The following is a 55,759-nucleotide window of genomic DNA, read 5'->3' as shown; positions in this document are numbered from 1 at the left end:
CCAGGACGCCGATCCCGAGGACCAGCGCGATGGGCCACACGATCGGGGTGAAGGCTGTGGTGATGGTCAGCAGCAGCGCGTACGCCCAGGTGGCGCGCCAACTGCCGCGTGCGCCGGAGGCGTTGGCCAGGCCGCCGGCGGCGATGCCCGCCCGCGCGATGAGCGGCAGCAGGACGGCGAGGACGGCGGTGCCGATGCGGCCCCCGGCGAGGGCGCCGGTGGCGGCGGGCAGGAACGCGTAGGCGACGGCCGCCCACGCGCGCAGCAGGCGGGAGGTGACCAGCGGGCGGGAGGCGAAGTACGCGGTGACTCCGGCCAGCGGCACCGAGCAGACCATGAGGACGGTGACGGCAAGGCCGGTCGAGCCGAGGAGCGTGGAGGCCAGCATCGCCACGAGGGCGAGGTAGGGCGGCGCGGACGGGGTGCCGCCGGCGCCGACGGGGTGCCAGGCGTCCAGGTAGCGCGACCACAGCTCGCCGGAGCCGGCCGGGGCGGGCAGCAGGGCGCCGCCCGCGAGCGCGCCGCCGCCGAGCAGGTTCCGGCAGGCGGCGAAGGAGACCAGCAGCAGCGCCAGGAAGAGCACCGGGCCGGGCTTGCGGGCGATGCGCTTGAGGCGGGCGAACTGCTCGATCTCCAGGAAGTCGGCGTCGTCGCCGCCGGGCCCGGACTCGACGGCGCCGCCGTGCCGTCCGGCCGAGGACACCTCCGGGTCGGAGCCGCCGGAGAAGTTGCCGGCGACCTGTTCGACGGTGGCCCGTACGGTCGCGCCGGGTGGCGGGAACAGGGGCCGCAGTTCGCCCTTGTCGACCTGGGGGCGGCCACGTCTGCGCCGCCCGGCGATGATCCGCTCGGGGCGCAGCAGGGTACCGAGCAGGCCGCGGATCTCGTCGACGGCCTGTCCGGGGACCTTGCCGACGAGGTAGGCGACGGTCCTCAGGAGCGTGCCGAGCACCAGCCGCAGCAGCACCCAGGGCAGCGCGGCCGTGCGGGCGTTGACGAGGAGGGTGTAGACGGCGCCGGCCTTGTCGACCTTGTGCGGGGAGGCGGCGGTGCGGCCCACGCAGTCGACGGTGCGGCGCTCGCGGGAGGCGGCCTCCGCGTGCCGGACGACCGCTTCCGGGGCGACGAGGACGCGGTGGCCGGCCGCGTGGGCGCGCCAGCACAGGTCGACGTCGTCGCGCATCAGGGGCAGCCGCCGGTCGAAGCCGCCGAGCTGTTCGAAGACGTCGCGCCGGATGAGCATGCCGGCGGTGGACACCGACAGCACGGGCCGGACGTGGTCGTGCTGGCCCTGGTCCTGTTCCCGGCGGTCGAGGCCGGTCCAGCGGCGGCCGGAGTTGGCGATGCTGACGCCGACCTCGAGGAGCTGCCGGCGGTCGTACCAGCCGCGCAGCTTGGGGCCGACGACGGCCACGTCGTCACGGCCCAGCTCCATTTCGTTGTCGACCACGCGCAGCATCTGGGCGAGGGCGTCGGGCTCGGGGGCGCAGTCGTCGTGCAGCAGCCACAGCCACTGGACGGGCTCGCCGTGCGGCAGCTCGGGCAGGTTGTGGGCGTCGTCGCGCCAGCTGCGGGTGACCGGGTCCCAGCCGCTGGGGCGCTTGAGGTACGGCAGCTCGTCCGGGGTGAGGACGGGCACGGCGCGGCCCGCCTCCTCGACGGCCTGGCCGAAGCCGGTGCGCCGGGCCAGGTGCAGCACACGGTCGGCGCCGAGCGCGTCGGTGACCAGCTGGGCGGAGTCGTCCGCGCTGCCGGTGTCGGCGGCCACGGCGTACTGAACGGGGCGCTCCTGGCCGAGCAGCCCGGCGAGCGCGTCGGGCAGCCAGCGGGCGCCGTCGTGGCAGACGAGCACCGCCGTCACCACATGACGCGGGAACTCAGGAGTGGCAGCGTCGTGGTGGGCTGCCGGGTGGCTGTGCACGGACATCGAGGTACGGGCCCCGGTTCGATGGACTGCGGTGGACACCCGCGCCCGCTGGGGGCGGCGAGGTGTCTCGGACGAGCGACCACACTATCGGCTGGGCATGACGGCGGCCCGCCGCCTGTGGATAACCCACTCGCGACGGGCCGTTCACGACATGTGTACGTGTGGACGTGAAGGTTCTGTGCCGTCCGTTGGTGCCGTCCGTTCAGACCGCGGCCTTCTTCAGGCGGCGCCGCTCGCGCTCGGACAGGCCGCCCCAGATACCGAATCTCTCGTCGTTGGCGAGGGCGTACTCGAGGCACTCGGAGCGCACCTCGCAGGCGAGGCACACCTTCTTGGCCTCTCTGGTGGAGCCGCCCTTCTCGGGGAAGAAGGACTCGGGGTCGGTCTGGGCGCACAGCGCGCGCTCCTGCCAGCCGAGTTCCTCGTCCGCGTCGTCGACCAGCAGTTGCTGCACCAGCTCGGTCATGTGCGCCCCTCGTCTGTCTTTCGCGTCCCCGTGGTCGTGGCCGTTACCGATTCCGGCTGAACGACACGAGTGAAATTACAAGTGTGCCGCTCCGGGGGAGTCAAGCCGAGATCTGCTATTGGGCCCGTTATTCACTCTGCGGAACCAAGGCCAAGCGGAAAGTGTTCAAATCGCCTTAAACCTTGACAAGCAGACGGGACCCGGGAGGGCCTCCGACGCCGCACAGATTCCGTGCGCGAACCCGCACACAGACCTCTACGGAGAAGGACGCCCGGGAGTTCGATCGCGTTCCGACGAGGCTCGTGCGCCCGGATGGACGCCATGTGTCCCGGCAACCGGCCGAACAAACCTTTCACCTGAGGAATGAACCGGATGAGGTGAAACATGTCCCACATACCGGGCGCCGAGTTGACAGTGCAGGTGTAAACCGATGTCCTTGTGGGCATGCTCGCGCACTTGGCACTCGCCTCGACCCGCCCCGCCGGGTCCCACGGTGCTGCCCGCGCCCGCTGTAGCTGTTGTTGCTGTCCCGGCTGTTGAGCCCCTCCCCGCCATCGAGTCCACTCGAGCGGGGTCCCTATCGCTCCGGCCGTGCCTGAGTCCGCCCGACTCGGCTGCGTCCCCCCTCCCCGACCCCTCTTTCGCCGAGGACCCAACGCACCCCATGAACAGCGACAACGACCTCCAGATCGCCGGCGACATCCTCGAAGTCCCGCACCTCCTCCAGGCCCCGCGCGAACACCCGGCCACCGTCGCCGAGTTCGTCGGCCTGGCCCGTGACATCGCCGCCGACCGCTCCCAGTGGGCGCACCTCGTCCGGTACGACGCGACGAGCCGCTGGTACCACCGGCTGCGCACCGGCCCGGGCTACGAGGTGTGGCTGCTGTCCTGGGTGCCCGGCCAGGGCACCGGTCTGCACGACCACGGCCGGTCCTCCGGCGTGCTGACCGTCCTGGAGGGCACGCTGACCGAGCGGACCGACCGGGGCACGCGCGCGCTGGGCGAGGGGGCGCAGCGGGTCTTCGCGCCCGGCTACGCGCACGAGGTCGTCAACGACGCGCTGGAGCCGGCCGTCAGCCTGCACGTCTACTACCCGGGCCTGACGGAGATGCCCATGCACACCACGTGCGCGGCCTCCGCCGCCTACGACGAGGTGGACGCCGTAACCGCCTGACGCGTTGTCGTACCCGCCTGCAAGACTGCCCTCATGCGCATTGTGGTTCTGGCAGGCGGCATCGGTGGTGCCCGGTTCCTGCGCGGTCTGAAGCGGGCCGTGCCGGACGCGGACGTCACGGTCATCGGCAACACCGGGGACGACATCCACCTCTTCGGGCTGAAGGTCTGCCCGGACCTCGACACGGTGATGTACACGCTCGGCGGCGGCATCAACGAGGAGCAGGGCTGGGGGCGGGCGGACGAGACGTTCCACCTCAAGGAGGAGCTCGCGGCGTACGGGGTCGGGCCCGAGTGGTTCGGGCTCGGCGACCGGGACTTCGCCACGCACATCGTGCGGACGCAGATGCTGGGCGCCGGGTATCCGCTGAGCGCGGTGACCGAGGCGCTGTGCGACCGCTGGAAGCCGGGCGTGCGGCTGATCCCGATGACCGACGACCGTGTGGAGACGCACGTGGCGGTCGAGGTGGACGGCGAGCGCAAGGCGGTCCATTTCCAGGAGTACTGGGTGCGGCTGCGGGCGTCGGTCCCGGCGCACGCGGTGCTGCCGGTCGGCGCCGAGCAGTCCAAGCCGGCGCCCGGGGTGCTGGAGGCCATCGCCGAGGCGGACGTCGTCCTCTTCCCGCCGTCCAACCCGGTCGTCTCCATCGGCACGATCCTCGCCGTGCCCGGCGTCCGGGAGGCGATCGCCGACGCCGGGGTGCCGGTGGTGGGCCTGTCCCCCATCGTCGGGGACGCGCCCGTGCGCGGGATGGCCGACAAGGTGCTCGCGGCGGTCGGCGTGGAGTCCACTGCCGCGGCGGTGGCCGAGCACTACGGCTCGGGGCTGCTGGACGGCTGGCTGGTGGACACCGTGGACGCGGGCGTGGTCGAGCGGGTCGAGGCGGCCGGCATCCGCTGCCGGGCCGTACCGCTGCTGATGACCGACCTCGACGCGGCGGCGCGGATGGCCCGGGAGGCGCTGGCCCTGGCGGAGGAGGTGCGGGCGGTATGAGCGGCGCACCCGCGGACGGTTACCGGGTCTGGGCCGTCTCCGGCCTCCCCGAGGTCCAGCGCGGCGACGATCTCGCGAAGCTGATCGCCGGTGCAGAGCCGGGGCTGGTCGACGGGGACGTACTGCTCGTCACCTCGAAGATCGTGTCCAAGGCGGAGGGCCGGGTCGTCGAGGCGGCCGACCGGGAGGCCGCGATCGACGCCGAGACCGTGCGGGTGGTCGCGCGGCGCGGCCCGCTGCGGATCGTCGAGAACCGGCAGGGCCTGGTCATGGCGGCAGCCGGGGTCGACGCCTCCAACACACCGGCGGGCACCGTGCTGCTGCTGCCCGAGGACCCGGACGCGTCCGCGCGGGCCATCCGGGAGGGGCTGCGGGACGCGCTCGGCGTCAACGTCGGAGTCCTCGTCACCGACACGTTCGGGCGGCCCTGGCGCGCGGGGCTCACGGACGTGGCGATCGGCGCCGCCGGCGTGCGCGTGCTGGACGACCTGCGCGGGGGCACGGACGCGTACGGCAATCCGCTCAGCGCCACCGTCGTCGCCACCGCCGACGAACTGGCCGCCGCGGGCGACCTGGTCAAGGGCAAGGCCGCCGGGCTGCCGGTCGCCGTGGTGCGCGGGCTGGCGCACACGGTCGCCGACGACCACGGCGAAGGGGCGCGGGCCCTGGTCCGCGACTCGCGCGACGACATGTTCCGGCTGGGCACCTCCGAGGCGGTCCGGGAGGCGGTCACCCAGCGGCGTACGGTGCGGGCCTTCACCGGCGAGCCCGTCGACCCCGGGGCGGTACGGCGGGCGGTGGCCGCGGCGGTGACCGCGCCGGCGCCGCACCACACGACGCCGTGGCGGTTCGTGCTGCTGGAGTCGGCCGAGGCCCGGACCCGGCTGCTGGACGCCATGCGGGACGCCTGGATCGCCGACCTCGGCCGGGACGGCAAGACCGAGGAGTCGATCGCCAAGCGGGTGCGGCGCGGGGACGTCCTGCGCGACGCGCCGTATCTCGTGGTGCCCTGTCTCGTCATGGACGGCTCGCACACCTATGGGGACGCGCGGCGCGACGGCGCCGAGCGGGAGATGTTCGTCGTCGCCGCCGGGGCCGGAGTGCAGAACTTCCTGGTCGCGCTGGCCGGGGAGCGGCTCGGCTCGGCGTGGGTGTCGTCGACGATGTTCTGCCGGGACGTGGTGCGCGAGGTGCTCGATCTTCCCGGCCACTGGGATCCGATGGGGGCGGTGGCGGTCGGGCATCCGGCTCAGGAGCCGAGGCCGCGCCCGGCGCGGGAGGCGGGGACGTTCATCGAGGTCCGGTGACCCGTCCCGCCCGTTTCCTGCGGCCTGCCCTAGTCTCGTAGAACACCTCCGGCACCCCTAGGACCCCACCCGTGGCAGGACGATTCGCCCAGCGGCCCACGCTCCCCCACAGCCCCAAAGGCGTGGGAGGGGCCCCCATGCCCGTGCGCGGTGGCCATGTCCCCGTACCACCCGGGGACCAGGCGGGCGTACCGCGGCAGGCGGCCGGGCCGGGGCGGGTGCGGACGTGGGTGCCGGACGGGCCGCTCGATCTCGGACTGGTGCTCGGGCCGCTCAGGCGCGGGCCGGGGGACCCGACGTTCCGGGCGATGCCGGACGGGTCGGTGTGGCGGGCCAGCCGGACACCCGCCGGGCCGGGAACGCTGCGCGTGGCGCCGTGCGACGGCGCGGTGCGGGCTCAGGCGTGGGGGCCGGGGGCCGGATGGCTGCTCGAGCAGGTGCCGGAGCTACTCGGGGCCGCCGACGACCCGTCCGCGTTCGAGCCCCGGCACCGGCTGGTGGCGCTCGCCCGGCACCTCCGGCCGGGGTTGCGGCTGTTGCGCACCGGGCTCGTGCTGGAGTCGCTGATCCCGTCGGTCCTGGAGCAGAAGGTCACCACCGTCGAGGCGTACGCGGCCTGGCGGATGCTCGTACGGAAGTACGGGGAGCCGGCGCCGGGGCCCGCGCCCGGGCGGATGTACGTGATGCCGGCGCCCCGGACGTGGGCGCTGATCCCTTCGTGGGAGTGGCACCGGGCCGGGGTCGACGACAAGCGGGCCTCGACGATCCTGCGGGCCGTACGGCTGGCCGCGCGGCTGGAGGAGGCGGTCGGGATGGAGCCGGCCCAGGCGCGGGCCCGGCTGGAGGTCGTGCCGGGGATCGGGCCGTGGACGTCGGCGGAGACGGTGCAGCGCAGCCATGGGGCGGCGGACGAGGTGACGGTCGGGGACCTGCATCTGCCCGGGATCATCGGCTGGGCACTGGCCGGGGACCGGGACGCGGACGACGCCGCGATGCTGGAGCTGCTGGAGCCTTACGCGGGGCAGCGGCACCGGGCGGCCCGGTTGATCCTGCTGAGCGGGCGGGTGCCGCCGCGCAGGGCTCCGCGGATGACGCCCGGGGACATCGGCCGCTTCTGAGCGCGGCGTCGCGGTGGGCTTCCTCGGCGGCCCGCCCCCGGCTACTGGTCCGAGGAGAACCGCACCGCCCCCGCCGGGATCCGCGCGTCGCACCACACGCGGACGCCCTCCCGCAGTTCGTTGTCGGGCCCGACGACCGCGCCGTCGCCGATGACCGTGCCGGTGAGGACGGACCGTTCGCCGACGCGGGCGCGGCTGCCGATGAGGGAGTCGGTGATGACGGCGCCGGGTTCGATGACGGCGCCGGGGAGGATGGTGCTGCCGGCGACCCGGGCGCCCTCCGCCACGAACGCGCCCTCGCCCACCACCGTGCCGCCCGTCAGTTTCGCGTCGGGCGCGACCCTGGCCGTGGGGAGGACCAGGCGGTCGCCGCAGCGGCCGGGAACAGCGGGTGACGGCGCCCGGCCCAGGACGAGGTCCGCCGAGCCGCGCACGAAGGCCGCCGGCGTGCCGAGGTCCAGCCAGTACGTGGAGTCCACCATGCCCTGCAGATGGGCGCCGGCCGCCAGCAGGTCGGGGAAGGTCTCGCGCTCGACCGAGACCGGGCGGCCCGCCGGGATCGTGTCGATGACCGACCGGCGGAAGACGTACGCGCCGGCGTTGATCTGGTCGGTGACGATCTCCTCGGGGGTCTGCGGCTTCTCCAGGAAGGCGAGCACCCGGCCCGTCTCGTCGGTGGGGACCAGGCCGTAGGCGCGCGGGTCCGTCACCTTGGTCAGGTGCAGGGAGACGTCCGCGCCGGTCTCCTCGTGCGTGCGCACCAGGGCCCTGATGTCCAGCCCCGTCAGGATGTCGCCGTTGAAGACCAGTACCGGTTCGTCGGGCCCGGAGCGCAGGCGCGAGGCCACGTTGCGGATGGCTCCGCCGGTGCCGAGGGGCTCCTCCTCGGTGACGTACTCGATGTGCAGGCCCAGCGCGGCGCCGTCCCCGAAGTACGGCTCGAAGACCTCGGCCAGATAACTCGTCGCGAGCACGATGTGCTCCACGCCCGCCGCTCTGGCCCGGGCCAGCTGGTGGGTGAGGAACGGGACCCCGGCCGCCGGGACCATCGGCTTGGGCGTGTGCACCGTGAGCGGGCGCAGCCGGGTGCCTTTGCCGCCGACCAGGAGGATCGCTTCTGTCACCTGTCGTCTCTGCTTCCTGCCGGGACCGGCCGAACTGTGTGTTTCGGCCGGCCAGTGTATGCAGACCGTGCGACGACGCCCTCGATGGCCGCGCGATGCCCCCCGGCATCGGCGTGCGGATTCCCCCGACTGCCCCCCGACGGCGATGAACGCGCGCCCCGTCCCGTCAGCGCCCCTGGTAGCGCGCCGCCGTGGAACGGGCCGTGCCGAGTTTGGCGTAGAGACGCTTTCCGGGGCACTCGGTGGAGAATCCGTCCCGATGGCCGGAGATCACGTTCAGTCGTACGTTCTTCCCCTTTGGGTACAGATTGCCACCGCCCGACTTCAGATATGTCTTTCCCTTCGGATTGGCCCCGAAGAGCCCGAGCTTCCACGCGGTCAGCTGGGCGATGCCCTTCACCGCGGCGGCGGACGGCTTGCTGGAGCCATAGCTGCCGATCACGGCGATGCCCATGCTGTTGGCGTTGAAGCCGAGGGTGTGGGCGCCCTTGACGGCCTTGGACACGCCCCCGGCGCGGCCCTCGTAGACGGTTCCGCACTTGTCGACGAGGAAGTTGTAGCCGATGTCCCGCCAGCCCATGCTCTTCACGTGGTAGCGGTAGATACTGCGGATGACGGACGGGGCCTGTGCGCAGCTGTATTTGTTGCCGGAGGCCGTGTGGTGCACGAAGGCCGCCTTGACCTTCTTCGTGTAGACGAACCCCTTCTCGCGCAGTGACTCGTCCGCGCCCCAGCCGCGCCGGGTCACGATGCGCGGGCGCGGCCCGATGTACGGCTTGGCCCGCTGGGCCTCGGTCAGTTCGTCGCCGCGCAGGGCCAGTAGCTCCTTCTCGGTGTCCTTCTTGCCGAGCGCGGGGATGTCCATGACGCCGAAAGGCGCAAGGTCGAGGTCGGCGTTGGCGGCCTCGATCTCGGCCGCCTCCCGGGCGGCGCTGTCCGGGGGTCCGGCGGCGGGCGGCTCCTCGTCGCCGGGGTCGACGAGTTCCAGGCGCAGACCGGAGGGGAGCGGGGAACGGAGGCCGGCTGCCTGGCCGCTGCCCCGGGCTCCCTCGGCCCCGTCGGCCCCGTCGGCCTCGGTGTCCGCCCGGACGCGTACGTCGACCGCGTCCGAGTCCCCCACCCACAGCGGCGCGGTGGCGCCGCGCACCCGGCCCGAGGCACGCTCCGCCGAACCGGGGTCGGCGCCGTGGTCGGCGTTGTGCGTCTCGACGTCCTGCCAGCCGGACCAGGTCCCGGCGCCGACGGCCCGGGTACGGACCTGGACGCGGCCGTGGAGTTCGGTGTCGGGGTTGTCCCAGATGACGCCGACGAGCGAGAAGTGCCGTACGTCCTCGCGGTACAGGCCCTGTTCGGGGGCGGCGCCGATGGTGCGGTCCCGGGCGAGGGGGGCCAGGGGCAGGGACTGGGTGCGGCCGGGGGTGACCGGTTCGGCGGTACGGGCAGGGGTGGTCGTGGCCCGTTCCGCGGTCGGTGTCGGTCTCGTGGGAGCGGCGGCCGCGGGCAGGGTCAGCGGCAGGGCGAGGGCGGTCGCGCACGTGACACCGATCGAGGAGGCGCCGATCGAGGAAGTGAGGAATCCACGCATGCCACCGATCTTGGACATAGTCATGCAGACCTGTCCATCCCGGATTTGACGGACCGTCGGCTGACGTTCCGCCGAACCGGTGGCCCCGCCGCTCGGTGCACGGCCGTGCCGCCGCGTACCCTTGCGCGGGTGAACGCCACCGATCGCACCCCCGCCGACCTGCTGCGATCCGCGCTCGCCGCGGATCCCGGACGCCCCCTGGTGACCTTCTACGACGACGCCACGGGCGAACGCGTCGAACTCTCCGTGGCCACCTTCGCCAATTGGGTGGCCAAGACCGCCAACCTCCTCCAGGGCGACCTCGCCGCCGGCCCCGGCGACCGGGTCGCACTGCTGCTGCCCGCGCACTGGCAGACGGCGGTGTGGCTGCTGGCCTGCTCGTCGGTGGGCGCGGTCGCGGACATGGCCGGAGACCCCGCGGCGGCCGACGTCGTGGTCAGCGGGCCGGACTCGCTCCAGGCGGCGCGCGCGTGCCGCGGGGAGCGGGTGGCGCTCGCGCTCCGGCCGCTGGGCGGGCGTTTCCCGCAGGCCCCGGAAGGCTTCGCGGACTACGCCGTGGAGGTGCCGAGCCAGGGGGACCGGTTCGTGCCGTTCTCGCCGGTGGACCCGGAGGAGCCGGCGCTGATCGTCGCGGGCGCGGAGCTGACGGGCGCGGAGGTGGTGGAGCGGGCCCGTGCGGACGCGGGGGAACTGGGTCTCACGGGGCCGGGGTCCCGGCTGCTGTCCGGGCTGGCGTACGACACCTGGGAGGGGCTGAGCGCGGGGCTGTACGCGCCGTTGGCCACGGGGGGGTCGGTGGTGCTGTGCCGCCATCTGGAGCAGTCGAGCGAGGACGCGCTGGCCAAGCGGATCGAGAGCGAGCGGGTGACCGCGTCGCGGCACTGACGGGGCCGTCACGGTCACCCGTTCGGAGCAGCAAGAACCCCCTCTGACCTCCCCTCCACGCCATGGTCGTAGGAGCAGGACATGACGCTCGTACGCCATGAGGGGTGGCCCAGCCGTGACCGAGACCGCAGGTACGCCCTCCGGACGGAGCCTGGGGCCCGGCGCGGGTGCCTCCGCCACCGGTGACGGGCTGATACGCCGGCGGCGGCAGCGGTGGGTGAGGGGGACGGCGCTGGGGGCCGGGATCCTGGTCATGGCGGCGGCCGGGGCCGGGTGGGCGGTGTACGCGAAGCTGAGCGCCAACATCACCGCCGACGACGCGGCGGCGGCCGAGCTCGCCCGGTACGAGCGGGAGCGGCCCACGGCGCTGGTGCGCGACGCGCAGAACATCCTGCTGATCGGCTCGGACACGCGTTCGGGGAACGGCAACGACGAGTACGGGCGGGACCTGGGCAGCGAGCGGTCCGACACCACGATCCTGCTGCACCTGGCCGCCGACCGGCGCAGCGCCACCGCCGTGTCCCTGCCCCGCGACCTGATGGTGGACGTGCCGGGCTGCCGGGAGGCGGACGGCGGCCACAGCGAGCCGATGTTCGCGATGTTCAACTACGCGTTCCAGGTGGGGGGTTCGGCCTGCACCATCCGGACCGTGGAGAAGCTGACGGACATCCGGATCGACCACCACGTCGTCGTCGACTTCAGCGGCTTCAAGGAGATGGTCGACGCCGTGGACGGCGTCGAGGTGTGCCTGCGCAGGCCCATCGACGACAAGGCCGCCAAGCTGCGGCTGCCGGCGGGCAAGGTCACCCTCGACGGGGAGCAGGCGCTCGGCTACGTACGCGCCCGCAAGTCCCTGGGCGACGGCAGCGACACCGACCGGATGGAGCGGCAGCAGCGGTTCCTCGGGGCGCTGGTGAACAAGGTGCGCGGCAACGACGTCCTGCTGAACCCGGTCAAGCTCTATCCGGTACTGGACGCGGCCACCTCCTCCCTCACCACGGATCCGGAACTGGCGAGTCTGCGCGGCCTTTACCAACTCGTGCGCGGGCTAAGGGACATCCCCATCGAACATGTGCGTTTTCTGACTGTTCCGAGGGAGTCGTACGTTTATAACAGCAATAGGGATCAGCTTGTGGAACCCGAAGCCGAGAAACTCTTCGCGCGACTTCGGGCGGACCAGCCGGTGGCGGTCGCCCGGGATGTCGCGGAAGTCTCACCCGATTCTCATGCCGGGGAGGGCGCGGACTCCCGTGCGAACACCCCCTCCCCCACCCCCACCTTCCGCGGGAACACCGCCGCCGAGGACACCTGCGGGTAAAGCGAGCGCCAAGGCGACGAACTTCAGTTCAGGAGAATGAGACGGATTGCCCGGTTGTAGGAAGGTGGAATTTGTCACGGGCGTCGCTTGACGCTGAACTGGGCGGATAGTGTGAGCGATCCGGTGCATCCGGCCGCGAGGTCCGTCCTGGGGTCGTGCACTGATTGACCGAGACCCGAGCGCCTTGTGGGGGGAAGGCGCCGCGTGGCCCCGACGGAGGATTCGGACAACCGTGGACGCGCAAGGCCGTGGGCGGGCGGAGAACATCGATCCCGCAGACCAGTGGGTGCTCAATCCGAACACCGGCGAATACGAACTGCGACTGAGTCCTTCCGCACCGCAGTCAACAGTACCGGGACCGCGCAGATCCGCCTCCCGCCGGGGTGGCGCGGGCGGAAGCACCGGACGCGAGCGGACCGCCGTGCCGGGGGGTGAGCTCCCGGGACAGCGCCGGCGCCGTGGCGGGCCTCCCGAGCCGCCGCCCGGGCGGCGTACCAGACGGCCGGTGAAGAAGAAGTCGAAGGTGAAGAAGGTCCTGGCGTGGACCGCCGGCGGCACGGCGTTCGTGCTGGTCGCCGTCGGCACGGCCGGTTACCTCTACCTCAAGCACCTGGAGGGCAATGTCACCACGACGGACGTCGGCAGCGCGGGCTCGAAGGGCTTCAGCAAGGACGAGGCCTTCAACCTGCTGATCATCGGCACCGACAAGCGCACCGGTAAGGGCAACGAGGGCTACGGCGACGCCGGCAGCGTGGGCCACGCGGACACCAACATCCTGCTGCACGTCTCCAAGGACCGGACGAACGCCACCGCGATGAGCATCCCGCGGGACCTGATCGTCAACGTCCCGGACTGCCCCACCAAGCAGTCCGACGGCACCGAGAAGGTCATCGCCGGCACGGAGCAGGTCCGCTTCAACACCAGCCTCGGCCAGGACGGCCGCGACCCGGGCTGCACCATGCGCACCGTCGAGTCGGTCACCGGCATACACGTGGACCACTTCATGATGGCGGACTTCAACGCGGTGAAGACCCTGACGTCCGCGGTGGGCGGCGTCGAGGTGTGTGTCGCGCACGCCGTCAACGACAAGGAGTCCCACCTCAAGCTGCCCGCGGGCAAGTCGGTCGTGGAGGGCGAGCAGGCCCTCGCCTTCGTCCGCACCCGGCACAGCTTCGGCAACCAGGGCGACCTGGACCGCATCAAGGTGCAGCAGCAGTTCCTGGGCTCCCTGATGCGCAAGATGGCCTCCAGCGACACGCTGACCAACCCGGCCAAGCTGGTGAAGCTGGCCGAGGCGGCCACCAAGGCGCTCACCGTCGACAGCGCCATCGGCAAGGTCAGCACCCTCAAGGACATGGCCCTCGAACTGAAGAAGGTGCCGCCGAAGAACATCACCTTCACCACCGTGCCGGTGGTCGACAACCCGGCCGAGAAGGTGCACGCGACGGTCGTCGTCAACAAGACGACGGCCCCCGAGGTCTTCGACGCGATCAAGAACGACGTCTCCTTCACCGACGTGAAGAAGAAGCAGAAGGCGGCGAAGGACGCGCAGGCCGCCCGTCTCAAGGGCACCAAGTCCGCCGCCTCCGAGGTGCGGGTGCGCATCCTCAACGGCGGGGCCGTGGCCGGCAGCGCACAGGAGACTCTTAACTGGCTGCAGAATGATGAGGGCGTGACCAAGTCGGAGAACGCGGGCAACGCCCCGGCCGCACTGAGCAAGACCACGCTCGAGTACGCGCCCGACCAAGCGGCCCAGGCACGCAGGCTGGCCGCCATCATGGGGCTGTCCGGATCCGCGATGAAGCCCGGCAAGAGCGTGACCAACACCCAGGGGCTGCCGGCGATCACGCTGACTCTGGGCAAGGACTTCAAGGGAGCGGGGGTCTCCCTGACCACTCCGGAAAAGGCTCCGGATGTGGACAAGTCCACGGCAGACAAGGTGAAGTGCGCCTCGTAGGTAACCCTATGGGTCCCTCGCGCGTCTAACCGGACGCGGGGCGGACCCGTGTCAGGCGCAGGGTGGGGAGGGCAGGGAGTTGGCGCAGAGCAGTGTGCAGGGGGAGGTGCCCGCGGTCGAGGACACGATGTCACTCGCACCGCAGGCTCCGAGCACGTCGGAAGGCTCCGCACGGCACGGCGGCGGGCGGCGCAGAGGCGGCCCGGGCGGCGACCGGCGACGGCGCAGACGGCGCGCCCTGCGCTGGTCGGCGACCGTCCTGTCGGTGGTGATACTGGGCACGGCGGGCGCCGGCTACCTCTACTACCAGCACCTCAACGGCAACATCAAGAAGGACGCCCTCAACATCGGCGACGAGAAGGACAGGGCGGCCGAGTCCAAGGCGAACGCGGCCGGTCAGACGCCGCTGAACATCCTGCTGATCGGGTCGGACGCCCGTAACAGCAAGGAGAACCAGAAGCTCGGCGGCGCCAAGGACACCTTCAACACCCCGCCCCGTGCGGACGTGCAGATGCTGCTGCACGTCTCGGCGGACCGCAGCAGCATGTCGGTGATCAGCATGCCGCGTGACACGCTGGTGGACATCCCCAAGTGCACCGACCCCGACGACGGCCATGTCTACGCGGCCAGCACCAAGCCGCAGTTGACGAACGACTCGCTGCGCCGGGGCGGAGCGGGCTGCACGGTGGTGACCTGGGAGAAGCTCACCGACATCCACATCGACCACTTCATGATGATCGACTTCGCGGGTGTGGTGTCGATGGCGGACGCCATCGGCGGCGTACCGGTCTGCGTGGACGCCAACATCGAGTCCAGGGACAGCAAGGGCCACGGCTCGGGCCTGAAGCTGAAAGAGGGCACCACCTACGTCAAGGGCGTCCAGGCCCTGCAGTGGCTGCGCACCCGGTACGGCTTCGAGGACAACACCGACATAGCCCGGGCCAAGGCCCAGCACCAGTACATGAACGCCATGGTCCGCCAGCTGCGCGAGAACGCCACGCTGAGCAACCCGGGCAAGCTGCAGGGCCTCGCCGAGACGGCCACCAAGGCACTGACGGTCGACCCCGGGCTCGGGACGGTGGCGAAGCTGTACGACCTGAGCAAGGAGCTCAAGAAGGTCCCCACCAAGCGCATCACCATGACGACGATGCCCTGGGTGTACTCCGCGGACGAGACCCATGTGCTGCCCAAGCCGGGTGACGCGGCGAAGCTGTTCCGGCTGGTGCGCGAGGACATCCCCCTGGACGGCAAGGGCAAGAAGAAGTCCACCAAGCCGAAGGCGAGTTCGGACCCCGCCGCGGCCGACGACAAGATCGCCGTACAGGTGCAGAACGGCACGCGGTCCAACACGCTGGCTCCGGTCTCCGGACGGGCGAACGCCATCGCCCAGCTCCTCGTCGGCGACGGCTTCACCCAGGCGCTGGCGGACTCCTCGGCGGCGCCCAGCGAGGCCACGACCGTGATCCGCTATCCGAGCGCGGACCTGGAGGGAGACGCCCAGCGGGTGGCCAAGGCCCTCGGCATCCCGACGTCCGCGGTGAAGAAGTCCACGGGCGTCTCCGGCATCACGCTGATCGTCGGCACCGACTGGCGCACGGGCACCAAGTACAGCGCGCCCAAGGATGACGACTCGACCCCGGACTCGGCGCAGGTGATCAACGGCTCGGACAAGACGCAGTGCATGCACGTCAACCCGGGCTACGTCTGGTAACCCGGGCCGGCCCGCGCCTCACGGACGGTTCCTACTCGGTGCCGAGCACCGCGGGACGCCGTGAGGCGATGACCTTCTTCGCGAGGGAGCGGGGGCTGGTGAGGAAGCCCCATCCCCAGGACATGTGCATGGTGGCCAGGGCGACCGGGATCCGCAGCCGTGCCTTCAGCGGCAGCCCCCGGCCCGCGGGGACGGACCCGGCGGCGATCGCCGCGAGATAACCGCCGGGGATCACGAAGCCCCAGGGGGTCAGGGCCGCGCCCACCACGATCCCCGCCGCGATCGCGCACACCGCCGTCGGCGGGGCGAGGTAGCGCAGGTTGATGGAGCCCTCGTGGTAGCGGGCGACGACGTGCCGCCAACGGCCGTAGTCCTTGTACTGCTTGGCCAGCGCCCGCACGCTCGGACGCGGCCGGTACGACACCTTCAGCTCGGGCGAGAACCAGATCAGCCCGCCCGCCTCGCGGATGCGGAAGTTCAGCTCCCAGTCCTGGGCGCGGATGAACTCCTCGTTGTAGCCGCCCTGCCGCTCCAGCGCCTCGCGCCGGAAGACGCCGAGGTAGACGGTCTCGGCCGGGGCCGCCTCGCCGCCGGTGTGGAAGGCCGCGTTGCCGACGCCGATCTTCGAGGTCATCGCGGCGGCGACCGCGTGCTCCCAGTCGTTCTCGCCCTCGGCGTGCATGATGCCGCCGACGTTCTGCGCCCCGGTCTCCTCCAGGAGCCGTACGGCGGTGGCGATGTAGTTCGGCGAGAGCATGCCGTGGCCGTCGACGCGGACCACGACCGGATGCCGGGAGGCCTTGATCGCCGCGTTGAGCGCGGCGGGCGTGCGGCCGGTGGGGTTCGGGACGGTGTGTACGCGGGGGTCCTCGGCCACGAGCTCGGCGGCGATCTCGTCCGTGCGGTCCGTGGACGGACCGAGGGCGATGACGACCTCCATCTCGCCGGCGTACTCCTGCGCGAGGATCGCTTGGACGGCCCCGCGCAGATGCCGCTCCTCGTCGAGGACGGGCATGATCACAGAAACGGCGGGGAGCCGCACGTCGGGCTTGGCGTTCATAGGGGGCTCACGTTACCGCGAACGGGGGACACCGGTGCGCGCCGCCGGGTCGCTGCCGCGGGCTGGAGATCGTATGGGCCTACGGTGCTCACGTTCCCTCGTACGGCCCCGGGCCCGAAGCCCCAGCGGAGGTGTCCCCATGCCCGCCACGCCGCCACGCTCTCCCGCACGGCCCAGGCAGCGCCCGCGCCCGCCCCAGCCGCGGCGGGCGCCGCGACCGCCCGTACGGCGTGGCCGGCCGCGCTGGGCCATGCGGGCGGTGACCACGCTCTCGGTGGTGGTGCTCGCCTCGGCCGGGATCGGGCACGCGGTGGTCAGCAGCCTGGACGCGGGCATCACCCGGGTCGACGCGTTCAAGGACATGAAGAACCGCCCGCGGGCCGGGCACGGCATGAACGTCCTGCTGGTCGGCACCGACGGCCGGGACAAGGTCGACGAGCGGCAGCGGCGGAAGTACCGGCTGGGCGGAGCACCCTGCCACTGCACCGACACGATCATGATCGTGCACATCTCGGAGGACCGGGAGCGGGCGAGCGTGGTGAGCCTGCCGCGCGACTCCTACGCTGAGGCCCCGGAGCACGCCGACGAGATCACCGGGAAGCGGCACGCGCCGCACCCGCTCAAGCTCAACGCGGCCTACGCGGAGGGCGGCCCGCAGCTGACCGTGCGCACGGTCGAGAACATGACGCACGTCAAGATCGACCACTACCTGGAGGTCGACTTCAGCAGCTTCATGAAGACCGTGGACGTGCTCGGCGGCGTCCAGGTCTGCACCCCGCTGCCCCTGAAGGACAGGTTCACCGGCCTGGACCTGCCGGCGGGCACGCACACCCTGGTGGGCGGGCAGGCCCTGCAGTACGTCCGTTCCCGGCACGTCGACGCGGCCAGCGACCTGGGCCGGATGAGGCGCCAGCAGCGCTTCCTCGCGGCGCTGATCGAGCGGGCGACCTCCTCCGGGGTGCTGCTGAACCCGATGCGGTTCAGGGACGTGACCCGGGCGGTGCTGGGCTCGGTGCGGGCGGACGAGGGCTTCGGCACGGACGAGCTGCTGGACCTGGGGCGGGCGATGCGGAACTTCTCCCCCTCCTCGTCGGAGTTCACGACCGTCCCCATCGGCCAGATGGCCTATCCGGTGAAGGGCATCGGCTCGACGCTGAAGTGGGACGGGCCGAGGGCGGAGCAGCTCTTCCGGTCCCTGCGCGACGACAAGCCGCTGGCCACCCAACGGCCGCGGCGCGACCCGGTGGTCCCGGTGGAGGTGGCCCCGCGGCAGATCCGCGTCCAGGTGCAGAACGGCACCCGCACGGTGGGCCTCGCCCGGCGGGTGGACACCGCCCTGGCGGCCACCGGCTTCGCCACCACCCGCCTGCCCGTCGACGCGCCCGTCCATGACGTGCGCCGCACGGTCGTCCTCTTCGACCCCCGCTGGGACCGCTCCGCCAAGTCCCTGGCCACGGCCCTGCCCGGCAGTGAGCTGCGGCCGGTGAAGGGACAGGGGCCGGTGCTGAAGGTGGTCGCCGGGTCGGACTTCAGGAACGTACGCAAGGTCAAGCCGGAGGCACCGGGCGGACAGGCGGAGACGACGGTGGTCCGCGGGGACGAGGTGGTGTGCCGCTCCTAGTCCCCTGGTCCCCTGGCCCTCGTAGCCTCCGCTAGTCCTCGTAGCCCTCCGCCGCTCGCTTCTCCCGGAGTTCCTGGATCGCGCGGCGGCGGGCGAGGCGGTGGGTGCGGCGGATCTGGGCCTCCTGGTAGCGGCGCTTGTCGCGCTCGGTCTCGGGGACGACCGGGGGGACCCTGCGGGGCTTGCCGTCGGCGTCGACCGCGGCGAAGACCAGGTAGGCGGAGCCGACCTGGGTGGGCGGGGTGGACTCGTTCCAGCGCTCGGCCAGGACCCGGACGCCGATCTCCATCGAGGACCGACCGGTCCAGTTGACCTGGGCCTTCACATGAACCAGGTCACCCACGCGAACCGGCTCCAGGAAGACCATCTCGTCCATGGAGGCCGTGACGGCGGGGCCACCGCTGTGCCGGCCGGCCACCGCGCCCGCGGCGTCGTCGACCAGCTTCATGATCACACCGCCGTGCACCGTGCCCAGCAGGTTGGTGTCGTTGTGGGTCATGATGTGGCTGAGCGTGGTCCGGGACGCGGACGTGGGCTTGCCGGGGATGTCCGGAGTACCCGACTCCGCTGCGGTGGCCTGGTCTGTCATGGCCCCCACCTTATGCCGAGGCGACATTCGCGGAATTTGTGTCGGGTTCGCAACAGCGGCGCCCTGATTTTCCGACAAGCCTTGTAAGGCACGTACTCGTACCCGGCACACTGGGGCCCATGAATGACTGGCCCGAGGGATGGTCCGACGAAAACCGCCGCACCCGGTACGGACGCGGCAGTGCCGGCGCGCAGCCTGAGGGCGCCCGCGTGATGCGCCAGGTCCCGCGCGGACCGGCCGCGCCCGGGCAGGGGGGGTACGGCGATCCCGGCCCGGCGGCACCGCCGTACGCCGCGGGGGTCCCGCAGCAGCCGTCGTACGTCGACGGCCAGGGACACGACGGCTACGACGAGTACGACAGCGGCTACAACACGGGCCAGGTCTACGGCGCCCCCGGTGGCGGTCCGGGCGGACCGGCGGGCGCGCCCACCCGGGGCCCGCGCCCCGCGCCGAACTGGCGGCGGCGCATCAAGTGGACCGCGATCACCCTGGCGACCGTGACGGTCGTCACCTCGGTGGCGACCTACTTCTGGGCCGACTCCAAGCTGCACCGCGACGTCGACCTCTCGACGGTCGTCGACCGCCCGGAGACGGGCGAGGGCACCAACTACCTGATCGTCGGCTCCGACAGCCGCAAGGGCATGTCGGCCGAGGAGAAGAAGAAGCTGCACACCGGCTCCGCCGACGGCCAGCGCACGGACTCGATGATGATCCTGCACGTCGGCGACAACGGCGACACCCTGATCTCACTGCCGCGCGACTCGGACGTGGAGATACCGACGTACAAGGGCTCCGAGTCCGGCAAGACCTTCCCGGGCACGGGCCGGCACGTGAAGCTGAACGCGGCCTACGCCGAGGACGGGCCGACGCTGCTGGTCCGCACGATCGAGTTCAACACCGGCCTGCACATCGACCACTACGTGGAGATCGGCTTCGCGGGCTTCGCGAAGATCGTGGACGCGGTCGGCGGTGTCGAGATCACCATCGACAAGGGCTTCAAGGACAAGTACTCGGGCGCCGACTTCAAGGCGGGCAAGCAGGAACTGAACGGCGAGCAGGCCCTGGCCTTCGTCCGCACCCGGCACGCGTTCGCCGCCTCCGACCTGCAGCGCACCAAGAACCAGCAGAAGTTCCTGTCCGCGCTGGCCCACCAGGTGGCCACCCCGTCGACGGTCCTGAACCCCTTCAAGTTCTACCCGACCATGGGCGCCGGCCTGGACTCGCTCACCGTCGACAAGGACATGAGCCTGTGGGACCTGGCGTCGATGTTCTGGGCGATGAAGGGCGTCAGCGGCGGTGACGGCACGTCGATGAACATGCCGGTCTCCGGTTCGAGCGGCGGCAACCTCGTCTGGGACAAGGCGAAGGTCAAGACGCTGGTCAACGAGCTGAAGAACGACGAGAAGGTCACCGTCTCCGGCAACTAGGCCGTCGCGGGCAACGACCGAGGGCACCCACCGGTGTGGTCCGGGTGCCCTCGGTCACGGCTCAGGGCCGGATCACATCCGGGCGCCCGCCATCGTCCGGCACATCTCCGCGCAGCGGCGACACGCCTCCGCACAGCGCATCATCTGCTGGTCGTCCGGCATGGACATACACGCCTCGGCGCACATGTCGCAGGCCTTGGCGCACATCGCGCACATCTCCTGGGCCATGGGGGAGCGCCGCATCATCATGTCGGCGCACATACGGGTCATCTCGGAGCAGTCCATGAGCGCACGCATGATCTGCATCTGGGCCTGACCGCCCATCTGCATGCAGGAGCTCATCGACTCCTCGCACATCGTGTGGGCCTGCATGCACGCCTCGACGCAGTCCTGCATCTCCTTGCTCATCGTGCTCATGCCGGGCTGGGTTCCGGGCTGGGTCATGGCTCCTCCTCGGAGGCAGGGAGCCCGAGGGGGTGGGCTCCGTGTGCTTCCGTCCTACGCCCGACCCGCGGGTACTGCCATTCGTACTACGGCTTTTTGCCGACCCCGCCGAAGTGGGTGACCGCCACGGGCTCCTGGCCGCCCTCGGGGCGCCAGCGGGAGCAGGAGACGACGCCCGGTTCGAGTACCTCCACGCGGTCGAAGAGGCGGACCAGTTCGGCGCGGCTGCGCAGGGTCATGGGGGCCGAGCCCTGGCTGTTCCAGTACTCGACCGCCTGGGTCATCGCCTCGCCGTCGACCTCCGTGGTGGGGTGGGAGATCACCAGGTAACTGCCGGACGGTACGGCGTCCAGGAGCCGGTGGACGATGGAGACGGCCTCGTCCGTGTCCATCACGAAGTTGAGGATGCCCAGCATGGTGATCGCCACCGGGCGGTCGAGGTCCAGGGTCCGCGCCGCGCCCCGCAGGATCTGCTCGGGGTCGTTCACGTCCGCGTCGATGTAGTCGGTGGCCCCCTCCGGCGTGCTGGTCAGCAGCGCGTGGGCGTGGGTCAGGACGAGGGGGTCGTTGTCGACGTAGACGATCCGGGACGCCGGGTCGACGCGCTGCGCGACCTCGTGGGTGTTGTCGGCCGTCGGCAGGCCCGTGCCGATGTCCAGGAACTGCCGCACCCCCGCGTCCCCGGCCAGGTACCGCACCGCCCGCGAGAGGAAGGCACGGTCGGCCACGGCCGAACGGGGCAGCGCCGGTACGAAGCCGAGGATCTGCTCGCCGACCTCCTCGTCCACCGGGTAGTGGTCCTTGCCGCCCAGCCAGTAGTTCCAGATGCGGGCCGAGTGGGACACGTCGGTCCGCAGCCGGGCCATGCGCGCGACGCCTTCGTCACCGGGTGCTGCGATGTCGGACATGGCGACTGCTCTCCTTCGGGCGATCACTGTCGGGATGCGCACCAAATTAGACACAACTCGCCTTGGACGGCGGGATTTTCAACAACTGCTTCCCACGCGCGGTCATGCGCTATCTCCTGCCGGGAACCGGCGCAGCCGGTGGTACGCCAGGCCGATGAGCGTCAACACGCCCGCGGTGAGCGCGGTGTTGACCGCGTACTTGACGGCGTACGAGGGATGGCCCAGTGGCTCGACCCAGAAGGACGTCGCCACCGAGGCGACCAACGCGCCACCGGCCACGGCCATCACGTGCGTACGGCCCCAGCCCGTGCGCCCCGACCAGGACAGCAGCAGCGCGCCCAGTACTCCCAGCAGCACGAGGTCCAGCGCGAAGACGGCCCAGGACCGCGCGTCCAGCCACTGGTGCGCGCCGAGGACGGCCACGGCGACGCACCCGGCCACCCACGCGGACGGGACCCGTCCGGGCCGGCGCGGTCCGCGGCGCGGCAGGGCGAAGGCGGCGCCGGCCAGGGCGGCCACGGCCACCCCGGTGGCCGCCAGCTCGCCCGGGGTGGCGGCCGACTCGGAGCGCCAGAACTCGCCGGCGATGACGGCCGCGCCCGCCAGATACAGCACGACCATCAGGGCCAGGCCACGCCCGCCCAGCCAGGGGCGTTCGGCCAGCCGTGGCACGCAGGACTCGACCATCGCGATCGGTGCCGCGAAGGTCCAGATCATGTGGCCGCCGGCCCAGTTCAGCAGGTTCTGGGCGTCGACCCGCAGACCGGGGATCACCGTGACGGGCTCCGCGGTGGCCCAGTCGGGGTCGTTCTCGTCGAACTCCAGGTGGAACAGGGACTGGTCGATCAGTCCCGTCTGCGCCAGCCCGAAGGCGGCGCCCAGCAGCAGCACGGTGGGCCAGCCGCGCCCGGCCCGGCGGACGGCCTCCCTGATGAGCACGGCGATGGCGCCGTACAGCGGGCCCAGGAGCAGCAACCCGGCCAGCAGCCGTAAGGGGTGGCCGATGGTCTCGTCGTACCCGATCAGGTACTCGGCGCTGATCGGCGACAGGAGGAACAGGGCCGCTACCGGTATCCAGCGCGGACGCGGGCGCTTGTGGGGCGGGGCGAGATCGGACGTCGTGGTCATGGAGTCAGGAAATCATAAACCGAGCGCTCGGTCTATCTTTGTGGTGGGGAGTGGCGAAGGTCGTGGAAGATGGCGGCATGAGAACCGTTGACCCCGCCAAGCACCGGGCGCGGCGCCGTCAGATCGTGGGCGCCGCCGCGGAGGTGTTCGCCACCAAGGGCTTCGAGGGCGCCACGACCGCCGAGATCTGCCGGGCGGCCGGTATCAGCTCGGGGAACCTGTTCCACTACTTCCCGAACAAGCGCGCCGTCTTCCGGGCGGTCTTCGAGGAGGACGAGGACCAGGCCGGCCGGCTGGCGGACGCCCGGGAGGCGGCGGACCCGTGGGCGGCACTGCTGGAGGTCGTGGACCTGCTGGCCGGGCCCGCGGCCGATCCGCTGACGCCCAAGCTGGTGATGGAGGCGATGCTCCAGGCCCAGCGCGATCCCGAACTGAACGCGCTGCTGGACCAGCAGAACGAGGCCGAACACCGGACGATCGCCGCGCTGCTGCGCCGGGCGGCGGACGCCGGGCAGATCGATCCACAACTGCCCCCGGACGACACGGCGGCATGGGTGGCGGCCCTCATCGCCGCCCTCTACACCAGCGCCGCGACCAACCCGGCCTTCCAGCCGGCCGAACAGCTGCCCACCCTGCGGCTGATCCTGCGACGCTTCCTGGCCGCCGCCGAATAAGCAGGACAGCCCCCGGCATGACGCCGGGGGCTGTGTGATCGTGGCAAGGGCCCCGCTACGGAAGGTTCCTCGCCATCACGATCCGCTGGACCTGGTTCGTGCCCTCATAAATCTGCGTGATCTTCGCGTCGCGCATCATCCGCTCCACCGGGTAGTCCCGCGTGTAGCCGTACCCGCCCAGCAGCTGGACCGCGTCCGTGGTGACCTCCATCGCCACGTCCGAGGCGAAGCACTTCGCCGCCGCGCCCTGGAAGGTGAGGTCGCTGTCGCCGCGTTCGGACTTCGCGGCCGCCGCGTAGGTCAGCTGGCGGGCGGCCTCGATCTTCATGGCCATGTCGGCGAGCATGAACTGGATGCCCTGGAAGTCGGCGATCGGCTTGCCGAACTGCTTGCGCTCCTGGACGTAGCCCTTGGCGTAGTCGAAGGCGCCCTGGGCGACGCCGAGGGCCTGGGCGGCGATGGTGATGCGGGTGTGGTCCAGGGTCTTCATGGCGGTGGCGAAGCCGGTGCCCTCCTCGCCGATCATGCGGTCGGCGGGGATGCGGACGTTGTCGAAGTAGACCTCGCGGGTCGGGGAGCCCTTGATGCCGAGCTTCTTCTCCGGAGCGCCGAAGGAGACGCCCTCGTCGGACTTCTCGACGACGAAGGCCGATATGCCCTTCGAGCGCTTCGACGGGTCGGTGACCGCCATCACCGTGTAGTACTCGGAGACGCCCGCGTTGGTGATCCAGCGCTTCACGCCGTTGAGGACGTAGTGGTCGCCGTCGCGGACCGCCTTCGTCTTCATGCCGGCCGCGTCCGAGCCCGCTTCCGGCTCGGAGAGGCAGTACGAGAACATCCCGTCGCCCTTGGCCAGTGCGGAGAGGTACTTCTTCTTCAGGTCCTCGCCGCCGGAGAGGATCACCGGGAGCGAGCCCAGCTTGTTGACGGCCGGGATGAGGGAGGAGGACACGCAGGCCCGCGCCACCTCCTCGATCACGATCACGGTGGCGAGCGCGTCGGCGCCCGCGCCGCCGTACTCCTCGGGTACGTGCACGGCGTGCAGGTCGTTCGCGACGAGCGCGTCGAGGGCCTCCTGCGGGAAGCGCGCCTCCTCGTCCACCGCGGCGGCGAACGGCGAGATCTTCGCCTCGACCAGGGAGCGGACGGCGTCACGGAGCATGTCGTGCTCCTCGGACGGGCGGTACAGGTCGAAGTCAGCCGATCCGGCCAAGGTCTCTCACGCTCCAAAGACACAGTGATACTGACGCTAATTACCGTTAAGTAATTGAAATTTTAGGGGGCCGCTCGGGGCGCGCCTACGTGAGCTTGGCGACAGCCCGGAGACTGCCCGGTGAGGCGCCCGCCGAAGCCCCGCGGCACGCCTTGGCTATGCTCGGGCCCGCACCGCCCGCGTACCCCAGGAGCATCCATGAGCCTCAAGATCACCGTGATCGGCACCGGCTACCTCGGCGCCACGCACGCCGCGGCCATGGCCGAGCTCGGTTTCGAGGTGCTGGGGCTGGACGTCGTACCGGAGAAGATCGCGAAGCTGGAGCGCGGCGAGGCCCCGATGTTCGAGCCGGGGCTCGAGGAGTTGCTGAGGAAGCATGTCGCGGGCTTCGAGGGTTCCTCGGGCCGGCTGCGGTTCACCCAGGACTGGGCCGAGGTCGGCGCGTTCGGCGACGTGCACTTCCTGTGCGTGAACACCCCGCAGCGGCACGGGGACTACGCGGCCGACATGTCGTACGTGGACGCGGCCGTCGCCTCCCTCGCCCCGCACCTCACCGGGCCCACGCTCGTCGTCGGCAAGTCCACCGTGCCGGTCGGCTCCGCCGAGCGTCTGGCCACCTACCTGGCCGAGCACGCGCCGGCCGGCGGCGACGCGGAGCTGGCCTGGAACCCGGAGTTCCTGCGGGAGGGGTTCGCCGTCGAGGACACGCTGCACCCGGACCGGATCGTGGTGGGGGTGCGCAGCGAGCGGGCAGAGAAGCTGCTGCGGGACGTGTATGCCACGCCGATCGCCGACGGGACGCCGTTCGTGGTCACCGACTTCCCCACCGCCGAGCTGGTGAAGACCGCGGCGAACTCCTTCCTCGCGACCAAGATCTCCTTCATCAACGCCATGGCCGAGGTGTGCGAGGCCGCGGGCGGCGACGTGGCGAGGCTGGCGGAGGCGATCGGGTACGACGACCGGATCGGGAAGAAGTTCCTGCGGGCCGGGATCGGGTTCGGCGGCGGGTGTCTGCCCAAGGACATCCGGGCGTTCATGGCCCGCGCCGGTGAGCTGGGTGCCGACCAGGCGCTGACCTTCCTGCGCGAGATCGACTCCATCAACATGCGCCGCCGCGGCCAGATGGTCGAGATGGCCCGCGAGGCCCTGGGCGGCGGCTCCTTCCTGGGCCGGCGGGTCGCGGTCCTCGGCGCCACCTTCAAGCCCGACTCGGACGACGTCCGGGACTCCCCCGCGCTCAACGTGGCGGGGCAGATACACCTCCAGGGCGGCCAGGTCACCGTGTACGACCCCAAGGGCATGGACAACGCCCGCCGGGTCTTCCCGACGCTCGGCTACGCCGACTCCGCGCTGGACGCGGTACGGGGCGCCGACGTCGTCCTGCACCTGACCGAGTGGCGGGAGTTCCGGGAGCTGGACCCGGCCACGCTGGGCGAGGTCACGGCGGCCCGGGTACTCCTCGACGGGCGCAACTCCCTGGACCCGGAGCTGTGGCGGCGGGCCGGGTGGACGTACCGGGCGATGGGGCGTCCGACCGCCTGAGGACATACGGGTGACGCCGGTTCGGCCGAGGCTCAGTCGGCCGAACCGGCGTCTTCACGCATTCTGCACCACCGGGCCGGTACCTGGCCGGTGAACTTCCTGTGGATCACGGGGGCTTATCCTTCCCTGGCCCGGTATCGGCGCATCTTCGCGCGCGCGCCGCACACCTGCATCGAGCACCAGCGGCCGCGTCCGGCCGGGCTGCGGTCGTAGTACGCCCAGTGGCAGGTGTCGGCCTCGCAGGCCTTGAGCCGCAGCCAGGTGCCCGCGACCAGGGACTCGGCGACGGCCGCCGCCACGCGGGCCGGGAGCGGGCCTTCGGGGGCGGCCGTGAGGGCCGCCGAGCCGTCCCGCGCGTCGACCACCACATACAGCGGTGCCCGGGACAGCAGGTCGCCCAGGGGTGTCACCGTGCGGTGCGGCGGGTGGCCTGCGTGGGCGAGCAGCGCGGCGCGCAGGGACTCGCGCAGCTCCCGGGCCGACGGCAGCTCGTCCTCGGGGATCCCGAAGCGCGCGCGGCCGTCCGCCGTGTCCAGCGCGTCGGCGCCCGACTCGATGTCCAGCGTGTTCACCAGGGACTCGACCAGCGCCAGGCCCCCCGGTGCGGCCGATCTCTCACTCATGCTTGCGACGTTACCTCCAATGCGGGAGCATGCAGTAACCGTTACCGGTTACTCGCCTCTATGGGTAACGCCACGTCCTGGGTAACGCTCCGGAGAAAGTCGGATACGAGGAGGAAAGTCATGGCTCTCGCCAAGCTGGGCCCTGTGGTCCTGGACTGTCCCGACCCCCGCGCGCTCGCCGGTTTCTACGCGGAGGTGCTCGGTGGCACCGTCGAGGGGGAGGGAGAGTGGGTGGACCTGAAGCTGCCCGGCGGCCCGTCGCTGGCCTTCCAGGCCGCGCCCGGGTTCGTGCCGCCGAAGTGGCCGGCCGCCGACCACTCCCAGCAGTTCCACCTGGACCTGACCGTCGACGACCTCGACGCGGCAGAGGAAGGCGTCCTGGCGCTGGGCGCGCGACCGCTGGACACGGACGACCGCTCGCGCGGCTTCCGGGTTTACGCGGATCCGGCCGGGCACCCGTTCTGCCTCTGCGCCTGCTGACCGGTCGTCCAGGAGGGCCCATGGCACCCGTCGTACGTTTCCGTTCGGTCGTGGTCGACTGCCCCGACCCGCACGCGCTCGCCGCCTTCTACGCCGAGATCGTCGGCGGCACGCCCCGTGCCGAGGAGGGTGAGGACACCGCCGACTGGGTCGTCCTGGAGGTCCCGGGCGGACCCCGACTCGCCTTCCAGCGGGCCGAGGATCACGTGCCGCCACAGTGGCCGCGGGCCGACCGGAACTCGCAGCAGTTCCATCTCGACCTCGACGCCGGGTCCACCTGGGAGGAGATCGACGCGGCCCACGAGCGGGTGCTGGCGCTGGGGGCCCGGCCACTGGACCTGGAGGACCGGGAGAAGAAGGACTTCCAGGTGTACGCCGATCCGGCCGGGCATCCGTTCTGCCTGTGCCGGATCGAGCACGGCTGACCGACGGCCGCGACGACTGACCGGGGGATCAGCCGTCGAGCTCCTCGATGGTCGCGTTGGACGGCCCCCGCGTCGCCTGCAGGCCGCGGGCCACGTCCTCCGCCGCCCCCAGCACCCGTACCGCGTTCTGCCAGGTCAGCTTGGCCAGGTCGGACTTCGACCAGCCGCGGTCCAGCAGTTCGGCGATCAGGTTCGGGTAGCCGGAGACGTCGTTCAGGCCGTCCGGGGTGAAGGCCGTGCCGTCGTAGTCGCCGCCGATGCCGAGGTGGTCGACGCCCGCGACCTCGCGCATGTGGTCGAGGTGGTCGGCCACCGTGGCCACCGTGGCGACCGGGCGCGGGGTGCGCTCCTCGAAGGCGCGGTGCACCTTCATCGCCTCGGGGGTGGTGTCGAGGTGGTGGAAGCCGTGGGCGCGCATGTTCTCGTCGGCCGCGGCCGTCCACTCCACGGCCGCCTGGAGCACGAACTTCGGTACGAACGTCACCATCGCCACGCCGCCGTTCGCGGGCAGCCGCTCCAGGACGTCGTCGGGGATGTTGCGCGGGTGGTCGCACACGGCCCGGGACGAGGAGTGCGAGAAGATCACCGGGGCGGACGAGGTGTCCAGCGCGTCCCGCATGGTCGTCGCCGCCACGTGGGAGAGGTCGACCAGCATGCCGAGCCGGTTCATCTCCCGGACCACCTCGCGGCCGAAGGCCGACAGGCCGCCGACGCCCGGCTCGTCCGTCGCGGAGTCCGCCCACGCCACGTTGTCGTTGTGGGTGAGGGTCATGTAGCGGACGCCGAGCGCGTACAACCCCCGCAGGGTGCCGAGGGAGTTCGCGATCGAGTGGCCGCCCTCCGCGCCCATGAGGGAGGCGATACGGCCCTCCCGGCGCGCCTCCTCCATGTCGGCGGCGGTCACGGCGGGGGCCAGGTCCGCCGGGTGACGTGCCAGCAACTGCCGTACGCAGTCGATCTGTTCCAGCGTCGCCGGGACCGCGTCGGGCAGGTCGGAGCGGACGAACACCGACCAGTACTGGGCGCCGACCCCGCCCTCGCGCAGCCGCGGGATGTCGGTGTGCAGGTGGGCGTTCTGGGGCCGGGAGATGTCGCGGGCACCGAGGTCGTAGCGGACCTGCTCGCGCAGCGCCCAGGGCAGGTCGTTGTGCCCGTCGACGACCGGGAACTCGCTGAGCAGTTCCCGGGCTGCCTCCACGGAACTCACCGCGGTCACTTCCCGAAGCCGAAGCCGCCGGCGGATCCCTCGACCTTGGAGCGCAGGCGCTTGCCCTTCTCGGTGGCCTGGTCGTTCAGGTCCTGCTGGAAGTCACGCATCCTCGCGAGCAGGTCCTCGTCGTGCGCGGCGAGGATCCGGGCGGCGAGCAGACCGGCGTTGCGGGCCCCGGCGACGGAGACGGTGGCCACGGGCACGCCGGCCGGCATCTGCACGATCGACAGCAGCGAGTCCATGCCGTCCAGGTACTTCAGCGGCACGGGCACGCCGATGACCGGCAGCGGGGTGACCGAGGCCAGCATGCCGGGCAGGTGGGCGGCGCCGCCCGCACCCGCGATGATCACCTTCAGCCCGCGGTCGGCGGCCTGCTCGCCGTACGCGACCATCTCGCGCGGCATACGGTGCGCGGAGACGACGTCGACCTCGTACGCGATCTCGAACTCGTCCAGGGCCTGGGCGGCGGCCTCCATGACGGGCCAGTCGGAGTCCGACCCCATGACGATGCCTACAACAGGGCTCATTCGGTGATCGTGCCTCTCAGGTAACCGGCAGCGTGACGTGCGCGCTCGAGAACGTCGTCCAGGTCGTCGCCGTAGGTGTTGACGTGACCGACCTTGCGGCCGGGCTTCACGTCCTTGCCGTACATGTGGATCTTGAGCTTGGGGTCGCGGGCCATGCAGTGCAGGTACGCGGAGTACATGTCCGGGTAGTCGCCGCCGAGGACGTTGACCATGACCGTCCACGGGGCGCGCGGGCGCGGGTCGCCGAGGGGCAGGTCGAGGACCGCGCGGACGTGGTTGGCGAACTGCGAGGTGATCGCGCCGTCCTGGGTCCAGTGGCCCGAGTTGTGCGGGCGCATCGCCAGCTCGTTGACGAGGATGCGGCCGTCGCGGGTCTGGAACAGCTCGACGGCGAGGTGGCCGACGACGCCGAGTTCCTTGGCGATGGTCAGGGCCATCTCCTCGGCCTTGAGGGCGAGGGACTCCTCCAGGTCCGGGGCGGGGGCGATGACCGTGTCGCAGACGCCGCCCACCTGCTGGGACTCGACCACCGGGTAGGCGACCGCCTGGCCGTGCGGGGAACGCACGACGTTGGCGGCGAGCTCCCGGACGTAGTCGACCTTCTCCTCGGCGAGGACCGGGACACCGGCCCGGAAGGGGTCGGCGGCCTCCTCGACGGAGTCCACGACCCAGACGCCCTTGCCGTCGTAGCCGCCGCGGACGGTCTTCAGGACGACCGGGAAGCCGTCCCCCTCGGCGGCGAAGGCCGCCACGTCCTGCGGATCGCCGACGATCCGGTGCCGTGGGCAGGGGATGCCGATCGAGTCGAGCTTCTCGCGCATCACCCCCTTGTCCTGGGCGTGCACGAGCGCGTCGGGCCCCGGGCGCACGGGGATACCGTCCGCCTCCAGAGCCCTGAGGTGCTCGGTGGGTACGTGTTCGTGATCGAAGGTGATCACGTCGCAACCGCGCGCGAACTCACGCAGCGTGTCCAGGTCGCGATAGTCGCCGATGACGACATCGTTCACGACCTGCGCCGCGGAATCCTGAGGGGTGTCACTGAGGAGCTTGAACCTGATGCCCAACGGGATGCCCGCTTCGTGCGTCATACGCGCGAGCTGGCCACCGCCGACCATGCCGACTACCGGGAACGTCACGCCCCTAGGGTATCGGCCGTGCCGGGGCCGCCGGATTCCGCGCCTCTTACCCCGTACTTTCCGGGTTCTTTCCGACCTGAGAGCTGGTCCACAGGAAACTCCGCCGGGGGGTCGATAGCATGGCGGGGTTGACGAAACCTACGGACGGGAGCCTGCACGACCATGGAACCTAGTTCCTCGGGGCTGCAACGTCTCGTACGCGAGGTCGCCAAGTTCGGCGCCGTGGGCGGCGTCGGCATCCTCGTCAACCTCGGTGTGTTCAACCTGGTACGGCACGTCACCGATCTGCAGGTCGTCCGCGCCAGCGTGATCGCCACCGTGGTGGCGATCGCCTTCAACTACATCGGCTTCCGCTACTTCGCCTACCGCGACCGCGACAAGAGCGGCCGTACCCGGGAACTCACGCTGTTCCTGCTGTTCAGCGCGGTCGGCCTGGTGATCGAGAACGGCGTGCTCTACCTGGCCACCTACGGCTTCGGCTGGGACAGCCCGCTGCAGAGCAACATCTTCAAGTTCGTCGGCATCGGGGTCGCGACCCTGTTCCGCTTCTGGTCCTACCGCACCTGGGTGTTCAAGGCGCTGCCGGCCCGGGAGGCCGTCGCCCACGCGGAATCGTTCCTCGCCGAGGAGTCGAAGAAGCCGCGGCCGACCCAGCGGGTGCCGTAGGTCCCGCGTTCTGGGCCCGGGGGCTCCTAGCGGACCGTCGGGCCGCTGTCCTCGGACGGTTTCCGGGACGGTGGTGTCCGGGACAGGAAGAGGCCGAAGACGGGTGGCTGGGCCTGGAGCAGCTCCAGACGGCCGCCGTCGGCCTCGGCGAGGTCGCGGGCCACGGCCAGGCCGATACCGGTCGAGTTGCGTCCGCTGATCGTGCGCTCGAAGATACGGGCGCCCAGGTCGGCCGGGACGCCGGGGCCCTCGTCGGTGACCTCCACGACGGCCTGGTTGCCGGTGACGCGGGTGCGCAGGGCCACCGTGCCGCCCCCGTGCATCAGCGAGTTCTCGATCAGCGCCGCCAGCACCTGGGCCACCGCGCCCGGAGTGCCGACCGCCTCCAGATGCCGCTTGCCCGAGCTGACGATCGCCCGGCCCACGCCCCGGTAGGCGGGGCGCCATTCGGCGAGCTGCTGCTGGATGACCTCGTCGAGGTCGAAGGTGACGGCGGAGCCGGTGCGCGGGTCGCGGGAGTTCGTCAGCAGCCGCTGCACCACGTCCGTCAAACGCTCCACCTGGGTCAGCGCGACGTTCGCCTCTTCCTTCACCGTGTCCGGGTCGTCGGTGAGGGTGATCTCCTCCAGCCGCATCGACAGCGCCGTCAGCGGCGTGCGCAGCTGGTGGGAGGCGTCGGCGGCCAGCCGGCGCTCGGCGGTGAGCATCCGGCCGATGCGCTCGGCGGAGGAGTCCAGCACGTCCGCGACCCGGTCCAGCTCGGGGACGCCGTACCGCTTGTGCCGGGGACGCGGATCGCCCGAGCCGAGGCGCTCGGCGGTCTCCGCCAGGTCGGTCAGCGGGGACGCGAGCCGGTTGGCCTGGCGCACGGCGAGCAGCACGGCGGCGACCACCGCGAGCAGCGCCACCAGCCCGATGATCAGCAGCGTGCGGCCGACCTCCCGGGTCACCGCCGAGCGGGGCTCCTGGACGATGACCGTCTCGCCCTCCTCACCCGACTGGGTGGAGTGGATGACGTCGCCCTGGGGCTTGGTGCCGATCTCGATCGGCTTGCGGCCCGGCACGCGGATCACCGCGTACTGGTCCTTGGTGACCTGGTCGCGCAGTATCTCGGCGGTGATGTCCTCCGCGCCGAGGATCCGGCCGTCCACGATGCTGGCCAGCCGGACCGCCTCGGAGTCCACCCGTTCCTGGGCGCTGTTGCTGATCGTCCGGGTCTCGACGATGACGAGCGAGACGCCGAAGACCGCGATCACCACCAGGACGACGGCGAGGGTGGACTGGATGAGACGACGACGCACGGGGCCCTCCGGGCGGTGACTTCACGACGAGCCGCCGGAACGGCGGGACGCGCGGAGCCGGCTAACTCTTCTCGAACCGGAAACCCACCCCGCGCACGGTGGCGATGTACCGGGGGTTGGCCGCGTCGTCGCCGAGCTTCTTCCGCAGCCAGGAGATGTGCATGTCCAGCGTCTTGGTCGACGACCACCAGGTGGTGTCCCAGACCTCGCGCATCAACTGGTCCCTCGTGACCACGCGGCCCGCGTCCCGCACGAGCACCCGCAGCAGGTCGAACTCCTTGGCGGTGAGCTGGAGTTCCTCGTCGCCCATCCACGCCCGGTGCGACTCCACGTCGATGCGCACGCCGTGCGTCGCGGGCGGCTGCTGCGGCTCGGCGGAGCCACGCCGCAGCAGGGCCCGTACCCGGGCGAGCAGTTCGGCGAGCCGGAAGGGCTTGGTGACGTAGTCGTCGGCACCCGCGTCCAGGCCGACGACGGTGTCCACCTCGTCGGCGCGCGCGGTCAGGATGAGGATCGGCACGGCGTGGCCCTCGGCGCGCAGCCGGCGGGCGACCTCCAGGCCGTCCATGCCGGGCAGGCCCAGGTCCAGCACGACCAGGTCGACGCCGCCCTGCATGCCGGCGTCCAGCGCGGTGGGTCCGTCCTCGCGCACCTCGACCTCGTAGCCTTCCCGGCGCAGGGCGCGGGCCAGCGGCTCCGAGATGGACGCGTCGTCCTCGGCGAGCAGTACACGGGTCATGAGGTGATGGTAGTCCGGTTGCGCGTTCCGCTGGGGTGTGATCGAAGCGAGGGATTCTTACCTTGGGGCACAGTGGTACGAACCTATGGCTGACAGGTGCGATCCTAGGAGACACCTTCGAAACCACTCCCCCGGTTCCACCGATGCCTGTGATCCGTGTCTCAAGTCCTTCCATATCAGGCGGTGTCCTGCCGTATGGTGACCTGGAACGCCTGTAGCATGCAGGGACCTTTGGCGGTGACTTGGCGCCGGGGGTCTCTTTTGTGTGCGGGCCGGTCTGCGCCGGCCCAAGGAATGACCTCTGGCCGTGGATCCCGGTGGTCGCCGTCCACCGCTCCGTGATCCGGGGCGGACTCCCCTCGGGCGTGGGGGCGGACGACCGATCCCGCCGGTGCCGGCCGACTCCCCCACCGGGCGCGCAACGCTCCTGCGATCGCGTCCCGACCAGCAAGGAACGACCATGGCGTCCAGCCTGACGAAGGACTCGGTCCGCCCGGGCACCCCCGGTTCCGAGAAGACCTTCTTCGGCCACCCCCGCGGACTGGCCACTCTCTTCATGACCGAGATGTGGGAGCGGTTCTCCTACTACGGCATGAGGGCCCTGCTCCCGCTGTACCTGGTGGCCCCGGGTGGCCTGCACATGAACGCGGGCACGGCGACCGCGATCTACTCCGTGTACGTGTCGCTCGTGTACCTGCTCGCCCTCCCGGGCGGCTGGATCGCGGACCGCTTCCTCGGCCCCCGCAAGACGGTCGCCGCGGCAGGCGTGATCATCATGCTCGGTCACCTGAGCCTGGCGCTGCCGGTGGCCGCCAGCTTCTTCGTCGGCCTCGGTCTCGTCGCCGTCGGCTCGGGCCTGCTGAAGGCCAACATCTCCACGATGGTCGGTCACCTCTACGACGGCCCGGAGGACCCGCGCCGCGACGGTGGCTTCACCCTCTTCTACATCGGCATCAACCTGGGCGCCTTCGCCGCGCCGCTGGTCATCGGCACCGTCGGTGAGAACGTCAACTGGCACCTCGGCTTCGCGCTGGCCGCGCTCGGCATGGCGCTGGGTCTGGTCCAGTTCCTGCTCGGCAGCCGCCACCTGAGCGAGCGCAGCGACGTCGTCCCGACGCCGCTGTCCGCCCAGGAGAAGACCGCCACGCTGCGCAAGGGCCTGATCTGGCTGGCCGTCGCCGTGGTCTTCTACGGCGTCGTCGGCTTCTCCGGCCACTTCACCCTGAACTGGGCGCTGATCCCGCTCACCCTCATCGGTCTGATCGTGCCGATCGTGGTCATCGGCCGGATCCGGCGTGACAAGGAGCTGGACTCGGCCGAGCGGTCGAAGGTGTCGGCGTACGTCTGGTTCTTCGTCGCCGCGGCCGTCTTCTGGATGATCTACGACCAGGGCGGTTCGACCCTGTCGCTCTTCGCGGACGGCAAGGCCGAGAACACGATCTTCGGCTGGAAGTTCCCGGTTTCCTGGTACCAGTCGGTCAACCCGGTCATGATCATGGCTCTCGCGCCCGTCTTCGCCTGGCTGTGGCTGTGGCTGAACCGGCGTGGCAAGGAGCCGAGCACGATCGTGAAGTTCGCGTCCGCGCTCGTCCTGGTCGGCGCCTCCTTCTTCCTCTTCCTCGCTCCGCTGTCGATCGCCGAGGGCGGTCACAAGGCCGCGGCGATGTGGATCGTCGCGATCTACTTCGTCCAGACGATCGGTGAGCTGACGCTGTCGCCGGTGGGTCTGTCCGTCACCACGAAGATGGCGCCGCGGAAGTACGCCTCCCAGATGATGGGCGTCTGGTTCCTCGCGGTCACCGCGGGCGACTCCGTCACCGCCCTGCTGTCCAACCCGGCCGTCGGCGGGGTGAACCTCGACCGGATGGGCTTCGTGGCCCTGGAGGCGGTTCTGGCCGTCATCGCCGGCTTCGCGGTGTGGATGTACCGCAGCAAGGTCAAGAAGAGCATGGGCGCCGTGCACTGACGCACGCCCCGGCTCCGCGGAGGGCCACCGCGTCCCCGGTGACGGGGTGCGGTGGCCCTCCGGTCGTTTCAGCGGGTGCGCCGCCCCGGCAGGAACGTGAACACCGCGCCGCCCAGCAGGATCGCCGTGCCCGCGACCAGGCCGAGGGCCTTGAGGGCGCCGTGGTCGCCGGAGCCGGTGTCGGCCAGGCCGCCGCTGTCGCCGCCGCTACCGGAGGCGGAGCCGCCGGAGGAGGTGCCGCCGGAGGTCGAGGAGCCCCCGGACGCGCCGCTGGCCTGCTCGGTGGTGTCGAGGGTGAGGGAGACCTCCGTCCTGGTCGGGGTGCAGGTCGTCGTCGTACCGAGGGCGTTGATGGTCAGCACGCCCGGGGACAGGGTCGACTCGCCGCCGGCGCCCGGCTTGTAGGTGCCCGTCAGGTCCGGGATCGCGATCGGGTCACCGGACTTGATGTCGGAGGCGTTCGTCGGGCCCTCCACGTGCACCGTGCCCTTGTCCGCGCCGCCGAGGACCACCTCCATCGACGGCTTCACCGAGCCCTTGGGGATGTCGGCCGGACTGTCCATCACCGACTTCTTGAACTGCACGGTGAGGCCGAAGCTCCCGCCGTCCTTCTTGGCGTTGATCTGCACCGGCGAGGTCGCGTTCTTGTCGCCGATGGGCGTCTTGCACGCGTACGGCACCCGCACCTCCTTGCCGGTGAAGTCGGTCTGCCCGGTGCCGTCGCTCGGGCTGCCGGTGCCGGTCGGCGTGCTCGTCCTCGTCGGCGTCGCGGTCGGCGTCTTGGTGGGGCTGGCGGTGTTGGTGGGCGTGCCGGTGCCGGTTCCGCCGCCCGCCGTCACCTGGATCGTCGCCGCGGGCCGCACCGTCTCGGTCGGTGTGCACTTGGTGTCCGTCGACATGGCGTTGACGGTGTACGCGTCCGGCGTCAGCCTCACCTCACCGGCCGTGGTCAGCTTCAGCGTGCCCTTCATGTCGGACAGCACCATGGCGCCGCCCTTGGGGATCGCCGGGTTCTCGCGCGGGCCCTGCATCGCGATGTCGGCGCTCTGCGCACCGGCCGCCTTGAGGGTGCCGGAGGGCTGGACCGAGTTCGCGGGCAGGTCGATGATGTCGGGGTTCTTCGACGCGGCCTGCGTGAACTTCCACACCACGTCCACCGTGTCACCCACCTTCGCCGTGGCCGGCGCGGTGATCTCGACCTTCGTGGTGCCGTCGACGGGGTCGATGCCCGCGGGCGGCACGCAGTGGGTGGCGTACGAGACCTCGGCGGCCTCGGCGGACCCGGCGCTCACGCCGAGCAGCACGCCGGCCGAGCAGAGCACCAGCGCGGCAGCCGCCGCGCCCGCTCGCCGCACGCCGGGCCCGTCGGCCGGTGTCACTCTCCTTCGCTTGCTCACGTGGGTCCCTTTCAGGTGGGAGTCGTAGGACTCGTCGGACTGTCGTCGTGCGGTGCGGAGAGCCGGCCGCCGGCCGTGCCCGGAGCGGAGTCCGGGGTGAACCACGGCAGGGTCGAGGGGGACGAGGCAGGGGCGGGCGGCGGTTGGGGGGTGCGGGAGACCGGCGGCCGCGGGGTCCGTGGGGTACGGCGTGGCCCGCGTCGGCGCCCGCCGCCCGGCCCGCGCGGCCGGATCCGGTCGACCACCGCCATCCCGGCGCGGAAGAGCGCGGCCGGGACGACCAGGCAGAGCAGCAGCCAGAACAGCGTCACGCCCCAGGGGCGGCCCACGCCCCAGGGCTGCTCGGCGAGCACCTTGCCGCGGTACCGCAGGGAGACGGTGTAGTCGCCGTGCGCCCCGGCGGCCAGCTCGACCGGCAGTTTGATCTGCGCCTTCTTCCCCGGCGCGAGGGTGCCGCGCCACTGCTGCTCGTCCCACTGGGGGGCGAACACGCCGTGTGCGGTGCCGATCTGGAAGACGGGATCCTTGATGGCGGCCTGGCCGACGTTGCCGACGGTGAAGACCAGGGTGCGGGAGGGGGGCGCCCCGAACCAGGTGAGCAGCCCGCCGGACCCGGCGAGCCGGGTGTCGCTGAGGAGGGACAGCCGGCCGCCAAAGGACTCGGCGGGCAGCGGCTCGACGGGGTGCCCGGCGACCTTCAGGACCACGTCGGCGTCGGCCTTCGCCCCGGTGACGGTGGCCACGTGGACCACGCACGGGCACGGCGCCGGCGGTTCGGCGACCGGCAGCTTCCTGCTGAAGCCGCCCTTGGCGTCGGTGGTGACCGCCCGGCCGTCCGCGTTGGCGCAGGAGTTGGTGCCACCGATCACCCCCCGGGACGGGGTGGCCTGCCCGCAGATCAGCACCATCAGCAGCGCGTGCGGGCGCCAGCCGCTGCCGCTGACGGTGACCGAACCGCCCGTACCCGCCTGGGACTTGGACACCTGCACGGTCGGTCCGGAAGCCGCCGACGCACTGCTCGCAAGAGGCGCCAGGAGCAGCGCGAGAACCGCCACCAGCGCCGGGATCCGTCTTCCGCCGCTCACCGCGTCGCCCCCGTCGACTCGGGCCGTCCGGCCCGGAGTTCGGCCCGCGTCGTACGGCGCCAGCCCCGCCACAGCCCCAGGGCGGCGACCGCGACGGACACCGCGCCCGCCGCCCCGATCACCGCGCCCCGGGGCACGAACCGTGCCGACGTGCCCGCCGTGGCGTGCGCCCCGCCCGGGGCGGTCACCGTCAGCCGTACGTCGACCGCGTCCAGCGCGGGCCGGCCGGGCCACGGTTCGTCGAGCCGCAGCCGGCGGCCCGGGGGCAGCCGGACGGGCAGGGTGCGCGGGGCTCGGTCCAGGACCCGTCCGAAGAGGCCGTCGGCGCGCACCGCGAGCCGCGGTACGAGGACCGTCGTACCGCGGTTGACCAGCTCGTACGAGATGCGGTCGCCGTGCACGGCGAGGTGCTCGACGGTCAGCGCGGACAGCGCCGGCCCGACGGCCCGCAGGCGCAGGCCCACCGTCGCCGTACGCCCGTCGCCGTCCCGCGCGGCGATCGTGCCGGCGCGGTCGCCGGGCGCGGTGCCGGCCGGGACGGTCACCGTGAAGGGCACGTCGGCGCGGGTGCGGGCGGGGACGCGCACGCGGGTCTGGGCGAAGGCGACGGGGACGCCGGTGCCGGTCAGCCGTACCCGGAGCGGCTTCCGGCCGCGGTTGGTCACCGACACCGTGTCCCGCAGGACCGCTCCGGGGGCGCCCTCTGCGTAGACGGACGGGCGGTCGCCGCCCAGGGGCGCGAGGGACCAGCCGCCGGCCGCCGCGGCCGGCGGGGCGGTGGTGAGCGGGGTGAGGAGGGTCAGGAGGGCCAGGATCGGCGGGCTCAGGACGCGGGTGGCGGACGGCATGGGCGGCTCCAGCGGTCTAGCCCGGGGTTCAGCGGCGTACGGCCTGGTTCCGGCGGGTCAGCCACAGCGCGCCCGCGGCGCCCGCGAGGAGGACGGTGCCGCCGAGCGTGCCGAGCGCGATCGCGGAGTCCTCGGGGCCGGTCTGCGGGAGCTGACCGGCCGAGCCGGAGCCGCTCTGCGACCCGGAGGAACCGGATCCGGATCCTGCCGTGGAGGCGGAGCCGCCGCTCGCCGTGACGTCGAGGGCCAGGGACGGCTTGGGGCTGTTGCTCGGGGTGCACGTGGTCGTCGTGCCGAGCGCCTTGATGGTGAGCACGCCCGCGGTGAAGGTGACCTTGCCGGTCCTCTTCGGGGTGTAGGTGCCGCTCAAGTCACTGATCTTGATGGGGGTGTTGGCCGGGATCGCGGCCTGGTTGGCGGGGCCGGTCACGGTGAGGGTGCCGCTGTCGGCGCCGCCCAGCTCGACGGTGGCGCTCGGGTTCATCGCGCCCTTGCCCAGCTCCACCGGGCTGGAGGAGACACCCTTCTGCCAGGACATGGTGATCTTGTAGCCGCCGCCGCTCTTGACGCCCTTGATGTCGATCGGCGAGACGGCGCTCTTGTCTCCGATGGGCGTCTTGCACTGGTAGTTGACGTCGACGACCTCGGCACGGGCCGCCGGGGCGGCCAGCAGCACCGCCGAGCCGGCCAGGGCCGCGGCGGACGCGAGCGCGGCGGTGCGTTTCGGGTACACGGCCCACCTCATTCCTGACGGCACATCAGATCGGCCGTCAAGGTACGCCCGGGGTCGCGAGGAAGGAAGACACGGCGCACGCCTGAGTTGTGACGATCCGGCGTGCGCGCGGAGGGGGTCGAGTGGAGAGGGTGACCGTGGGTAACCGATGGCCGAATGGGGCACACGACAGCACGCGGGGCGGCGCCGCCGGGGGTGAGGGACGGAGCCGGAAGGGGCGGTCACCGGACGAGGAGCGGAGCCGGAAGGAGGGGCCGTCGGTCGCCTTCGGCCGCACGGCCCAGCACCGCGGGCCGACGGGTCGTGGCGGCGGCGGGCGAGCGGCGGCAGGTGGGCGGCACGGCGAGCCGCCACGCGCCGGAAAAGTCCAGCGTCAGCGAGATCGCGGCGACAGCCGACCGCCGGACACGGCGGCGGGCGGCAGGCCCGGGGGCGCGCCGGGTCGGCGGTGTGCGCAAACCCCGGCGGCAAAGCGCTGGGGCGGCCCGGCTACGCCGGGGCGCCCAGTTCCGCCCAGACCGTCTTGCCCGAGGCGCCCGGGGTGCGGACGACGCCCCAGTCCAGGCAGAGGCGCTGGACGATGAACATGCCGTGGCCGCCGGGGCGGCCGGCGCGGTGCGGGGTGCGCGGGGCGGGCTGGCCGGTGCCGCGGTCGGTGACCTCTATGCGGATCACCTTGTTGTCGCAGGCGAGGACCAGTTCCTCGGGTCCCTCGGCGTGCAGGCAGGCGTTGGTGACCAGCTCGGAGACGACCAGCAGTACGTCCTCCGCCGCGGCCCGCTGGTCGGCGGACGCGGCGGGCAGCCAGCCCCACGCGTACAACGCCTGGCGGGTGAAGTCGCGGGCGAGCGGGACGACACCGCTCTCGCCGTCGAGGCGCAGCCGGCGTTCCTGGCGGGCCCGGCGGCCCCCCTCCGCCGTCCCGGACGGCACGGCCGCTGCCCCCGCGGACACGCCGGACTCCGGCGCACCCCCCTCGGACGCCCCGGAAGCGCCGCTGGGCTCCGGGCCGCGGTCGCCCGGCGAGCAAGGCCGGGTGGTGCTCATCAGCGCTTCACCTCACCGATTCACCATTCAGAAGTCGTTCAGTGTCGATCCATACCGACGGCTTACCGATCGGCACCGATCAATGCCGGTTGACACCGGCAAGTTCCGGCCGGTTCCGGTCGGCTCCTTCGGCTTCCGTCCGCACCCACCGGCCCCGGCCGGCGGCCCACCGCATCCTCCGGTGCCCTTCGATACGTACGTCGCGCACGGGCCGTTCGTCGGTTCCACGGCGTTTCCCCACGCCTCGGGGCCGACAGGTCCAGGATGTCTCCTGCCCGGGCGAACCAGGGCGACACCCCCCGGTTCGGCGCGCCGAACGCGGACGGGTCGCGGCTCAGCCCGACTCGTCCGCCAGCGCAGCCTCGACGGAGGCATGGACGGTGAAGACCGCCTCCGCCCCTGTGATCTCGAACACGCGCGCCACCACCGGCAGCATCCCGGCCAGATGTACACCACCCCCGGCGGCCTCCGCCCGCAATCGCGCGCCGAGCAGCACGTTCAGGCCCGTGGAGTCGCAGAACTCCAGCCGCGAGCAGTCCACGACGAGTCGCGAGAATCCCTTGTCGAGGAGGTCGTCGAGGGGTTCACGCAGTAGATCGGCGGTGTGGTGATCGAGCTCACCCGCCGGTGTCACTACGGCGCTGGAACCCTCTTCCCGCACCTCCACCAGAAGCCGGCCCGACTGTGCGCTGCCGACCGTCCCGCGGTCCATGCCGTCTCTCTCCCGAGGTCGTGGCTGCTGTCTCTTGTCTGCTGATCCTGACCGAGGCCAGGCCGATGCCCTCGAACACTACGCCTTCTATACGCACTCCGACACCCGAACAACCCCACACAAACGGACATATCCCCTCAGAATGCACTTGCGATGGCCTTGGTTGAGCGGGTAGGGCTAGTAAGGACACGTAACCGACACGGCCGGCTTTGGAGGCGCCGCACTCCGACAGTGCACGCACGGCTTCGGCAGCCTTATGCCGAGAACGATGGAGGACACCCATGTCACCCCGGCTCGACGCATCGCATACCCGGACGGCGACGTCGACACCCCCACCGGAACAACTGGATCCCATCGATCCCTTCGAAGGGCTCCCCGAGATCCCTCCGTACGACGAGATCGCCCCCGTCGACGCACGGGCCCTCTCCAAGACCCTCTTCGAGCGGCTGGAGTCGCTGGAGGAGGGGACGCACGAGTACTCGTACGTCCGCAACACCCTCGTCGAACTCAACCTCGCCCTGGTCAAGTTCGCCGCCTCCCGCTTCCGCTCCCGCAGTGAGCCGATGGAGGACATCATCCAGGTCGGCACCATCGGCCTGATCAAGGCGATCGACCGCTTCGAACTCTCCCGCGGCGTGGAGTTCCCCACGTTCGCGATGCCAACCATCATCGGCGAGATCAAGCGCTTCTTCCGTGACACCTCGTGGTCCGTGCGCGTCCCGCGCCGGCTCCAGGAGCTCCGGCTCGACCTGGCCAAGGCCGGCGACGAGCTGGCCCAGCGGCTCGACCGGGCGCCGACCCCGGCGGAACTCGCCGAGCGTCTGGGCATCTCCACCGACGAGGTGATCGAGGGCATGGCCGCCTCGAACGCGTACACCGCCTCCTCGCTGGACGCCCAGCCGGTGGAGGACGACTCCGAGGGCGCGCTCGCGGACCGCATCGGCTACGAGGACCACGGGCTCGAAGGCATCGAGTACGTCGAGTCGTTGAAGCCGCTGATCGCCGAACTCCCGGCCCGCGACCGGCAGATCCTCTCCCTGCGGTTCGTGGCCAACATGACCCAGTCGGAGATCGGCGACGAACTCGGCATCTCGCAGATGCACGTGTCGCGGCTGCTGTCGCGCACGCTGGTACGGCTGCGCAAGGGGCTGACCGTGGACGAGTGAGGTTCGCGAGGTTTCTCCGCCGCCCCGGGGAAACCTCACCTCCCTCTTCCTGCCTGCCTCTTTTCGCAAGCGCCCTTCTCCGTCACTCTGGTCACTCCAAACCGGCTGGTACGTCAGGACAGCCGGGGCAGTCGCGGGCGGCCGCGCTGGGTGCGAGGAGGCGCGAGGATGGTTCAGGGCGGCGACCGGGCCGACGACGCGGTGCTGCACACGGCCACGCCGGACGCGCGGCTGACCGATCTGCTGCGCGCCGACACCACCACCGCCTACGCGGCGCTCCAGGAGCTGCGCCGCCGTCACCGGCCGTCGGTCCTCGGCTACGCCCGGCTGTGCGCGGCGAGCGAGTCGTCGGCCCGGCAGCTGGCGGCGCAGACGTTCACCGAGGCGGCCCGGGAGACGGCACGCGGCGTCGAGCCGCTCGTACCGCTGCGCCACCACCTGCTCCTGCTGACGGCCCGCCTGGCCGCCGCCCGGGCCCGGGACGAACGGTCGGCGGGCCTCGACCCCGGCCTGCTCCTGGTCCTGAACACCACCGGCGCCCCCGAGGGCCCCCTGCCGCCCCTGCTGGCGGCCTTCCACACCCTGCCCGCCCGTGACCAGGGCCTGCTCTGGTACGGCGTCGTGGAACGGGAACCCGAGGACCGCACGGCCGCGCTGCTCGGCCTCACCCTCCAGGACGTGGCGTACGACACCCCGCGGGCGCTCCAGGCCATGGCCCAGGCCTGTCTGAGATCCCGCCTGGCCGCCTCCGACGACCCGCGCTGCGGTGACTTCCGCCGCCTGATCGAGGAGTCGGCCCGCTCGGACACCCCCCGCCACAGCGTCGATCTGCACGCCCACATGGCCCGCTGCCCGCACTGCACGGCCGCCCACGAGGACCTGACCGCCCTGCGGGACACCCCGCGCGCCGCCCTGGCGGAGGGCCTGCTGCCGTGGGCCGGCGCGGCGTACGCGGCCCGGCGCGACCCGGAGCGGAGCTCCGCCCCCGCCCCTCTCGTTTCCGGGGCCCGGCGCCCTCCCTCGTCCCGCCGCTTCCTGCTCGCCTCCGCGGCCCTCGGCGTCGCCGTGGTCCCGCTGCTGTTCCTCCTGCTGCCCTCGGAGGGCTCCCCGGACCAGCGCTCGGCGGGCGCCGCCACCACCCCCACGACCGCACCGCGGGTCACGGTGACGGCGACGGTCCCGGCGACGCCGTCCCCGTCCGCGACCTCCAGATCCCCCTCGCCCACGAGAAGCCCGAGCCCCACGAGGCGCTCCCCGAGCCGTTCGCCCCGGCCGACGCCCTCGCCCACGCCCGCGGCCCACGCGCCGGACGGCTCCTACGCCCAGGTCGTTAACACCGCCTCGGGCCGCTGTCTGGACGTCTCCGGCGACTTCCATGACGGCACCGACGTCGTCACCGCCCCCTGCACCGCCTCCCCCACCCAGCGCTGGCGCGTCGACACCGCCCGCGGTGTCGTGCAGTCCTCCGCGAACCCCGGCTACTGCCTCGACAGCCGCGGCTCCGTCGACAAGGGCGTCGGCATCTGGGACTGCGACTCGGTCGACGGCGACCACGGCCGGAACCTGCGCTTCACCGTGGACACCGACGGGGTGATCCGCCCGGCGATCGCGATCGAGACCGCGCTCACCCCGGACGGCGGCGGTCGGCTGGCACTGGAGCCGCTGACCGGGGGGACGGGGCAGCGGTGGCGGGCGGGGGCCGTCTGAGGCGGCGGCGCCCGGTCAGAGCACGCGTGCGCCGCGCCGCCAGACCCCGGCGACCAGCGGCACCCCCGGCCGGTAGGCCAGGTGTACGTGGCTCGGGGCGTCCAGGAGGGTCAGGTCGGCGCAGGCGCCGGGGGTGAGGCGGCCGATGTCGGTGCGGCGGAGGGCCGCCGCACCGCCCGCCGTCGCGGACCAGACCGCCTCGTCGGGGGTCATGCGCATGTCCCGTACGGCGAGGGCGACGCAGAAGGGCACCGAGGAGGTGAAGGACGAGCCGGGGTTGCAGTCGGTGGAGAGGGCGACCGTGACGCCGGCGTCCAGGAGGCGGCGGGCGTCGGGCCATTCGGCGCGGGTGGAGAACTCGGCGCCGGGCAGCAGGGTGGCGACCGTACGGCTGTTCGCGAGGGCGTCGACGTCCGCGTCCGTGAGGTGGGTGCAGTGGTCGGCGCTGGCCGCGTCGAGTTCGACGGCGAGCTGGACGCCGGGGCCGTAGGAGAGCTGGTTGGCGTGGACGCGGGGGTGCAGGCCCTTCGCCTTGCCCGCCGTGAGGATGGCGCGGGCCTGGTCGCCGTCGAAGGCGCCCTTCTCGCAGAAGACGTCGATCCAGCGGGCGTGCGGGGCGCAGGCGTCGAGCATCTCGCCGGTGACCAGGGCGACATAGGCGGCCGGGTCGTCGGCGTAGTCCGGGGAGACGATGTGGGCGCCGAGGTAGGTGACCTCGTCGGTGTGGCGGGCGGCGAGGCGCAGGGCGCGGGACTCGTCCTCGACCGTCAGGCCGTAGCCGGACTTGGTCTCGAAGGTGGTGGTGCCCTGGCGGAGTGCCTCGGCGAGGAAGCGGGTGAGGTTGGCCTCCAGTTCCCCGTCGGTGGCGGCGCGGGTGGCGGCGACCGTGGTGCGGATGCCGCCGGCGCTGTAGGGGCGGCCGGACATGCGGGCGTTGAACTCGGCGGTGCGGTCGCCCGCGAAGACGAGGTGCGAGTGGGAGTCGACGAAGCCCGGCAGCACCGCCCGGCCGGCGGCGTCGACCCGATTGTCAGTGGCGGGTGCTTTGCTGGATTCACCGGTCCACGCGACACGGTCGCCGTCGATGACGACGGCCGCGTCCTGGATCAGACCGAGAGGGGATCCGTCACCGAGGGAGGGGTCGTTGGTGACCAGCGTGGCGATGTTGGTGATGGCGGTGCTGCTCATGGCGTCCTCAGGGGTGATGGGGGTTCGGCGTCTGCTCAGCCGCGCAGGGCTTCGATCGCGTCTGCCAGCGCCGACGGCACATCGGGTACGAGGGTGTGCGCGCCGTCTCGTACGACATGGCGCCCCGCGACGACCGTGTGGCGTACGTCCGCCGCCGTCGCGGCGAATACGGCCGTCTCGGCACCGAGCCTGGGCAGCGGTCCCGCTGTCCTGACCGAGTCGAGGGCGATCGTCGTGAAGTCGGCGAGTGCGCCTGCCTCCAGACGGCCCGCGTCGTCCCAGCCCAGGGCCGCGTGACCGTTCGCCGAAGCCGCGCGCAGCAGTGCCGCGGCCGTCCAGTGCCCGCGGGCGCGGGTGCGCAGCCGCTCGTTCAGCTCCATCGCGCGCGCCTCTTCCAGCAGGTCGATGACGGCGTGGCTGTCGGAGCCGACGGAGAGGGGGGAGCCCGCGCGCTGGAGGGCCACGGCCGGGCCGATGCCGTCCGCGAGGTCGCGTTCCGTCGTCGGGCACATGCAGGTGCCGGTGCCCGAGCCGCCGATCAGGGCGATGTCCTCGTCCGTGAGGTGGGTGTTGTGCACGCCGGTGGTGCGCGGCCCGAGGACGCCGTGGTCGGCGAGCAGCCGGGTGGGGGTGCACCCGTGGGTCCGCAGGCAGGCGTCGTTCTCGGCGGTCTGCTCCGACAGGTGCACGTGCAGCGGGGCCCGCCGCTCCCGAGCCCAGCGTGCCACTGTCGCCAACTGCTCTGCGGGCACGGCCCGTACGGAGTGGATGGCCGCCCCGATCCGTGCGTGATCCCGCTCCTTGAGAACTGAACAGCGTTCGGCCCAGGCCTCGGCCGTTCGGTCGGAGAAGCGGAGCTGGTGGGTGTTGGGAGGCTGTCCGAAGCCGGAGGACAGGTAGGCGGTGTCGAGGAGGGTGATGCGGATGCCGGCTTCGGCGGCGGCCTCGATCAGGGCTTCGCCCATCGCGTTCGGGTCGGCGTACGGGGTGCCGCCGGGCGCGTGGTGCACGTAGTGGAACTCGCCGACGGCGGTGACACCCGCCAGCGCCATCTCGGCGTACACGGCGCGGGCGAGGGCGTGGTAGGTCTGCGGGGTCAGCCGGTCGGCGAAGGAGTACATCACCTCGCGCCAGGTCCAGAAGGTGCCGGAGCCGACCTGGACGGTGCCGCGCAGGGCGCGGTGGAAGGCGTGGCTGTGGGCGTTGGCGAGCCCCGGCAGGGTCAGGCCCCGGAGGATCTCGGCGCCCGGGGGCGGGGCGGGGGTCCGCGTGCGGACGGCCGCGATCCGGCCGTCGGCCACCTCCACCAGCACCCCCGGCTCGACATGGGTGTCGAGCCAGGCGTGCTCCAGCCAGTACGTCCGCGTCGGCTGAGTCGTCGTCACCTGCAGGCCAGCCCTTCCAGTACGTCGGCGAGCGCGGTCACCCCGGCCGTGCAGTCGTCCTCGGCGGCGAACTCGGCCGGGGAGTGCGAGACGCCGGTGGGGTTGCGCACGAACAGCATGGCGGTCGGGATGCTCCCGGAGAGGATTCCGGCGTCGTGTCCGGCGCCGGTACCCAGCACGGGCACCCGCAAGTCGGTGTCCCGGCCGAGGACGCGGGCGAGTTCGTCGCGCAGGGCGTGGTCGAACTCGACGACCGGCGTGAAGGACTCGCGGACGACGTCGAGGTCGACGCCGTGCGCGGCGGCGTACTCGCGGGCGGCCTTCTCCACCCCCGTGACCACGGTGTCGAGGGTCTCCTGGTCGGCGGCGCGGGAGTCGAGCCAGCCGCGCACCAGGGAGGGGATGGCGTTGACGCCGTTGGGCTCCACGGCGATCTTGCCGAAGGTGGCGACGGCGCCGGCGAGTGCGGCCTCCCGGCGGGCGGCGAGCACTGTCTCGGCGTACGACAGCATCGGGTCACGGCGGTCCGCCAGCCGGGTGGTGCCGGCGTGGTTGGCCTCGCCCCGGAAGTCGAACCGCCAGCGTCCGTGCGGCCAGATGGCGCTGGCGATGCCGATCCGGTCGCCGGACAGGTCCAGGGCCCGGCCCTGCTCGACGTGCAGTTCCACGAACGCGCCGATCCGGGCGAGCCGTTCCGGGTCCGCTCCGATGGCGTCGGGGTCGTATCCGGCGGCCTCCATGGCCCGGGGCAGCGTGATCCCGTCGCCGTCGGTCAGCCGGTGGGCCTGCTCGGCGGTGAGCTGTCCGGCGGTGAGCCGCGACCCGACGCAGGCGAGCCCGAACCGGGCGCCCTCCTCGTCGCCGAAGTTGACGATGGCGAGGGGCCTGGTGAACCGCGCTCCCCTCCCGCGCAGTTCGTCCAGGGCGGCGAAGGAGGACACGACCCCGAGGGGCCCGTCGAAGGCCCCTCCGTCCGGCACGGAGTCCAGGTGCGAGCCCGTGACGACGGCGTCCCCCTGGGCGGGGTCACCGAACCAGGCCCACTGGTTGCCGTTGCGGTCGACCTCGTACGTCAGCCCCCGCGCCTCCGCCTGCTCCTTGAACCAGGCGCGGCAGTCGGCGTCGGCTCCCGTCCAGGCGTAGCGACGGTAGCCGCCGGAGGCGGAGCTGCGGCCGATCGGCAGCAGCTCCGCCCACATGCTGTGGAAGGTCACGCCTGGTCACCCTCGCGCATGGGCACCCGCACGCCCCGCTCGCTCGCCACCGACTCCGCGCTGTCGTACCCCGCGTCCACGTGCCGGATGACACCCATGCCCGGGTCGTTGGTGAGCACCCGGCGGATCTTCTCGCCGCCGAGCTTCGTGCCGTCGGCGACGGTCACCTGACCGGCGTGGATGGACCGGCCCATGCCGACGCCGCCACCGTGGTGGATGGACACCCAGGACGCGCCGGAGGCCACGTTGACCATGGCGTTCAGCAGCGGCCAGTCGGCGATCGCGTCGGAGCCGTCGAGCATGGCCTCCGTCTCGCGGTACGGGGAGGCGACGGAGCCGCAGTCGAGGTGGTCGCGGCCGATGGCCAGGGGCGCCGCCAGCTCCCCGCTGGCCACCATGTCGTTGAAGCGCTCGCCGGCCTTGTCGCGTTCGCCGTAGCCGAGCCAGCAGATGCGGGCGGGCAGGCCCTGGAAGTGGACGCGTTCGCCGGCCAGCTTGATCCAGCGGGCCAGGGACTCGTTCTCCGGGAAGAGGTCGAGGATCGCCCGGTCGGTCTTGGCGATGTCGGCGGGGTCGCCGGACAGGGCCGCCCAGCGGAAGGGGCCCTTGCCCTCGCAGAAGAGGGGGCGGATGTAGGCGGGGACGAAGCCGGGGAAGGCGAAGGCGCGGTCGTATCCGGCCAGCTGGGCCTCGCCGCGGATGGAGTTGCCGTAGTCGAAGACCTCGGCGCCGGCGTCCTGGAAGCCGACCATGGCCTCGACGTGCCGGGCCATCGACTCGCGCGCGCGGGTGGTGAAGCCGGCCGGGTCCTTCGCGGCCGCGTCGGCCATGTCCTCGAAGGCGACGCCGACCGGGAGGTAGGACAGCGGGTCGTGGGCCGAGGTCTGGTCGGTGACGATGTCGATGGGGGCGTTCATCGCGAGCAGCTGCGGGACCAGTTCCGCCGCGTTGCCGAGGACGCCGATGGAAAGCGGGCGGCGGGCGTCGCGGGCCTCGGTGGCCAGCTGGAGGGCGTGGTCGAGGGAGTCGGCCCTGACGTCGAGGTAGCGGTGCTCGATACGGCGCTCGATGGCGCGCGGGTCGCAGTCGATACAGATCGCCACGCCGTCGTTCATGGTCACCGCGAGGGGCTGGGCGCCGCCCATGCCGCCGAGGCCCGCGGTGAGGGTGATGGTTCCGGCGAGGGTGCCGCCGAACTTCTTCGCGGCGACGGCGGCGAAGGTCTCGTAGGTGCCCTGGAGGATGCCCTGGGTACCGATGTAGATCCAGGAGCCGGCGGTCATCTGGCCGTACATGGTCAGGCCGAGGGCCTCCAGGCGGCGGAACTCCTCCCAGTTGGCCCAGTCGCCGACGAGGTTGGAGTTGGCGATGAGGACGCGCGGGGCCCACTCGTGGGTCTGCATGACGCCGACGGGGCGGCCGGACTGGACGAGCATGGTCTCGTCCTGCTTCAGGGTCCTCAGCGTGCGGACCATGGCGTCGAAGGAGCGCCAGTCGCGGGCCGCCTTGCCGGTGCCGCCGTAGACGACGAGCTTGTCGGGGTGCTCGGCGACCTCGGGGTCGAGGTTGTTCTGCAGCATCCGCAGGGCGGCTTCCTGCTGCCAGCCCAGGGCGCTCAGTTCCGTACCGCGCGGGGCTCGTACGGGGCGGGGTCCCGACATGGTCTGCCTCCTCCTGTTACTACGTCTATTCAAATCATGTCCGCCTGAATAGAGCTAGTCAATACATCGGTGCGCCAAGTCGGCGTCGCATGGGTGTATGGCTGAAGTACCGGAGGAACAGGTACGCACACCGACGAAGGCGGGAAAACCGTGCAGCAGGGCACCGACAGCACAGCGGAAGGCCGCGCGGCCCGGCGCGACGAGGCGGTGCGGGCCGCCGTGGAGCAGGGGCTGCTCGGCCCCGGTACACCCGTCGTGGGGCTGCTGGACGTCACCGGCATCCGCGAGTCGGCCGCGGAGCTGCGCGCGGCGTTCGCGGCGGTGGCGGCGCCGGGGACGCCGGTGCTGCACACCTTCGCGGTGAAGGCGACCCCGCTGGTCCCGGTGCTGCGGCTGCTGGACGAGGCGGGCGTCGGCGCGGAGGTGGCCAGCCCGGGCGAGCTGGCCCTGGCGCGGGCGGCCGGGGTGCCGCCGGAGCGGACGGTGCTGGACTCGCCCGCCAAGACGCCCGAGGAACTGCGGGAGGCGCTGGAGCTGGGGATCGCGGTCAACGCGGACAACCCGCAGGAGCTGGCGCGCGTCGACGGCCTGCTGCGGGCCGCGCCCAGCCGCTCCCCGCTCGGGATCCGGGTCAACCCGCAGGTCGGCGGGGGGTCGATCGAGGCGACCTCGACGGCGACGGCGACCTCGAAGTTCGGGGTGGCGCTGCGCGACGAGGGTGCCCGGGAGTGGGTCGTACGGGCGTATCTGGAGCGGCCGTGGCTGACCCGGCTGCACGCGCACACCGGGTCGCAGGGCATCCCGCTGTCGCTGATGGCGCAGGGGGTGGCCGAGACGTACGCGCTCGCCGAGGAGATCAACGCCCGCGCGGGGCGGCGCCAGGTCGACACGCTCGACATCGGCGGCGGGCTGCCGGTGAACTTCGCCTCGGACGCGACGACACCGACGTACGCGCAGTACGCACGGCTGCTGGGCGAGGTGGTGCCGGGGCTGTTCGACGGGCGGTACGGGCTGGTGACCGAGTTCGGGCGGTCGCTGCTGGCCAAGCACGGGACGGTGGTGGCCCGGGTGGAGTACGCCAAGAGCGCGGGCGGACGGCGGGTGGCGGTGACGCACGCGGGCGTGCAGGTGGCGGCGCGGACGGTGTACGTGCCGGAGGCGTGGCCGCTCAGGATCGCCGCGTACGACGCGAAGGGGCGGCCGAAGGCGGGGCCGGAGGTGGTCCAGGACATCGCCGGGCCGGCCTGCTTCGCGGGCGACCTGCTCGCCCAGGGGCGCGCGCTGCCGCTGCTGGAGCAGGGGGACCACGCGGCGGCGCTGGACACCGGCGCGTACTGCTTCGCGCACCACTACGCGTACAACTCCCTCGTGCGACCGGGGGTTTTCGGGTTCACGCCGGACGGGTCGGGAGGCGTCGCGTTCGCAACCGTGCGCGAGGCGCAGACGCCGGACGAGATCGTGGCCGAATCCGGAGGGGCGCACGTCACAGCACTCACCACCCTCGGCGCCTCCGGGAGCCGTTGACGCACCCCCTCCTTCACTCGATCAAGTGGGCTGACATCAAGGCAAGTTGACCCACATTAGTCCTCCGGACGCATGTTCCACTGGAAAATGCCAGAAGCCTCACCTCCCACGCACACGTTGCGTAGTGTCGGCGTCACTCAGCCGGAGTCCAGGCGGGAGGGGAGCCCAACGGTGCCCGGAATCGACGAGTGCTTACTGGAAGCGATGCGCCTGCCCGGTGCCCGGGGCGCGGCGCTGGTGGACTGGACGAGCGGGCTGGCCCTGGGCACGGTCGGGGACTCCCCCGGCGGTGACCACGAGACGACCGCCGCCGAGGCGGCCGAACTGGCCCGGCTGGCCGCCGAGCACGGGGCGTTCGCCACCGCCGGGAACGCCGCCGGGGACGCCGGCGGGGAGCACCCGCCACTTGAAGACCTGATCATCAGCAACCGGGACAGCTATCACCTGCTGCGGTTCGTGGACACGTCGTTCGACAGCACCGTGCTGCTGCACCTGTGGCTGGCCCGCGCGGACGGCAACCTCGCCCTCGCCCGGATCCGGCTCGGCGAGATGGCCGACCGGCTGGTGCTGGGATGACCATGGTCGGGACACCTACGCCGCCCCCGCTGCCCGTGCGGGACAGAGCGGCCCCGCGGGAATGGAACCGCGTCGCCCTCTCACCGATGCTGACCCGGCTCGCCGAGGAGCGGGCCACCGGCGTCCTGGTCCGCGAGCACGGCACGCTGCACCTCGCCGAGGGCCGCGTGGTGCACGCCGAGAGCCCCCTCGCCCCGGGCCTCGACCTGCTCCTCACGGCCCACGGCACCCTGGCCGCCGCCACCTGGCGGCAGGCCGCCGAACGGGCGGGCGACGCACCCGGCGCCGCCCGTCTGCTGCTCGGCGCCGGGCAGCTGGCGGCGGGCACGCTGGAGCTGTGCCACCTGGGCGCGGTGTACGACGCCGGGTACTTCGCCCTGGCGCCCAGCAGCACCCCGGGCCACTTCCGCTACGGGCCCGTGTCCGCCCCGGCCGCCCTGCACCCGGTCCCGGTCACCACGCTGGAGCGGGAGACCCTGCGCCGCCGTCTGCTGCTGCACCGCCTCTGGCCGGACCCGGCGACCGACAGCGCGCCGCTGATCCGCGCCGACCCGGTCGCGGCCCCGCCGGTCACGCCCCGCCAGCGGGCGGTCCTGGCCCGGGTGGACGGCGTCCGCACGGCGGCGGGCATAGCGCGGGAGCTGGGCCGGCCGGCGTTCCACACCCTGGTGGACATACGGCGCCTGGCGGCGGCGGGCCTGGTGTCGACGGACCCGGCGGTGCCCGCGCCACCGGCGCACCCGCCGCCCCCACCCCCGGTCACCGACCCCGACATCGCGCTGCTGAAGAGGCTCAGGGATGCGCTGGAGGCCCTTTGAACGGCACCGACCCGCCGAGAGGAGACAGCTGATGGCGGCCGAGCCAGAGATCAACGCCATCCTGGACGAACTGCGCCGGCTGCGCAGCCGCGTCCCCCAGCTCACCGGCGCCCTGGCGGCCGGCGTCGACGGTCTCGTCGTCGCCGAGGACACCCCGGGCATCGACCCGGAGGGCCTGGCGGCGCTCACCGCGGCAGCGCTCGGGGTCGCCGTACGGGTCGCGGACGCCACCGGCCAGGGCGACTTCCGGGAGCTGCTGGTCCGCGGCGCGCACGGCTATGTCGCCACCTACGCGGCCGGCCGCACCGCCGTCCTGACCCTGCTCGCCCAGGACCGCGTGAACGTCGGCCGGCTGCACCTGGAGGGCCGCCGGGCCGGGGCCCGGATCGGCGAGCTGGTCGACGCCATCGAGGCCGCCGCCCAGGCCACCCGGCCACCCACCCGGACCACCACCGCACGAACCCCCCGAACCACGCGTACGCCACGCGCCGCCGCCACCGACGCGCGCACCGCAACCGACAGTTGAGAGGACACCAGAAACCATGGCGAACACCGAGACCGCACTGAAGGAAGCCCTCACCTCCATCGAGGGCGCCACCGGCGTCGCCCTCGTCGACTACACCAGCGGTATGGCGCTGGGCACGATGGGCGGCAGCAAGAGCTTCGACCTCAACGTGGCCGCCGCCGGGAACACCGACGTCATCCGGGCCAAGATGCGCACCATGGAGCACCTCGGCCTGAAGGGCGAGATCGAGGACATCCTGATCACGCTGTCGAACGCCTACCACCTGATCCGGCTGCTCAAGGGCTGCGGCGGCAACGGCCTCTTCCTCTACCTGGTGCTGGACGCCAACCGGGCCAACCTGGCGATGGCCCGGCACCAGCTGAAGAGGATCGAGGAGGAGCTGGAGGTCTGAGCGACGCCCCGATCCGGGGTCAGACGAGCGCCGCGGTGCGGCGGCGGGTCCCGCCGGGGGCCGCGTCGCCCGCCGCGATGCCGGTACCGCGGTAGGCCCTGACGGCCTTGCCCGCGGGCCGGCCGCCGCGCTTGCCGAGCCAGTCGACCCGCACCCACAGCAGCGTCTCCAGGGCCCGCTCGCGCCGGCCCAGCCAGGCCGCCTTCAGCCGCAGCCCGGTGCCGGCCCCGGCCAGCAGCAGGCCGCCGGCCGCGGGCACCGCGAAGGAGCTGCCCAGCGCGGCGGCGAAGGCCAGCAGCAGCCACCAGCGGTGACCCCGGCGCCAGTTGCGCACGGTCACCGCGCGGTCCTGGAGCACATCGTGCTTGCCCGCGCGGGCGACACCGTGGGTGAGGGCGGCATAGCGCCGGCGGTGGGCGCAGGCCACCACGGCCGTACCGATGACGAAGAGCGCGGCCCCGGCCAGGACGCCGATCCGGCGTCCTGTCACCCCGGGCGGCAGCACCCCGATGCCCGCCGCGAACACCCCGAGCCACCACAGCGGCGCGGCCCCCGCCCGTACGACGACGGCCACCCGCGCCAGTCCCTGTCCTCCGCGCGCCACGTCACCCTCCCGTGTCACGTCGATCCGTGCGCCTGTGCGCAGGCACGTTAACCGGCCAACGTGAGACGAGTCTTAAGAGCGCGCCGGATCACTCGACGAACAGCCCCCGGGCCGCCGCCTTCGCGTCGAACTCCTCCAGCCGCGCCTGGGCGTCCGGCAGGTCGTCGCACATGGCCTCCAGCAGCACCCGCCCCAGCAGCATCGGCGCGCACGCGGTGTCGAAGGCGAGCCCGGTGCCGACGGCGGCCGGCAGCAGCAGGTCGGAGGCCTTGGCGACCGGCGCGAACGCCGAGTCGGCGACCGTGACCACGGTCAGGCCGGCCTCCTGGGCGTAGACGAGGGTGTCGACGACTTCGCGCGGATGCCGGGGCAGCGCGAAGCACAGCAGGGCGGAGGCGCCGGCCCGGACGGCCGCGTCGATGCGGTCGTGGATCATCGTGCCGCCCTCGTTGAGCAGCCGGACGTCCGGGTGGACCTTGGCGGCGAAGTAGGCGAAGCCGTAGGCCTGGGAGGCGGCGGCGCGCAGCCCGAGGACCGGCAGGGGGCGCGAGGCGGCGAGGATCCGGCCGGCCTTCCGCACGGGGCGCGGGTCGGCCAGCAGCTCCGCGAGATGCCTCAGGTTCTCGATCTCGGCCTCCACGGCCTGCTGGTACTCGTTGTACGACGCCGAGCCCGCCGCCGGTTCGGCGGGGACGACCTCGCGCAGGTGCCTGCGCAGGGCCGGGTAGCCGTCGAAGCCGAGGGCGACCGCGAAGCGGGTCACGGAGGGCTGGCTGACCCCGGCCAGTTCGGCCAGCTCCACGCTGGACAGGAACGGCACGTCGGCGGCCCGCCGGACCATGCTGTGCGCGATGCGCCGCTGGGTCGGCGTGAGCCGGTGCCCCTCGAAGAGCGCCTGCAACCGGGTGGCAGGACTGTCGGTCACGCTCATGACGCGCTCCCCCTCACCTATTCAGTAGCTGAGGATTCTGCATGAGCATATGCAGCCCAGCAAGCGGTTACGCGGTATCCGCCCGGCGATCCCCCCGTCGAGAGGGGGGCTGTCCCCAGTGCGGGCGGGCGCCCCCGCTGCCTAACGTGGCCCGCATGACTCAGATCGAGGCGCGGGACGCCGATCTGAAGAAGGAACTCGACGCCACGCTGCGGGCGCGCGGGGAACTGGGCGAGGAGTACGAGTCCGCGCTGGTCGACTCGTTCCTGGAGAAGGTGGACCAGCGCATCGACGGCGCGGTCGAGCGCCGGGTGCGCCGGCAGCTGGCCGAGCGGCAGCTCCGGGCCGCCCGGGGCGGCCGGAGTCCGGATACCGGCGACTCCTGGGGCGAGCGCTTCGGCTTCGGCATCGTCTCGCTGGTGCTGGCGATCCCGCTGTCCGCGATCGGCGGCGTCGCCCATCTGCCGGGCCTGCTGACCGCGTGGGCGGGCATCGTCGGCGTCAACCTGGTGCAGGCGGCGCGCACCCCCGACCTGTTCCGGGGACGGCGCCGTATGTCCTCCCAGGACGGCGACGGGGAGTGACCCCGCTCAGGCCTGCCGGGTCGGCAGCACCATGATCTGGCGGAGGTTGACGTGCCGGGGGCGGCCGACCGCGTAGGCGATGACGTCCGCGACCTCCTCGGACGTCAGAGCGCCGATCGCCTCGAGCATGCCGTCCAGCTGCCCGGAAAGCTCCGCGCTGTCCACGTGCGTGGCGAGCTCGGTCTCCGTCAGCCCCGGCTCGATGTTGGTGACGCGTACGTCGCGCGGCCCGAACTCGGTGCGCAGCGACTGGGAGAGATAGGTGACGGCGGCCTTGGTCGCCCCGTACACCGCGTAGTTGGGGAACGTGATGTGGGCGCCGATGGAGGAGATGTTCACCAGGTCGGCGGTGCGGCCCTCGTCGGCGGCCCCCACCAGGTCGTCGGTGAAGGCGCGGATCACCCGCAGCACCCCGGTC

At 72.1% G+C, this 55,759-nt stretch carries 53 protein-coding genes (2 of these 53 running past the window's edge); 24 read left to right on the top strand and 29 right to left on the bottom strand.

Annotated features, from left to right (window positions below; genetic code table 11):
• Both ACZ7L0_RS25450 and ACZ7L0_RS25445 read right to left on the bottom strand, forming a co-directional pair.
• Positions 1 to 1,927 carry the 5' portion of a glycosyltransferase family 2 protein gene (locus tag ACZ7L0_RS25450; protein WP_471244839.1) on the bottom strand. Its footprint begins 1,769 nt before the window's first position, so the window shows 1,927 of its 3,696 coding nt (coding positions 1-1,927); it begins with the start codon at positions 1,925 to 1,927; the stop codon falls past the left edge of the window.
• 202 nt (positions 1,928 to 2,129) lie between these two features.
• Positions 2,130 to 2,393 (bottom strand): WhiB family transcriptional regulator, encoded by a 264-nt coding sequence (locus ACZ7L0_RS25445; RefSeq protein ID WP_003975777.1) that lies wholly within the window; start codon positions 2,391 to 2,393, stop codon positions 2,130 to 2,132.
• 664 nt (positions 2,394 to 3,057) lie between these two features.
• On the opposite strand from ACZ7L0_RS25445, the gene ACZ7L0_RS25440 reads away from it, so the two are divergent.
• The 4 genes from ACZ7L0_RS25440 to ACZ7L0_RS25425 all read left to right on the top strand — a co-directional run bounded on the left by ACZ7L0_RS25440 (position 3,058) and on the right by ACZ7L0_RS25425 (position 6,985).
• Positions 3,058 to 3,567: a cysteine dioxygenase gene (locus ACZ7L0_RS25440; protein ID WP_471244838.1), complete on the top strand. Its 510-nt coding sequence runs from the start codon at positions 3,058 to 3,060 to the stop codon at positions 3,565 to 3,567.
• A 33-nt stretch (positions 3,568 to 3,600) separates the two neighbouring features.
• Entirely contained in the window at positions 3,601 to 4,560 is a 960-nt protein-coding gene (cofD, locus tag ACZ7L0_RS25435) for a 2-phospho-L-lactate transferase (RefSeq protein WP_471244837.1), read from the top strand.
• Positions 4,557 to 5,867 (top strand): coenzyme F420-0:L-glutamate ligase, encoded by a 1,311-nt coding sequence (locus ACZ7L0_RS25430; RefSeq protein ID WP_471244836.1) that lies wholly within the window; start codon positions 4,557 to 4,559, stop codon positions 5,865 to 5,867. The genes cofD and ACZ7L0_RS25430 overlap by 4 nt, the downstream gene beginning before the upstream one ends.
• 71 nt (positions 5,868 to 5,938) lie before the next feature.
• Entirely contained in the window at positions 5,939 to 6,985 is a 1,047-nt protein-coding gene (locus ACZ7L0_RS25425; RefSeq protein WP_471244835.1) for a DNA-3-methyladenine glycosylase family protein, read from the top strand.
• Between the two features lie 41 nt (positions 6,986 to 7,026).
• Here the strand turns inward: ACZ7L0_RS25425 and manB are convergent, their stop codons facing one another.
• Entirely contained in the window at positions 7,027 to 8,109 is a 1,083-nt protein-coding gene (manB, locus tag ACZ7L0_RS25420; RefSeq protein WP_471244834.1) for a mannose-1-phosphate guanylyltransferase, read from the bottom strand.
• A gap of 166 nt (positions 8,110 to 8,275) precedes the next feature.
• On the bottom strand, positions 8,276 to 9,712 hold the full coding sequence (locus tag ACZ7L0_RS25415; RefSeq protein WP_471244867.1) for a peptidoglycan recognition protein family protein: 1,437 nt from the start codon (positions 9,710 to 9,712) through the stop codon (positions 8,276 to 8,278).
• Positions 9,713 to 9,823: 111 nt separating this feature from the next.
• Here ACZ7L0_RS25415 and ACZ7L0_RS25410 point away from each other — a divergent pair, with 111 nt between their 5' ends.
• From ACZ7L0_RS25410 to ACZ7L0_RS25395, 4 genes are all read left to right on the top strand, one after another.
• Positions 9,824 to 10,579, top strand: a complete 756-nt coding sequence (locus tag ACZ7L0_RS25410) for a TIGR03089 family protein (protein WP_471244833.1) — start codon at positions 9,824 to 9,826, stop codon at positions 10,577 to 10,579.
• Positions 10,580 to 10,694: 115 nt separating this feature from the next.
• On the top strand, positions 10,695 to 11,897 hold the full coding sequence (locus ACZ7L0_RS25405; RefSeq protein WP_471244832.1) for an LCP family protein: 1,203 nt from the start codon (positions 10,695 to 10,697) through the stop codon (positions 11,895 to 11,897).
• A 232-nt stretch (positions 11,898 to 12,129) separates the two neighbouring features.
• Positions 12,130 to 13,854: an LCP family protein gene (locus ACZ7L0_RS25400; RefSeq protein ID WP_471244831.1), complete on the top strand. Its 1,725-nt coding sequence runs from the start codon at positions 12,130 to 12,132 to the stop codon at positions 13,852 to 13,854.
• Between the two features lie 127 nt (positions 13,855 to 13,981).
• A complete protein-coding gene (locus ACZ7L0_RS25395) occupies positions 13,982 to 15,565 on the top strand; it encodes an LCP family protein (RefSeq protein WP_471244866.1) in 1,584 nt (527 codons plus the stop codon).
• 31 nt (positions 15,566 to 15,596) lie between these two features.
• Here ACZ7L0_RS25395 and ACZ7L0_RS25390 read toward each other — a convergent pair whose 3' ends face one another.
• On the bottom strand, positions 15,597 to 16,625 hold the full coding sequence (locus ACZ7L0_RS25390; RefSeq protein WP_471244830.1) for a glycosyltransferase family 2 protein: 1,029 nt from the start codon (positions 16,623 to 16,625) through the stop codon (positions 15,597 to 15,599).
• A 139-nt stretch (positions 16,626 to 16,764) separates the two neighbouring features.
• On the opposite strand from ACZ7L0_RS25390, the gene ACZ7L0_RS25385 reads away from it, so the two are divergent.
• The gene (locus tag ACZ7L0_RS25385; RefSeq protein WP_471244829.1) at positions 16,765 to 18,246 is read left to right on the top strand and encodes an LCP family protein; all 1,482 of its coding nucleotides are present in this window, start codon (positions 16,765 to 16,767) and stop codon (positions 18,244 to 18,246) included.
• A gap of 31 nt (positions 18,247 to 18,277) precedes the next feature.
• Here the strand turns inward: ACZ7L0_RS25385 and ACZ7L0_RS25380 are convergent, their stop codons facing one another.
• Positions 18,278 to 18,835, bottom strand: coding sequence for an acyl-CoA thioesterase (locus tag ACZ7L0_RS25380; protein ID WP_471244828.1), 558 nt, complete (start codon positions 18,833 to 18,835; stop codon positions 18,278 to 18,280).
• Positions 18,836 to 18,954: 119 nt separating this feature from the next.
• On the opposite strand from ACZ7L0_RS25380, the gene ACZ7L0_RS25375 reads away from it, so the two are divergent.
• Positions 18,955 to 20,262, top strand: coding sequence for an LCP family protein (locus ACZ7L0_RS25375; RefSeq protein ID WP_471244827.1), 1,308 nt, complete (start codon positions 18,955 to 18,957; stop codon positions 20,260 to 20,262).
• Between the two features lie 72 nt (positions 20,263 to 20,334).
• Here ACZ7L0_RS25375 and ACZ7L0_RS25370 read toward each other — a convergent pair whose 3' ends face one another.
• From ACZ7L0_RS25370 to ACZ7L0_RS25360, 3 genes are all read right to left on the bottom strand, one after another.
• A complete protein-coding gene (locus ACZ7L0_RS25370; RefSeq protein ID WP_471244826.1) occupies positions 20,335 to 20,706 on the bottom strand; it encodes a four-helix bundle copper-binding protein in 372 nt (123 codons plus the stop codon).
• An 86-nt stretch (positions 20,707 to 20,792) separates the two neighbouring features.
• Entirely contained in the window at positions 20,793 to 21,614 is an 822-nt protein-coding gene (locus ACZ7L0_RS25365) for an SAM-dependent methyltransferase (RefSeq protein WP_471244825.1), read from the bottom strand.
• Positions 21,615 to 21,716: 102 nt separating this feature from the next.
• On the bottom strand, positions 21,717 to 22,742 hold the full coding sequence (locus ACZ7L0_RS25360) for a hypothetical protein (protein WP_471244824.1): 1,026 nt from the start codon (positions 22,740 to 22,742) through the stop codon (positions 21,717 to 21,719).
• Between the two features lie 77 nt (positions 22,743 to 22,819).
• Here ACZ7L0_RS25360 and ACZ7L0_RS25355 point away from each other — a divergent pair, with 77 nt between their 5' ends.
• A complete protein-coding gene (locus ACZ7L0_RS25355; RefSeq protein WP_471244823.1) occupies positions 22,820 to 23,416 on the top strand; it encodes a TetR/AcrR family transcriptional regulator in 597 nt (198 codons plus the stop codon).
• 55 nt (positions 23,417 to 23,471) lie between these two features.
• Here the strand turns inward: ACZ7L0_RS25355 and ACZ7L0_RS25350 are convergent, their stop codons facing one another.
• Positions 23,472 to 24,629, bottom strand: a complete 1,158-nt coding sequence (locus ACZ7L0_RS25350; protein WP_471244822.1) for an acyl-CoA dehydrogenase — start codon at positions 24,627 to 24,629, stop codon at positions 23,472 to 23,474.
• 198 nt (positions 24,630 to 24,827) lie between these two features.
• On the opposite strand from ACZ7L0_RS25350, the gene ACZ7L0_RS25345 reads away from it, so the two are divergent.
• Positions 24,828 to 26,171: a UDP-glucose dehydrogenase family protein gene (locus ACZ7L0_RS25345; protein ID WP_471244821.1), complete on the top strand. Its 1,344-nt coding sequence runs from the start codon at positions 24,828 to 24,830 to the stop codon at positions 26,169 to 26,171.
• 116 nt (positions 26,172 to 26,287) lie between these two features.
• On the opposite strand, the gene ACZ7L0_RS25340 is transcribed toward ACZ7L0_RS25345, so the two are convergent.
• The gene (locus tag ACZ7L0_RS25340) at positions 26,288 to 26,794 is read right to left on the bottom strand and encodes a CGNR zinc finger domain-containing protein (protein WP_471244820.1); all 507 of its coding nucleotides are present in this window, start codon (positions 26,792 to 26,794) and stop codon (positions 26,288 to 26,290) included.
• Positions 26,795 to 26,914: 120 nt separating this feature from the next.
• Between ACZ7L0_RS25340 and ACZ7L0_RS25335 the strand changes: the two genes are divergently transcribed.
• Both ACZ7L0_RS25335 and ACZ7L0_RS25330 read left to right on the top strand, forming a co-directional pair.
• Complete coding sequence (locus ACZ7L0_RS25335; protein WP_471244819.1) at positions 26,915 to 27,274, top strand: VOC family protein; 360 nt, start codon at positions 26,915 to 26,917, stop codon at positions 27,272 to 27,274.
• A gap of 20 nt (positions 27,275 to 27,294) precedes the next feature.
• Complete coding sequence (locus ACZ7L0_RS25330) at positions 27,295 to 27,699, top strand: VOC family protein (RefSeq protein ID WP_471244818.1); 405 nt, start codon at positions 27,295 to 27,297, stop codon at positions 27,697 to 27,699.
• A gap of 28 nt (positions 27,700 to 27,727) precedes the next feature.
• Here the strand turns inward: ACZ7L0_RS25330 and ACZ7L0_RS25325 are convergent, their stop codons facing one another.
• The 3 genes from ACZ7L0_RS25325 to ACZ7L0_RS25315 are packed head-to-tail and all read right to left on the bottom strand — an operon-like array spanning position 27,728 to position 30,572.
• The gene (locus ACZ7L0_RS25325; protein ID WP_471244865.1) at positions 27,728 to 28,906 is read right to left on the bottom strand and encodes a dipeptidase; all 1,179 of its coding nucleotides are present in this window, start codon (positions 28,904 to 28,906) and stop codon (positions 27,728 to 27,730) included.
• 5 nt (positions 28,907 to 28,911) lie between these two features.
• The gene (gene purE / locus ACZ7L0_RS25320) at positions 28,912 to 29,436 is read right to left on the bottom strand and encodes a 5-(carboxyamino)imidazole ribonucleotide mutase (protein ID WP_471244817.1); all 525 of its coding nucleotides are present in this window, start codon (positions 29,434 to 29,436) and stop codon (positions 28,912 to 28,914) included.
• A complete protein-coding gene (locus ACZ7L0_RS25315; RefSeq protein ID WP_471244816.1) occupies positions 29,433 to 30,572 on the bottom strand; it encodes a 5-(carboxyamino)imidazole ribonucleotide synthase in 1,140 nt (379 codons plus the stop codon). Before ACZ7L0_RS25315 ends, purE begins: the two co-directional genes overlap by 4 nt.
• Before the next feature lie 162 nt (positions 30,573 to 30,734).
• On the opposite strand from ACZ7L0_RS25315, the gene ACZ7L0_RS25310 reads away from it, so the two are divergent.
• Positions 30,735 to 31,238: a GtrA family protein gene (locus ACZ7L0_RS25310; RefSeq protein WP_471244815.1), complete on the top strand. Its 504-nt coding sequence runs from the start codon at positions 30,735 to 30,737 to the stop codon at positions 31,236 to 31,238.
• 26 nt (positions 31,239 to 31,264) lie between these two features.
• Here ACZ7L0_RS25310 and ACZ7L0_RS25305 read toward each other — a convergent pair whose 3' ends face one another.
• Together ACZ7L0_RS25305 and ACZ7L0_RS25300 are read right to left on the bottom strand one after the other, a co-directional pair.
• Positions 31,265 to 32,539, bottom strand: a complete 1,275-nt coding sequence (locus ACZ7L0_RS25305; protein ID WP_471244814.1) for an ATP-binding protein — start codon at positions 32,537 to 32,539, stop codon at positions 31,265 to 31,267.
• 61 nt (positions 32,540 to 32,600) lie between these two features.
• On the bottom strand, positions 32,601 to 33,278 hold the full coding sequence (locus ACZ7L0_RS25300; protein ID WP_471244813.1) for a response regulator transcription factor: 678 nt from the start codon (positions 33,276 to 33,278) through the stop codon (positions 32,601 to 32,603).
• Between the two features lie 460 nt (positions 33,279 to 33,738).
• Between ACZ7L0_RS25300 and ACZ7L0_RS25295 the strand changes: the two genes are divergently transcribed.
• Positions 33,739 to 35,244, top strand: a complete 1,506-nt coding sequence (locus ACZ7L0_RS25295; RefSeq protein ID WP_471244812.1) for an oligopeptide:H+ symporter — start codon at positions 33,739 to 33,741, stop codon at positions 35,242 to 35,244.
• Positions 35,245 to 35,312: 68 nt separating this feature from the next.
• On the opposite strand, the gene ACZ7L0_RS25290 is transcribed toward ACZ7L0_RS25295, so the two are convergent.
• The 6 genes from ACZ7L0_RS25290 to ACZ7L0_RS25265 form a co-directional block, all read right to left on the bottom strand.
• A complete protein-coding gene (locus ACZ7L0_RS25290; protein ID WP_471244864.1) occupies positions 35,313 to 36,566 on the bottom strand; it encodes a hypothetical protein in 1,254 nt (417 codons plus the stop codon).
• An 86-nt stretch (positions 36,567 to 36,652) separates the two neighbouring features.
• Positions 36,653 to 37,726 (bottom strand): hypothetical protein, encoded by a 1,074-nt coding sequence (locus ACZ7L0_RS25285; protein WP_471244811.1) that lies wholly within the window; start codon positions 37,724 to 37,726, stop codon positions 36,653 to 36,655.
• A complete protein-coding gene (locus ACZ7L0_RS25280) occupies positions 37,723 to 38,574 on the bottom strand; it encodes a COG1470 family protein (RefSeq protein ID WP_471244810.1) in 852 nt (283 codons plus the stop codon). The genes ACZ7L0_RS25285 and ACZ7L0_RS25280 overlap by 4 nt, the downstream gene beginning before the upstream one ends.
• A gap of 28 nt (positions 38,575 to 38,602) precedes the next feature.
• Positions 38,603 to 39,307, bottom strand: a complete 705-nt coding sequence (locus ACZ7L0_RS25275) for an LPXTG cell wall anchor domain-containing protein (protein WP_471244809.1) — start codon at positions 39,305 to 39,307, stop codon at positions 38,603 to 38,605.
• A gap of 489 nt (positions 39,308 to 39,796) precedes the next feature.
• Complete coding sequence (locus ACZ7L0_RS25270; protein ID WP_471244808.1) at positions 39,797 to 40,354, bottom strand: ATP-binding protein; 558 nt, start codon at positions 40,352 to 40,354, stop codon at positions 39,797 to 39,799.
• A 334-nt stretch (positions 40,355 to 40,688) separates the two neighbouring features.
• Positions 40,689 to 41,066 carry an STAS domain-containing protein gene (locus ACZ7L0_RS25265; protein ID WP_471244807.1) on the bottom strand — a complete coding sequence of 126 codons (378 nt, stop codon included), beginning with the start codon at positions 41,064 to 41,066 and terminating at the stop codon, positions 40,689 to 40,691.
• Positions 41,067 to 41,347: 281 nt separating this feature from the next.
• On the opposite strand from ACZ7L0_RS25265, the gene ACZ7L0_RS25260 reads away from it, so the two are divergent.
• Positions 41,348 to 42,232, top strand: a complete 885-nt coding sequence (locus ACZ7L0_RS25260) for an RNA polymerase sigma factor SigF (protein ID WP_471244806.1) — start codon at positions 41,348 to 41,350, stop codon at positions 42,230 to 42,232.
• 168 nt (positions 42,233 to 42,400) lie between these two features.
• Complete coding sequence (locus ACZ7L0_RS25255; protein WP_471244805.1) at positions 42,401 to 43,939, top strand: ricin-type beta-trefoil lectin domain protein; 1,539 nt, start codon at positions 42,401 to 42,403, stop codon at positions 43,937 to 43,939.
• A 15-nt stretch (positions 43,940 to 43,954) separates the two neighbouring features.
• Here the strand turns inward: ACZ7L0_RS25255 and hutI are convergent, their stop codons facing one another.
• The 4 genes from hutI to hutU are packed head-to-tail and all read right to left on the bottom strand — an operon-like array spanning position 43,955 to position 49,387.
• Positions 43,955 to 45,127, bottom strand: coding sequence for an imidazolonepropionase (hutI, locus tag ACZ7L0_RS25250; protein ID WP_471244804.1), 1,173 nt, complete (start codon positions 45,125 to 45,127; stop codon positions 43,955 to 43,957).
• Positions 45,128 to 45,162: 35 nt separating this feature from the next.
• On the bottom strand, positions 45,163 to 46,512 hold the full coding sequence (locus tag ACZ7L0_RS25245) for a formimidoylglutamate deiminase (protein WP_471244803.1): 1,350 nt from the start codon (positions 46,510 to 46,512) through the stop codon (positions 45,163 to 45,165).
• Positions 46,509 to 47,726 carry an allantoate amidohydrolase gene (locus ACZ7L0_RS25240; RefSeq protein ID WP_471244802.1) on the bottom strand — a complete coding sequence of 406 codons (1,218 nt, stop codon included), beginning with the start codon at positions 47,724 to 47,726 and terminating at the stop codon, positions 46,509 to 46,511. Before ACZ7L0_RS25240 ends, ACZ7L0_RS25245 begins: the two co-directional genes overlap by 4 nt.
• Positions 47,723 to 49,387 (bottom strand): urocanate hydratase, encoded by a 1,665-nt coding sequence (gene hutU / locus ACZ7L0_RS25235; protein WP_471244801.1) that lies wholly within the window; start codon positions 49,385 to 49,387, stop codon positions 47,723 to 47,725. Before hutU ends, ACZ7L0_RS25240 begins: the two co-directional genes overlap by 4 nt.
• A gap of 150 nt (positions 49,388 to 49,537) precedes the next feature.
• Here hutU and ACZ7L0_RS25230 point away from each other — a divergent pair, with 150 nt between their 5' ends.
• From ACZ7L0_RS25230 to ACZ7L0_RS25210, 5 genes are all read left to right on the top strand, one after another.
• Positions 49,538 to 50,911, top strand: coding sequence for a type III PLP-dependent enzyme domain-containing protein (locus tag ACZ7L0_RS25230; protein WP_471244800.1), 1,374 nt, complete (start codon positions 49,538 to 49,540; stop codon positions 50,909 to 50,911).
• Positions 50,912 to 51,082: 171 nt separating this feature from the next.
• Positions 51,083 to 51,487 carry a hypothetical protein gene (locus tag ACZ7L0_RS25225; protein WP_471244799.1) on the top strand — a complete coding sequence of 135 codons (405 nt, stop codon included), beginning with the start codon at positions 51,083 to 51,085 and terminating at the stop codon, positions 51,485 to 51,487.
• Positions 51,484 to 52,305 carry a transcriptional regulator gene (locus tag ACZ7L0_RS25220; RefSeq protein WP_471244798.1) on the top strand — a complete coding sequence of 274 codons (822 nt, stop codon included), beginning with the start codon at positions 51,484 to 51,486 and terminating at the stop codon, positions 52,303 to 52,305. Before ACZ7L0_RS25225 ends, ACZ7L0_RS25220 begins: the two co-directional genes overlap by 4 nt.
• A 31-nt stretch (positions 52,306 to 52,336) precedes the next feature.
• Positions 52,337 to 52,831 carry a roadblock/LC7 domain-containing protein gene (locus ACZ7L0_RS25215; RefSeq protein ID WP_471244797.1) on the top strand — a complete coding sequence of 165 codons (495 nt, stop codon included), beginning with the start codon at positions 52,337 to 52,339 and terminating at the stop codon, positions 52,829 to 52,831.
• Between the two features lie 16 nt (positions 52,832 to 52,847).
• On the top strand, positions 52,848 to 53,222 hold the full coding sequence (locus tag ACZ7L0_RS25210; protein WP_471244796.1) for a roadblock/LC7 domain-containing protein: 375 nt from the start codon (positions 52,848 to 52,850) through the stop codon (positions 53,220 to 53,222).
• Positions 53,223 to 53,241: 19 nt separating this feature from the next.
• On the opposite strand, the gene ACZ7L0_RS25205 is transcribed toward ACZ7L0_RS25210, so the two are convergent.
• Together ACZ7L0_RS25205 and ACZ7L0_RS25200 are read right to left on the bottom strand one after the other, a co-directional pair.
• Positions 53,242 to 53,826, bottom strand: a complete 585-nt coding sequence (locus tag ACZ7L0_RS25205) for a hypothetical protein (protein ID WP_471244795.1) — start codon at positions 53,824 to 53,826, stop codon at positions 53,242 to 53,244.
• An 88-nt stretch (positions 53,827 to 53,914) separates the two neighbouring features.
• Complete coding sequence (locus ACZ7L0_RS25200) at positions 53,915 to 54,757, bottom strand: MurR/RpiR family transcriptional regulator (protein ID WP_471244794.1); 843 nt, start codon at positions 54,755 to 54,757, stop codon at positions 53,915 to 53,917.
• 155 nt (positions 54,758 to 54,912) lie between these two features.
• Here ACZ7L0_RS25200 and ACZ7L0_RS25195 point away from each other — a divergent pair, with 155 nt between their 5' ends.
• Positions 54,913 to 55,341, top strand: a complete 429-nt coding sequence (locus ACZ7L0_RS25195; RefSeq protein WP_471244793.1) for a hypothetical protein — start codon at positions 54,913 to 54,915, stop codon at positions 55,339 to 55,341.
• A gap of 6 nt (positions 55,342 to 55,347) precedes the next feature.
• Here ACZ7L0_RS25195 and ACZ7L0_RS25190 read toward each other — a convergent pair whose 3' ends face one another.
• Positions 55,348 to 55,759, bottom strand: the 3' portion of a protein-coding gene (locus ACZ7L0_RS25190) for an SDR family oxidoreductase (protein WP_471244792.1). The gene runs 350 nt beyond the window's last position; the window shows 412 of its 762 coding nt (coding positions 351-762); the start codon falls outside the window, past its right edge — the gene reads right to left on this strand; the stop codon is at positions 55,348 to 55,350.

This window comes from Streptomyces sp. NPDC039424 (assembly GCF_055639495.1).
This window is presented reverse-complemented; position numbering and strand designations above follow the sequence as displayed.

Excerpts from the sequence above, each read along its gene's own strand:
- ACZ7L0_RS25445 (WP_003975777.1), bottom strand. The coding sequence starts at position 2,393 with ATGACCGAGCTGGTGCAGCAACTGCTGGTCGACGACGCGGACGAGGAA.
- ACZ7L0_RS25440 (WP_471244838.1), top strand. The coding sequence starts at position 3,058 with ATGAACAGCGACAACGACCTCCAGATCGCCGGCGACATCCTCGAAGTC.
- cofD (WP_471244837.1), top strand. The coding sequence starts at position 3,601 with ATGCGCATTGTGGTTCTGGCAGGCGGCATCGGTGGTGCCCGGTTCCTG.
- ACZ7L0_RS25430 (WP_471244836.1), top strand. The coding sequence starts at position 4,557 with ATGAGCGGCGCACCCGCGGACGGTTACCGGGTCTGGGCCGTCTCCGGC.
- ACZ7L0_RS25415 (WP_471244867.1), bottom strand. The coding sequence starts at position 9,712 with ATGTCCAAGATCGGTGGCATGCGTGGATTCCTCACTTCCTCGATCGGC.
- ACZ7L0_RS25395 (WP_471244866.1), top strand. The coding sequence starts at position 13,982 with ATGTCACTCGCACCGCAGGCTCCGAGCACGTCGGAAGGCTCCGCACGG.
- ACZ7L0_RS25390 (WP_471244830.1), bottom strand. The coding sequence starts at position 16,625 with ATGAACGCCAAGCCCGACGTGCGGCTCCCCGCCGTTTCTGTGATCATG.
- ACZ7L0_RS25385 (WP_471244829.1), top strand. The coding sequence starts at position 16,765 with ATGCCCGCCACGCCGCCACGCTCTCCCGCACGGCCCAGGCAGCGCCCG.
- ACZ7L0_RS25380 (WP_471244828.1), bottom strand. The coding sequence starts at position 18,835 with ATGACAGACCAGGCCACCGCAGCGGAGTCGGGTACTCCGGACATCCCC.
- ACZ7L0_RS25375 (WP_471244827.1), top strand. The coding sequence starts at position 18,955 with ATGAATGACTGGCCCGAGGGATGGTCCGACGAAAACCGCCGCACCCGG.
- ACZ7L0_RS25370 (WP_471244826.1), bottom strand. The coding sequence starts at position 20,706 with ATGACCCAGCCCGGAACCCAGCCCGGCATGAGCACGATGAGCAAGGAG.
- ACZ7L0_RS25365 (WP_471244825.1), bottom strand. The coding sequence starts at position 21,614 with ATGTCCGACATCGCAGCACCCGGTGACGAAGGCGTCGCGCGCATGGCC.
- ACZ7L0_RS25360 (WP_471244824.1), bottom strand. The coding sequence starts at position 22,742 with ATGACCACGACGTCCGATCTCGCCCCGCCCCACAAGCGCCCGCGTCCG.
- ACZ7L0_RS25355 (WP_471244823.1), top strand. The coding sequence starts at position 22,820 with ATGAGAACCGTTGACCCCGCCAAGCACCGGGCGCGGCGCCGTCAGATC.
- ACZ7L0_RS25345 (WP_471244821.1), top strand. The coding sequence starts at position 24,828 with ATGAGCCTCAAGATCACCGTGATCGGCACCGGCTACCTCGGCGCCACG.
- ACZ7L0_RS25340 (WP_471244820.1), bottom strand. The coding sequence starts at position 26,794 with ATGAGTGAGAGATCGGCCGCACCGGGGGGCCTGGCGCTGGTCGAGTCC.
- ACZ7L0_RS25335 (WP_471244819.1), top strand. The coding sequence starts at position 26,915 with ATGGCTCTCGCCAAGCTGGGCCCTGTGGTCCTGGACTGTCCCGACCCC.
- ACZ7L0_RS25330 (WP_471244818.1), top strand. The coding sequence starts at position 27,295 with ATGGCACCCGTCGTACGTTTCCGTTCGGTCGTGGTCGACTGCCCCGAC.
- purE (WP_471244817.1), bottom strand. The coding sequence starts at position 29,436 with ATGAGCCCTGTTGTAGGCATCGTCATGGGGTCGGACTCCGACTGGCCC.
- ACZ7L0_RS25310 (WP_471244815.1), top strand. The coding sequence starts at position 30,735 with ATGGAACCTAGTTCCTCGGGGCTGCAACGTCTCGTACGCGAGGTCGCC.
- ACZ7L0_RS25300 (WP_471244813.1), bottom strand. The coding sequence starts at position 33,278 with ATGACCCGTGTACTGCTCGCCGAGGACGACGCGTCCATCTCGGAGCCG.
- ACZ7L0_RS25295 (WP_471244812.1), top strand. The coding sequence starts at position 33,739 with ATGGCGTCCAGCCTGACGAAGGACTCGGTCCGCCCGGGCACCCCCGGT.
- ACZ7L0_RS25280 (WP_471244810.1), bottom strand. The coding sequence starts at position 38,574 with ATGCCGTCCGCCACCCGCGTCCTGAGCCCGCCGATCCTGGCCCTCCTG.
- ACZ7L0_RS25270 (WP_471244808.1), bottom strand. The coding sequence starts at position 40,354 with ATGAGCACCACCCGGCCTTGCTCGCCGGGCGACCGCGGCCCGGAGCCC.
- ACZ7L0_RS25265 (WP_471244807.1), bottom strand. The coding sequence starts at position 41,066 with ATGGACCGCGGGACGGTCGGCAGCGCACAGTCGGGCCGGCTTCTGGTG.
- ACZ7L0_RS25260 (WP_471244806.1), top strand. The coding sequence starts at position 41,348 with ATGTCACCCCGGCTCGACGCATCGCATACCCGGACGGCGACGTCGACA.
- ACZ7L0_RS25255 (WP_471244805.1), top strand. The coding sequence starts at position 42,401 with ATGGTTCAGGGCGGCGACCGGGCCGACGACGCGGTGCTGCACACGGCC.
- hutI (WP_471244804.1), bottom strand. The coding sequence starts at position 45,127 with ATGAGCAGCACCGCCATCACCAACATCGCCACGCTGGTCACCAACGAC.
- hutU (WP_471244801.1), bottom strand. The coding sequence starts at position 49,387 with ATGTCGGGACCCCGCCCCGTACGAGCCCCGCGCGGTACGGAACTGAGC.
- ACZ7L0_RS25220 (WP_471244798.1), top strand. The coding sequence starts at position 51,484 with ATGACCATGGTCGGGACACCTACGCCGCCCCCGCTGCCCGTGCGGGAC.
- ACZ7L0_RS25215 (WP_471244797.1), top strand. The coding sequence starts at position 52,337 with ATGGCGGCCGAGCCAGAGATCAACGCCATCCTGGACGAACTGCGCCGG.
- ACZ7L0_RS25210 (WP_471244796.1), top strand. The coding sequence starts at position 52,848 with ATGGCGAACACCGAGACCGCACTGAAGGAAGCCCTCACCTCCATCGAG.
- ACZ7L0_RS25200 (WP_471244794.1), bottom strand. The coding sequence starts at position 54,757 with ATGAGCGTGACCGACAGTCCTGCCACCCGGTTGCAGGCGCTCTTCGAG.
- ACZ7L0_RS25195 (WP_471244793.1), top strand. The coding sequence starts at position 54,913 with ATGACTCAGATCGAGGCGCGGGACGCCGATCTGAAGAAGGAACTCGAC.